We start from the raw sequence: 46,204 nt of genomic DNA, 5'->3' as shown, positions 1-46,204 counted from the left end.
AGATCAGCAAGGTCTCCGACGAGCTCGCGCAGGATCTCGGCCGCTCGCCGACCGTGGCCGACCTCGCCACCCGGCTCGGGGTGAGCGAGGAGGAGATCATCGAGGGCCTGGACTGCGGGCAGGCATATCGTGCGCTGTCGCTGGACGCCCCGGCCGGCGGTGACGGCGGCAACCAGATCGCCGCCGGCCTGGGCGACCTGATCGGCGCCGAGGACCCGGACATGCAGAACGTGGAGAATCGCGAGGCGCTGCGCCCGCTGCTGGCCAAGCTCCCGGAGCGGGAGCAGAAGATCATCGCGATGCGCTTCCACGGCAACCTGACCCAAACGCAGATCGCGGCCGAGCTGGGCATCTCGCAGATGCACGTGTCGCGATTGTTGGCCGCCGCGCTGCGCACGCTGCGAATCGAGCTGAGCTCGATGGCCGAGCAAGCCAGGTAAGCGGGGGCAACATCGAAGCCGTCGCCCCCCGCACCCGCCCGGGTGCGGGGGCGTCTGTTCAGCTCGCTCCGGCGATGCCGCGCTCCGGCATGGAGCGGCCGCGAACGAATGCGATTGACGTGCCCGGATGTTCCACCAAAGGGTGAAAGCGGCCGTCCATCACCTTCAGTCGTGACATACACGCTACATCGGATAATACCGGGACGGGGACGCGATATCGTCACCTTCCGGCAAGGCGAAGCGGCCGCCGATACGGAGAATGCATGTGCTGACGGTGACACGGCCCAGGACCGGCGACGGCATGACAGGCGAGAGATCTAACGGCGGCCGCACCGGCCGCCGCACCCCGGCTCTACGGGTCGCGTTCGCCCTGCTTCTGGCCTGGCTCGTGCCGCTGGCCGCCCACCCGGTCCGCCTGGATGCGTTACTGCCGGTGCTGGTGCTCGCCGGCACGATGGCGGTGCAGCGCGGCGGCCTCGGACTGCTCGGCCGGTTCGTGCTCGCCTGCGCCCAGCTCTTCGGCGCCGCGTGCGTGTTCGGCCTGGCCATCACGCTCTGGCCGGCCTCGTCCCGCCATCTGCACCCGACCCTGGTCGCGGGCGTCGCCCTGACCGTCCTTGTGCTGATCGCCGCGGCGACGGGCCGCCTCACCCCACCCACGCGTAGAGTCCGGCGCCCCGCCGACGTGCTGCTCGCGATCGTGTTCGCCGGCGTCGCCGTGATCTCGTTGGTGCCGTACACCGCCCGCGACCTCGGCGGCCGCCTCGGCCTGCCGCTCGCGGGCGAGGACATCGCGCGCCACTACCTGCTGTACGACGCCATCGGCCGTACCGGCGGCTACCTGTTCATGCGCCCCGAGGCCCTGCGCCCGTTCGTGCCGGACGGGGAGCTCGAAGGCATCGCGAACTACCCGCAGGGCCTGCACTTCGCGTACGCGGTGCTGGGCCACTTCATCTCCTCGACGACCGGGCGCACCTCGCCCGGCGCCGCCGCCGACGTCATGATCTGGCTGCTCGTCAGCACGTTCCTGCTGCTCGCCCTCGCCGTGCTGTGGGCGGTGCGCCGCCTGGCCGGCCCCGGCGCGTCCGCCGCCCGGCTGCTGCCCGTCCTGCTGATCGCCGCCGCCTGGCTGGTGCTCGGTGACCCGGTCACGGTGCTCTCCCGCGGCTACCCGAACGAGCTCGCCGGCCTCGCCTGCGCGGCGGTGCTCACCGCGATCGTCGTCCGCCCACTGCCACGGCCGGGCGAACAGACCGCGACCGTGGCGCTGCTGCTTATCGGGATCTCGTTCAGCTACCCGCTGTTCCTGCCGTACGGCGGGCTGGTCGCCCTATGGTGGGTCTGGCGCGCGCGGCTGTGGCGGTTCTGGTGGGGCTGGCTGACGGCCGCCCCGCTCGCGGTCGTCACCTCGATCGGGCCGCTGACCGCGATGGCCGCCTCCAGCGGATCGCAGCTGCTGCTCAACGGCACGGCGAGGGTCGTCGACCGCCCGGCGACGGTGGCCCTGCTGGCGCTGGCCGTGTTCGCCGTGCTCGTGCGGCGCGGGCTGCGCGCGCCAAGCCACCGTGCGGCGCTGTTCTCCCTCGCCGTCGCGTTCGCGCTCGCCGCCGGCCTCGGGCTGTATCAAACGGCCGTGATCGATCACCCGGTGTACTACTTCGACAAGCTCCTGCACCTGCTCATCGTGGTCAGCCTGTGCGCGCTCGGCGGCCTGGTCCGGTTCCGGCCTGGGCTCGGCGCCGCGGCACGGGTGGCGATCGCGCTACCGGTCGTCGGCCTGCTGGCGGTCGCGGGTGGCGAATGGCACACCACACCGGTCGCGCCCGGCATCAAACTGGCCATGGGCAAGGACCGTGGCACTCCGGAGTCGGCCCGCGACGCGCTGCTGATGGCCCGGATGTTCCCCGACGGCGGCGGGGCGGTGAACGTCGACCTCATGGGCGGCCCGTGGCGGAACTGGTCGGCGACCCTCGGCGCCGCCGCGCTGCTGCGCCAGTACCGGTACTTCCCGGCCTGGTCGGAGTTTCTGTACCCGGGATCCGCCAGCAGCAACGGCACCATCGAGGACATGGACCGACTCGTGCGGGAGAGCCCGCTGCCCGTCCGCTTCTTCGTGCACAGCCCCGAGGCGAGCCTGCTCGTCGTCGATGGGAGCCGCCCCTACCGGCCGAACGTTCGGCCTGGTCAGCCGCTCCCGGTGGCGTTCGGCGACCCGGCCGCGCCGACCAACATCGCGGCCGCTCGCGCGCTGGCTGCGAAATATCCGACGAAAGTGCAGGTCGTGTACGCTACGCCAGCGAACCCGTAGGACTCCGTGTGGTGGCGCAGCACCGCAACTGAGACGGATTGGTCATCGTGCAAAGACCTGAGGTCAGCGTCGTCATTCCCACCCGCAACCGGCCCGAACTGGTGGTCCGCGCCGTCCGGAGCGCGCTGGGCCAGACGATACGGGAGATCGAGGTCGTGGTGGTGATCGACGGCCCCGATCAAGCGACCGTCGACGCGCTGAGGGCGGTCGGCGACGAACGCATCCGCCCGGTCGAGCTGCCGACGTCCGGCGGCGCGCCGAACGCGCGTAATCGCGGCGTCGACCATGCGCAGGCGGACTGGGTGGCGTTCCTGGACGACGACGACGAGTGGCTGCCGGAGAAACTGGCCACGCAGCTCGAGCGGGCCCACGCCTCCGGGGTGGCGCTGCCGATCGTGGGCAGCCGGCTCTACATGCGCACCCCGCGCGCCGAGCTGATCATGCCTCGCCGAATCCCGGCGCCGGACGAGCCGATCAGCGAGTACCTCGCCGTACGCCACGGCCTGTTCCACGGCGACGGCTTCATCCAGACCTCAACGATCATGGCGCCCACCGCGCTGCTGCGGAAGGTGCCGTTCGCCGACGGGCTGCGCCGGCTGCAGGAGCTCGACTGGACGCTGCGCAGCCTGCAGGAGGACGGCGTCGACCTCATCTACGCCGAGGAGCCCCTCGTCATCTGGTATGCCGACGAGAACCGGCCCCGGATCAGCTTCGACGCGCCGTGGAAGCAGTCGCTGGAATGGCTGCAGCAGACCCGACCGCGGGTCACGCCCCGCGCCTATGCGGCGCTCGCGATGAGCGTGGTCGGCTCGATGGCCGCCGCCAGCCGCAGCCCGCGGGTCTTCTTCGACCTGCTGCGCGAGGCCCGGCGGCACGGCGAGCCGAGCTTCACCGACTACGTCACCTTCCTGCAGGTCTGGCTGGTACCGGCCGGTCCGCGCCGGGTGGTTCGCGACTTCTTCCTCAGCCGCCGCCGGGCCGGGGCGGACGCCGAATGACCGGCTCGAAGGGCCGCGCGGCGGGCGCTGCCGCGGCGATCGTGATCGCGCTGCTGGCGGGCGTCCTGGAGTACACCCGGACGGACTCGATCGGGCAGTCGGCGGCCGCGTTCGCGGCGGGCCTGATCGCGATGGCCGTGGTCGGGCTCGCGCTCAGCCTGCCGGGCCTCACGCGGCAGGGCCTGGTCCTCGGCGGGCTGTTCGTGATTGCCGGCATCCTGACCTGGACCGCGACCAAGCGGCCCGGAATCATCTGGGCGGTCCTCGCCATCGAGGTGGTCGTCTTCGCGGTGTGGGCGTGGCCGTGGCTGCGCTCGGCCCGGTCGCTGTCCCGCCTCGGCACGGCCTGGCTGGGCCTGGCGTACTGGTTCTTCGGCATCCTCGGCGCGGTGCTCGTCGCGCAATGGAAGGTGGCCGGCCAGCGCGTCGCCTACGCGGGCGTGTTCACGCTCGCCGTGCTCGCGCTCATCGCGCTCAACACGACCGCCAAGCGGCGCGGCCGGGACCTGTCGGTCGGCATGGCCGCGGCGATCCTGCTCGGCATCGCGGCCCTGCTCCTCGTCGGCTCCGGCAGCCTGTTCGACAGGGTCCACGCGATCCCGGACAACGCCTCCGCGCGGCTGATGACCGACCGCTTCTGGGGCGGCCCCGGGCTCTACTACCACCCGAACTCGCTGGCCGGCCTCATGGTCGTGGCCGGCATCCGGATCGGCTTCGACCGCGCGATGGCCGCCTGGCAGCGCCTCGGCGTGGCCGCGCTCGCCACGCTCGTGCTGTCCATCAGCAACTCGCGCACCGCCTTCGTCTTCGCCGCGGCCGCCGCGGTCGTCCACCTGGGCCTGGTCCTCTACACCAGCTACTTCAGCGCGAACAAGGCGAAGCGCGACGACGTCGACCGGCTCCCGTCCCGCTCCGGCTGGCTCTCGGTGGGCACCCCGTTCGTGGTGCTGCTCATCGTATTGACGATCAGCAACGGGTCCCAGTTCCTGCTGCGCGACCGGTTCAACAACCAGGGCGACGTCACCAGCGGCCGCACCGACACCTGGCGTCAGGTCTGGGTGGACTGGAAGGATGCCGGCTGGGCCGAGAAGGCCTTCGGCGACGCGCGCACCTCGCGGGCCGTGGTCGAGCGCGTGAACGACGGCAACCCGATCGAGGGCCCGCGCCGCCAGCTCAACACCGACAACGCCGCGGTGGGCGCGTTCCGCCGCGGTGGCGTGTTCGGCGCCGCGGCGTTCGTGCTGGGCCTGGGCCTGCTGGGGTGGCAGGCGCTGCGCCGCCGCCGGGACGGCACGCTGCCCGCCGCCTGGTTCACGATCGGCGCGCTCGCGGTGGTGCCGACGATCGTCACCGAGGACTGGCTGATCGGCGGCACGAACGGCGCGATCTGGCTGCTGCTCGCGGCCGGCGAGGCCCGCACGCTGCTGCACCGCGACGCGCCGGCCGAGGTCGCCCCGGAGCCCGAGCCCGCCGTCTCCTGACCGCCCCCGGCCGCGGCCCGGGAATCAGGGCTTCGGGCGGATCGCGTACGTCACCGAGCCGTGGGTCTGCGGGTTCCACGACGGCGGGATGTAGTTGGCGCAGCCGTTCGGCGGGTCGACGCACAGCACCGCGTCCACCGTGTCGATCGCGGGGGGCGGCATGTCCGCCTGCAGCGACTGCAGCGACACCAGCTCGCTGCCCCGCAGCAGGATCCACCACGGGTACTCCCACGTGTTGTAGCCCTGCAGCAGCCCGACCCGCTTCGCGCCCGAGGACCGTACGGCGTCGGCGGCCCAGACGTAATCCTTGCCCCACTCCGGGCGGCGGATGAAACGCTCGTCCTGCGTGCTCGTGATAAACACCGAGCCGTGGCCGACCAGGCGGCGGGGCCAGCCGTACGAGACGGCGAACACGCCGGCCAGCGCGCCGCCGGCGAGGGCGAGCGCGGTCGCGCCGGCGATCGCGCGCCGGCGGGCGGCGAGGAGACGGTCGACCCAGAGGGCGGCGAGCGGGGTGCCCAGCAGGATGAGAAACACGATGAGCCGGTTGCCCCAGGGCTGCCACTTGACCGTGGTCACGTAGGCGAGCACGGCGATCCAGAACACCGCGGCGTAGAGGCGGGCCGGCGAGCGGCGCCACAGCAGGACGGCGGCGCCGATGAGGATGAGCGTGCCCTGCACCGGCAGCGAGACGCGGTCCTCGTCCGGCGGCCAGGACTCGTACGGGTAGGTCGTGTTCCAGTACGTGATGTCGCGCGCGTCCGGGTCGACGCCGATGGCGTGGGCCAGGCCCCTGATCGGGCCGGCGGCGACCGGGCCGGCCGGGGTCTGCAGCGCGGTCTCGCCGATGCGCAGCGCGTTGATCAGCACCGAGGCCGGGTCGTGGCGCTGCATGGAGATGGAGTCGCGCAGGTGGCCCGGGCCGAGCGGGTGCTCGTACGTGGTCTGCACGCGCCAGAGGAACGGCCCGGAGATCAGCGCCATGATCCCGGCGATGACCGCGGCCTTGGCCAGGACGACGGCCACGGTGAGGGGCACGGCGCGGCCGGCCGGGCGCTGCCGCAGCTGGGCGGCGAACCACACGACGAGCAGCGGGCCCGCCGCGAGCAGGCCGGTCGCCTTGGTCACCAGGGTCAGCCCGGCGGCGGTGCCCATCAGCAGCACCGCGGGCCAGGAGGTGCGCCGGCGCAGCTCGTCGAGGACGAGGGTGGCGACGCTGCCCACCCACAGCGCGGTCACGAGGTCGGTCTGGGTGCTCGTCGCCTCCAGAAGGACCATGGGGATCGTACCGAAGATCAGCGCCGCGACCAGCTGAGCGCGCCGGCCGCCGCCGAGCTGGGCGGTGATCCGCGAGGCGATGAGCACGGCGCCGACGCCGGCCGCGAGCTGGACGAGGTTGTAGAGCGCGTCGCCGCCGGTGAGCAGGCGCAGGTGCAGCAGGATGTACTCCGCGCCCGGCGCCATGGCCAGCTGCCGGTCGATGATGGTCGGGTAGAAGTCCACGCTGCCCCGCGCCGCCCAGTGCTCGACCTTGGGCAGGTGATACGTCTGCGAGTCGAAGTTGTTGGGCGGCGACATCAGGGCGATGACGAGGTCGGCGAGGAACAGCGCGCCGAGCAGGGACGCCATCACGCGCTCGACGCGGGAGGCCTCGCGCCACCGGTCGCGAATGATCGGAAATATTCCGATGAGACGCTTACGTCCGAAATATCCGGTCGCAATCGCCGCGGCGGCCCAGGCGATCGCGATCGTGAGGCGGTTGAGCAGGCCGATTGCCGAGAGCAGCTCGACCAGCAGCACCGCCGCACCGCCGAACACGAGCCCGGCGCGGACGAGCAACAGGCGAGTCGGGGCTACAGGCACCGCGGCAGGGTATCGAACCTTCCTGAGCGCCGGGTCCCAGGCCGCTAAAGACGTTCGACGACTCGCCCTCGACAGCGGTCGCGGGTGTCGAAGATGTACTGCGCGTGCTCCTCCACGAGCGCATAGTCGAGATCGTCGTGATCGGTCAGCAGCACGACCGCGTCGGCCGCCATCACCTCGACGGCGGTCAGGTCGACCAGGGTCACCCCGCCGAGGGCGCCGACGTCGCGCGGCAGCGCGTGCGGCTCGACCGCGCGCACGTCGGCGCCGAGGTCGACGAGCAGCTCCGCGACCGCGCGGGCCGGCGACTCGCGCAGGTCGCCCACGTTGCTCTTGTACGCCAGGCCCAGCAGCAGGATGCGGCTGCCGTTGATCGGCTTGAACCGCGCGTTCAGGCCGGCGGCGAGGCGCTGCACGATGTACCGCGGCATGCCCTCGTTGACGTCGTTGGCCAGCTCGATGAACCGGAAGCGCTGCCCGACCTCCCGCTTGACCTGCCACGACAGGTAGGAGGGGTCGATCGGCAGGCAGTGCCCGCCGACGCCGGGACCCGGGTCGAACGCCATGAACCCGAACGGCTTGGTCGCCGCCGCGCCGATCGCCTCGCGCACGTCGATGCCGAGCTTGTTCGCGACGATCGCCAGCTCGTTGACGAGCGCGATGTTGATGTGCCGGAAGGTGTTCTCGAAGAGCTTGGTCAGCTCGGCGGTCCGCGGCGCGGAGACGGGCACCAGCCGCTCGACGAAGCGCTCGTAGAACGCGCGGGTGGCGTCGAGCGAGCTCTCGTCGATGCCGGAGACGAGCTTCGGCGTGTTCTCCAGGTGCCAGGTCGGGTTGCCCGGGTCGATGCGCTCCGGGCTGTACCCGAGGTGGAAGTCGTCGGGCGTGCGCAGCCCGCTCGCGTGCTCCAGCAGGGGCCGCAGCACCCGCTCGGTGGTGCCCGGATAGGTGGTCGACTCGAGGATCACCGTGCAGCCGGGCCGCAGGTGCGGCGCGATGCGCAGGGCGGCGTGCTCGATGTGGCCGATGTCGGGCACCCCGTCGGTGAGCGGGGTGGGCACGGTGATCGCGCAGGTGTCGAAGCCGGCCGCGTCCCCGTAGTCGTCGCTGGGCCGGTACCGGCCGGTCTCCAGCGCGCGGGCGAGCCGCTCGTCGGAGACGTCCTCGACGAAGGAGAGCCCGGCGCCGAGCGACTTGACGCGGTCGGTGTCGGTGTCGAGCCCGACGACGTCGTCGCCGGCCTCGACGGCGCGGATGGCCAGCGGCAGGCCGACGTAACCCTGCCCGATGATGACGACTTTGCCCATGATCATCCTATCCGGGAACTGTGCGGCCCGCCGGGCGTGCGCACCGACGGGCCGTACTGGATCGCGTGGGATACTCAAAAATCGTTATGTCGGATTGCCTGCGCGGCATGCCGACCGGGAAGGCCCGGCGGCGTCAGTTGCTACGACGGCGAATGCCGCGGCGCGTGATCAGGCCGCTGCCGATCAGGGCGGTCAGGCCCAGCAGGCCCACCACCAGGTCGGCGCCGTAGGTTCGGTGCTCCTCGTGCCGCGCGGCCGGCGCGGCGACCTCGGTGCCCGCCTGGCCCTCGCCGGCCGGCAACTCATTGGACACCAGATGGAACGGCGACCAGCCGTTGCGGAACGGGCCGAAGAAGCCGACCGGCCGATCCCCGCCGTCCCAGTGGCCACGGACGGGGCTGGAGCCCAGCGGCGTGCCGGCGAAGATGTCGTCCGGCCACGGGTTGCGCCAGGCCTGGACGCGTACGGCGACCGACAGCGTCTTGTGCGACTGCGCGCCGGTGACCTTGATGATCGCGTAGCCGGGCATGCCCAGCCGGACCCGGGCCGAGAACCGGCCCTGGCCGTCGGCGCGGCGGTCGCCCTTGACGTTGACGCCCCACGGGTTGTCGTAGCCGCCGGAGTCGCGGGTGATCCGGTACTGGACGCGAATCTGGATCGACTCACCGGCGATGAAGCCGCGCCCCTGCAGGCGCACCGCCTCCCCGGTGGTGATCGAACCCGCGCTCACCCGGATGGCCGGGGCGGGTGCCGGATAAGCCCCCTCGGGGGCGGCCTGTGCGCTGGTCGGCGCGCCGAGCACGGCCGCCGCGACGACGGCGCCGGCGAGGCCGGCGAGTGATGTCAGCGCCGTTCTTTTTCGGGCTCGCATTGGCTCTCCCTCTCCTCTCCCCGGGTTCACCGTAAACCCGCAAATCCCCTCTATAAGGGTGAACTGGACTATTTCTCGCATGCTCATTTTTGGCAGGCCGGGCCAGGCGACAGCCGAGTGGTCCACGGCGTGACCCCGGGCGTCGTGATCAAGCGCGGCTCGACGGTGTCCTGGGCCGGCATCGCGGCGGTCACCAGGTCGACGACGATCGTGCTCTGCGCACCGGGCGCCAGGTCGACGGTGAAGACCGCGACCTCGCGGTCCTTCTCCAGGCCGGTGCCGAAGTCCACCGGGGCGCCGTCCTGCCGGGCGGCGACGGGCGAGCCGCCGGTCGGCGCGTAGACGAGGACGTTGGTGCGCATCGTGTAGTCCCCCGCCAGGCCGAGCCCGAGCACGCCGCGCGGCAGGCCGGTCTTCGGCGCGTTCGAGGCGAGCGTGACGCTCAGCCGCAGCGGACGCATGCCGCCCTCCAGGCACCGGCCCGTCTCCAGGGTCGCCGAGCGGGACAGGTAGTAGTCGAGCTTCGCGCCGGTGCCGTCGTTGAGGAAGACGCCGACGGTCGGTTGGGCGCCGTCGTCGGCGGGCAGGGTGCCGGCGAACACCGTCCCGGCGATCTCGGCCTGCTCGTCGGGGTGCGCGCTCCAGGCCAGCAGCCGGCGCTCGGACGCGGCCCGCGACAGCGCGGAGGCCAGGTCCTCGCTCACCGGCACGCCGGCCATGAGCCGGTCGAGGACGGCCTTGGCCGCGCCGGCGAAGTAGGCGTCCTGGTCCGGCTCGGCGGCGATCGTGAGGTACACCTCGGACAGCAGCTGTCGCACCGCGGTCGCGGCGGTCAGCTGACCTCCGGTGGGCAGCGGCACCGGGCCGGTCGCGGCGAGCAGGTACGCCAGGGCCACCGGGTCGGTCGCGAGCACCCCGTCGACGGTGCGCCCGGAGCGCTGCCGGTACATCTCGCGGATCAGCACGGCGGCGGTCGGGAAGTCCGGGGTGAGGTTCACGTTGGCCGGATATGTGCCCAGCCGCTCGGTGAACAGGTCCTCCTGGTCGGGATCGAGCGGCAGCACGGGCGAGTCGAACTGGCGCAGGGTCTTCGCCGCGGTGCCCTGCTCGATCAGGCTGATCCGGCCGTGGTCCGCCTGCAGTACCGCGAACGCGCCCGGCATCCCGCCGGTGGCCCGCACCTCGGCGAGGTTCTGGAAGAGCACGAGATAGGTCCGCGGTCCGCCGGCGCCGAGCAGCGCGGGCAGCAGCCGGGCGGCCCGCGCGGCCGGGTCGAGCAGCGGCACGACGCGGTCGAGGCCGTCCGTCACCCGCTTGAGCGCGGCGCGTACCCGCGGCTCGAGCCCGTCGCGGTCGAGGCCGGTGAGGCGGCGCTGGGCCGCACGGGCGGCGGCGGCCCCCTCGGCGATCCGCGGGGCGGCCGCCCGCACCGCCTTGAGATCGGCTTCGGTACCCGCGGATCCGTGTCTCATCGCGCCGCTCATGCCGTCGGCGGCGTCGAGCAGCGGGGGCAGCACCTTGGCCGCGAGGGCGTCCACGGCGTCGGCGACGGCCGCGACCGCGGTCAGGTCGTCGCCGGCGAGCGGCAGGTTGCGGCCGAGCCACCAGCTCGGCCCGTGCGTGTCGGCCCGCGCCGCGGCGGCGTGCCGGCGCAGGTCGGCCGCGGTGGCCCGGGCGGCCGCGAGGTCGCCGCCGCGCACCTGCCGCTCCAGGTCGCCGACCAGGGCCGCGGCCCGTTGCAGGTGCCCGGCCGCGTCGGCGGCCACCGTCGCCAGGCGTAGCCCGGCCCCGGCGAGCACCACGACCAGAACGATGCCGGCGGCGACGAACCGCCGCCGGGGCGTGCGCAGCGCGCGCCTCAGGCGTTCAATCAGCACCGCTGACCACCTCCTCGATGCGATCTGGGCGCAATGGATCTGGCACGGTGCGGACGCGCAGGGCGCGGTAGAAGTCCGCACGGCGGCGGGCGAGGGTCTCGGCGGAGTAGTCGCGGGCGCGGGCCAGGTTGCGCGCGGAGGCGGCGGCCATCGCGGCGGGGTCGGCGGCGAGCGCGATGATCGCGCGGGCGAGCGCGATCGGGTCGCCGGGCGGCACCAGCCGGGCGGTGCTGAGCAGCTCGGGGACGCCGCCCACGCCGGTGGCGACGGCGGGCAGGCCGCGGGCCATCGCCTCGATGAGCGCCCGGGGCAGGCCCTCGGTGCGCGAGGGCAGCACGAACAGGTCGGCGTCGTCGAGGAACAGCCGGACGGCGGCGCCGGGCGGCACGGCGCCGGCGAAGCAGACCCGGTCGCCCAGGCGCCGCTCGCGGACCAGCCGCTCCAGGCCGGCGCGGCAGCGGCCGTCGCCGACGTGCACCAGGCTCGGCTCCAACCCGGCGTCGACCAGCAGCGGCATGGCCTCGATGAGGACGTCGACGCCCTTGTACGGCTGCTCCAGCGAGGCGACGCTGACCAGCCGGATCGCGACCCGCGCGGCGCCGGCCGCCCGGCGCGGCCGCTCGGCGAAGGCGCTCTCCTCCAGCTGGATGCTCGAGTACGCGACGGTGACGGCCCCGGGCGCGGCCGGATAGCTGGCCTGCAGCGCCCGCTCGGTCACGTAGGACACCGCGGACGCGGCGCGGCACTGGGCACGCAGCCGGCGGGTGAACCACCGGCGCAGCAGCGGGCGCAGCGGGTGCCGGGATGCCTCGGGCGCGAACACGTCGTACGGGTCGCCGACGACCTCCAGCCCGAACGGGGTGCCGCGGCGGCGCAGCACGCGGTGCAGCAGCGTGCCGATCGCGGACGGCACACGCAGCAGGACCGCGTCGGCGGGCTCGGCGGCCGCGCGCACCGCGGCCCGCAGGCGGGGCAGGCGCAGCAGGTACCGCGCCGGCCCGACGTAGTGTGGCAGCGCGAAGACCTCGACCCCGTCGCCGTCGACCCGCTGCGCGCCGGGCGGGCGGCCGGGCCGGTCCGCGACCCGGGCCACCACCCGCACCTCGTCGAAGACCGCGCGGTACCGCTGCCAGAAGTCGTTGGCGGTGCCGGTGGTGGACCAGACGCGCCCGTCGGGCGTGCGCAGATACCGCTGCTCGCTGCTCACGACGAGGCGCACGCCGGCACCTCCTTCGCCGGGACGTCCTTGGCCTCGACGGTCTCGCCGCTCTCGCCGGTCAGACGCACGGACACGAGCCGGATCACGCCGTAGAACAGCATGCCGTAGACGCAGGTCTTGATCAGCGACTGGCTGTCGCCGCGGAAGCCGTACATCCAGGCGACCGTGAACAGCAGGCTGGCGTAGGCGTAGGCCGGCGCCCGGTCGATCCGGTTCACCAGCCACCGGTGCGCCAGGGTCAGCAGCGCGAAGACCACCGGGATGCCGGCCAGGCCGAAGTTGACGTACGCCTCGCCGGTGAGCGAGAAGCCGTAGCCGGAGGCGCTGCCCGGCGCGTATCGGTCGACCAGCCACTGCGACAGCGGGATCTGCGGCTGCCCGGGCACGAGATTGAGCAGCGCGTGCAGGTAGCTGGCCCCGTGCTGGTAGGGCTCGACCGACGGCACGTGCGTCATCACCCAGGTGTCGACGAAGAGCACCGAGCCCTGGTTGAGGATCTGGCTCGCGTCGGAGCCCTCGATCGCCCCGCCGCCGCGCAGGCCGAACAGCGCGGTCGCGCCGAACAGCAGCGCCACGCCCCACAGCAGCGGCCGCGGCAGCCGCTTGCCGCGCACCACCTCCTGATGCAGCACCAGCGCGAAGAGCACGAAGATGAAGTCGCGTTCGCCGGTGGCCAGGCAGTAGGCGATGTAGACGGCGAGGTTGAGCCGGTACGCGAACCGGCCGGCGGAGGTCTCGTACGCCACGAAGTACAGCGCGCACGCACAGATCTCCAGCAGCAGGTAGTCGTAGTGGCCGGGGCCGGCGACGGCGATGTGGTCGAGCTTGGTGCCCGCCGTGCTGCCGGCCAGGAACCCGGGGCCGCCCCAGGCCAGGACGGCGAGCCCGTAGCCGGCCAGCACCGCGAGCACCGCCGGGACCAGCGGCAGGCGGCGCGCGGGCGGGCGGGTCAGCGGGTCGGCCACGCGGCGGCGCTGCCGTACGAGCAGCCCGGCGATGAGCAGGCCGGCGAAGGCGAGCAGCAGCCCGAGCGCGGCCCGGCCGATGAGCAGCGTGTTGGTGCCGAAGTAGATGGTGCCGCCGAGCAGGTGGCTCACCACCGGGCCGAAGCCGAAGACGAAGAAGTACGCGGCCAGGTAGGCCAGCATGTCGCGCCGGCCCCCCACGATGAGCAGCACCGGCACGGCCAGGGCCGCCAGGACCACCGACTGCCAGGGCCGCGCCGCGAGGTCAACGGGCACGCCGCAGCACCTCCCACTTCAGCGCGCAGTGCACGGCCGCGGCGGCCGCGGTGGCCCACGCCGCGCCGAGCACGCCGTAGCGGGGCACCAGGGCCAGCGCGGCGAGGCCGGCGGCGACGAGCACGACCGCGTTCACCGCGAGCTGGCCGGTGAAGCGGCGCGCGGCCGACAGCCCGGCGTCGAGCACGAAGCAGGCGCCGCCGAGCACGGTGGCCAGCGTCAGCACGGTGAGCACCCGGCCGCCTTCGCCGGACGGGCCGGCGTACTCGTCGCCGTACAGCGCGCGCAGCAGCGCGGAGCCGAACAGCCCGGCCGCGCACACGCCCAGCCCGCCGGCCACGCCGACGCCGAGCAGCGCCTGGCGCAGCAGGCCGCGGAAGCCCTCGGGGGTGCCGTTGGCGCGCAGCTCGGCCAGGCGCGGCAGCAGGGTCTGCGCGACGGCGGAGAAGAAGACGTTGCCGGTCAGCACGAGGTATCCGGCGGCGGCGAACACGCCCAGCGCGGCGGCGCCGAGGTGGTCCTGCAGCGCGTAGCGGGGCACGTTCACGGTCAGCGAGGAGACCCCGGAGGCCAGGCCGAGCGGCAGCGCGACCCACAGCAGCCCGGCGACCCCGCCGGCGGCCCGGTGGGTGCCGTGCGGCAGCCGCGGGTCGGGCCGGTTGCGCAGCCGCCCGGCGAGCGGGGCGCAGCACATGAGCCACGTGATGAGCGACGCCGCCGCGGAGCCGGCCGCGGCCCACGCGACGCTGGTTGTGCCGTAGAGCAGCGCCGCGGTCAGCGCGACGCTCAGCCCGCCGTTGACCAGTTGCGCCACCGCGATGCCGCGCTGGTCGTGGTGGCGCTGCAGCAGGCCCAGGTAGATGTCGCCGACGCCGTCGAACGCCTTCGCGGCGCCGACCAGCAGTACCACCGCGGCCGGAAGGTCGAGGAGCGCCACCGCGGCGGCGATGATGCCTATCGCGAGCCCCATCGCGGCTAGCCGGATGCGCAGGTAGCGGCGGAACGGGTGCTCGCCGTTGGGGTCGGTGACCAGGACGGTGCGCAGCGACAGGTTCGCCAGCAGCACCACCGGGGCGCCGACGGCGAGGCCGAGCGCGTAGTCGCCGACCATCGCCGGGGAGCCCAGACGGGCGATCACGACGAGGACGAGCCACTGGCACAGGGCGTATCCCCCGTTGCCGGCGATTCCCCAGGTGAGGTTGCCGGTGAACGACGGACGCACCGGGCTCACGCGATGCCGCGTGGTGGTCATCACGCGCCGGCTCTGCGCCCGCGTCGCTGCCGTGCGGCGCGCTCCAGCACGTCGGCGACCGCGCGGGCGGCCGGGCGCTGGGCGAACAGCCGCTCCGCGCGCTCGCGGGCCAGCTCGCCGCGCCGGGCCAGGGTGCCGGCCCGGAAGTCGGCGTACGCCGCGCGCAGCGCACCGGCCAGCGCCGCCGGGTCGTCGCGGGGCACCACCCAGCCCGAGGCCGGGTCCAGCGTCTCCGGCAGAGCGCCGGCGTCGGAGACGATGCTCGGCACGCCCATCGCGGCCGCCTCCAGCGCCGCGCCGTGGTTCTCCGACAGCGACGGGCTGACGCTGCAGTCCGCGGCGGCGTAGCAGTCGCGCACGTCGAGCACCGAGTCGTGCCAGTCGACGGTGTGGTCGGTCGCCACGTCGAAGCGCTCCAGCAGTTGCCGCTTGTACGCGATGCCGGCCGCGTCGAAGCCCCCGCCGAGCAACACCAGCCGGGCGTCGGGGCGGTCCCGCGTGAACTCCCGCCAGGCGCTGAGCAGCACGTCGTGGCCCTTCACGCCGCGGCCCGGGCGCACCAGCCGCTTCGGCGCGTAGACGTAGGCGACCATGCACACGACGAACGTGTCGTCGCCGGCGCAGAGGGCGTCGCGCGACGCGGCCCGGTAGGCGGCCGAGGGCGGCGCGAACTGCTCGACGTCGACGCCGTACGGGATCGCCGGGGTCCGCTCCTCGGTCAGCCCGAGCTCGCGGTAGCGGCGGGCGACGTGCTCGCTGCCGCCGATCGTGACATCGTCGAGCCGGCACAGCAGCCGCTCGACGGCCCGGATGAGCGGCGACTCGAGGAACAGCGGCCCGGGCACCATGTGCACGCGAGCGGCATGGAGGCCCAGTGCGGCGAGGCGGCAGGCCAGCGCGGAGGCGTACAGGTGGTAGTGCACCACGTCCGGGTCGAGGCCACGCAGCTGCCGGCGCAGCCCGAGCAGGCCGCGCAGCGTCGCCGGCCCGGGCCGGAAGCGGAAGTCGAACGCGGACTGCACGACGTCGACGCCGCGGTCGTGCAGCGCCTTGCGCAGTTGCCCCTCGCTGCCCGGCGGCAGCACCGCGACCACGTCGTGGCCGCGCTCGCGCAGCTCGTCGACGTGCGGCAGGGTCCACCGGCCGCCGTCGGCGGTCTTGATCACCAGAGCTACCTTCATCGGGCCGGGACCCCCTTCACGGTCGTCTTCGCCGCCACGTCGCGGGTCACGCAGGCCCCGGCGCCGACCGTGGCGTCCGCGCCGACCCGCAGTCCCTGCAGGAGGCACGCGGTGGTGCCGATGAGCACGCCCGGGCCGATGTGGCAGTCGCCGGAGATCGCGGCGAGCGGGTTGACCTGCACGAAGTCCGACAGCACCGCGTCGTGGCCGACGGTGCAGTTCTGGTTGAGGTGCACGTGCCGGCCGATGGTGACGCTGGTGGTGACCCGCGCGCCGGGAAAGGCGACGAATCCCTCGCCGACCACCGTGTCCGGGCCGATCGTCGCCGCCGGGTGGACCAGCGACGCCGCGGCGAGGCCGTGCCGGCGCAGGTCGTCGTCGATGCGCGCGCGGACGCGCGGGTCGCCGATGCCGATCACGTAGCCGATCGACGGCCGCTCGTCGCTCAGCCGCGCGGTCGAGCCGAGGAACGGCACGCCGAGCGCGGCGATGCGGTCGAGGTTGCGCTGGCTCGGCCCGTCGTCGACGAAGCCGCGCACCGGCTGGCCGGACGCCCGCGCGATCATCAGCAGTTCCCGACCGTGGCCGCCGCAGCCGACGATCACCAGCCCGTTCTTCATCCGCGGACACCCTCGAACTCGTGGGCGGTGGCCGCACCTGCCGTGGTGATGCCGTCGCGGCGCAGCACGGTGCGCACCGTCTCGGCGAGGATGCGCAGGTCCAGCCGGAGCGACCGGTTGCGCACGTACTCGAGGTCGTAGGCGAACTTCTGCTCCCAGCTCAACGCGTTGCGCCCGCGCACCTGGGCCAGGCCCGTGATGCCGGGTCGCACGTCGTGCCGGTGGCGCTGCTCGTCGGTGTAGCGCGCCAGGTAGGACACCGGCAGCGGGCGCGGGCCGACCAGGCTCATCTCACCGCGCAGCACGTTCCACAGCGCCGGCAGCTCGTCGAGGCTGCTGGCGCGCAGGAAGCGCCCGGCGGCGGTGAGCCGCTCGGCGTCCTCGCCCGGGCCTTCGCGCATCGAGCGGAACTTGACCAGCGTGAACGGCGCGCCGTGCAGCCCGGCGCGTTCCTGCCGGAAGAGCACCGGACCGCCGAGGGTCGCGCGCACGAAAACGGCGGTGGCGGCGATGAGCGGGGCGAGCGCCAGGGCGGCCAGCGCGGCGCCGAGCACGTCCAGGGCTCGCCTCATCGCGCGTCCAGGAAGTCGTTGATCGCGTCGAACACGCGCCGCTGGGCGTCCTCGCGCAGGCCGGAGCCGCTGGGTAGGTTGAGGCCAGTGGCGAAGAGCCGGTCGGCGACGCCGGTCAGCCAGGCGCGGCGGCCGCGGTACACGGGCTGGGCGTGCATCGGTTTCCAGACCGGCCGGGTCTCGATGTCCCGCTCGGCCAGCCATGCGCCGAGGTCGGGCGCGGCCCAGCCGGCCCGTTCTTCGTCCACGACCAGCGTGGTGAGCCAGCAGTTGGCGCCGGGGTCGCCCTCGCCGAGCAGGTGGGTGCCGTCGGCGGCGGCGAAGAGCTTCAGGTACCGCTCCCGCAGCTGCCGGCGCCGGGCGATCATCTCGTCCAGCCGGGCCAGCTGCCCCCGCCCCAGCGCCGCGAGCAGGTTGCTGAGGCGGTAGTTGTACCCGACGTCGCGGTGCTCGTAGTGCGCCACCGGCTCGCGGGCCTGGGTGGCCAGGTGCCGGCAGCGGGCGGCGAGTTCCGCGTCGTCGGTGACGAGCATGCCGCCGCCGGACGTGGTCAGGATCTTGTTGCCGTTGAAGGACAACGCCGCGGCCCGGCCGAACGAGCCCGCCGGCCGCCCGTTCCGGGTCGCGCCGAGCGCCTCCGCGGCGTCCTCGACGATCGGCACGCCGTGCCCGCCGACGGCGGCGGCGAGGGCCTCGTGGTCGGCGCAGGCCCCGAACAGGTCGACGGGCACGATCGCGCCCACCGTGCGCCCCTCGCGGCGCAGGTCGGCCACGGCGCGGGCGACGAGGTCGGGGTCGACGTTGCCGTCGCCGGGTCGGCTGTCGACGAAGACGGGCTCGGCGCCGGTGTAGACGACGGCGTTCGCGGTCGCCGCGAACGTCAGCGTCGGCACCACGACCGCCTGGCCGGGCCCGACGCCGACCGCCAGCAGTGCCAGGTGCAGCGCGGCGGTGCCGGAGCTGACCCCGACGGCGTGCGCGGTGCCGCACCGGCGGGCGACCTCCGCCTCGAACGCGTCGAGATCCGGTCCGACGGGCGCGACCCAGCCGGACCTCAGCGCGTTGACCAGGTAGCGCTCCTCGACGCCGGACACGTCGGGGGCCGAGAGGAAGATCCGCGCGTTCACCACACACCCCCGCTGGAGTCCACCCTGATGCTCTTCGTCTGCCGGGCCAACCTGTGCCGGTCCGCGATGGCCGAGCGGATGGCCCGCGCGCTCGGGCTGGAGGCCGGCAGCGCCGGTACGCACGCGGTGCCGGGCCTGGCCATGCCCGCGCACGCCGAGGCCGTGCTGCGCGAGGCGGGCGCCGACCCGGAGGGTTTCCGTAGCCGCCGGGTGACGCCGCCGCTGCTGACCGGGGCCGATCTGGTGCTCACCGCGAGCCGGGCCGAGCGGGCGCACTGCGTGACGCTGGCCCCGTCGACGGCGGCGAGGACGTTCACGCTGCGCCAGTACGGGCGGTATCTGGCCGCGCTGCCGCCGGGCTGCGGACCCGAGGAGGTCGCGCGGGTCCGCGGCCGGCTGCAGCCGGGCACGCCCGGCGACGACGACCTCGACGACCCGTACGGCGGGCCGATCGAGGGCTTCCGGGAGTGCGCCGGGACGATCAGCACCATCCTCAGGCTCCTCGCGTCCCGGCCTTGACCGCCACCGGCTCCCCGGCGGTCACCTCCGGCGCGGCCGATGACCGGTGGCGCGGGCGCTCGGCCTCGTGCGGGCCGTAGTACGCGTATGTGTAGCCGTCGCCGTTGCCGCCCTTGGCGCCGTTGAGCACGCAGCCGAACAGCCGGGCCGAGACCGCCTCGATCGCGAGGACCGCGGCCTGGGCCTGCGCGACCGTCGTGCGCCCGGCTCGGGTCACCAGCACGGCCCCGTCGGCGCGACTGGCGACCACGGCGGCGTCGGTGACGACCAGCAGCGGGGAGCTGTCCACGACGACGTAGTCGTAGGCCTCGCTGACCTGGGTCAGCAGCCGGGCCATCTGCTGCGAGCCGAGCAGTTCGCTGGGGTTGGGCGGGATCGAGCCGCTGGGCAGCACCCACAGCTCCCGCTCGCCCCAGCGTTGCACCGCGGTGTCCAGGTCGAGCTGGCCGACGAGCACGTTGGTCAGGCCGACGGCGCCCTCCAGGTCGAGGTATCCGGCGAGCTTCGGCCGGCGCACGTCCGCGTCGACGAGCAGAACCCGGTGGCCGGCCTCGGCGAGCACGATGGCCAGGTTGCAGGCGATCGTGGACTTGCCCTCGTCGGGCAGCGCGCTGGTCACCACGACGCAGCGGGCCCGCCGGTCCGGGTCGACGAACTGCAGGTTGGTGCGCAGGTGCCGCATCGCCTCGCCGCGCGGCGACCAGGCCGCGTCCTCGACGAGCAGCGGGGATTCGATCGTGTGCGCGTCATGCGGTACCGCGGCCAGAATCGCCTTTCGCGTCGCCTGCCGCAGTGCCGCCGCCGACCGGATGCTGTTGTCCAGGATCTCCCGCATGACGGCCGCGGCGGCCCCGGCGATCAGCCCCAGCAGCAGCGCGATCGCGAAGTTGCGCACCGGCTGCGGGCTGATCGGGTCGGTGCTGACCCGTGGCCCGGTGACCACGTCCACGCGCACGGTCGGGTCGCTGCCCCCGGGCGGGGTCTCGAGCGTCGCCACGAGCGCGGCGAACCGGGTCGCGACCGCCTGGGCGATGCGCAGGGCGCGGGCGCTGTCGGTGTCGACGACGGTGACCTCCAGCAGCACCGTGTCCGGGACGGTCCGCGCGCTGATGCGCCGCCGCACCTCGCCGGCGTCGAGCCCGACGGCCGGGTCCGCGGCGACGGCGCCGGCGAGCCGGTCGCTGCCCACGAGGTTGACGTAGGACCGCGCGCGCTGCTGGGAGAACAGGCCGCCCTGGTAGGCGTCGGTGATGCCGCTGCTGGGCGTGCTGACGAAGAAGGTGACGTTCGCCGCGTACGTCGGGGCGGTCCGGGCGGTCACGACGACCGCGGCGACCAGCGCCAGGCACGCCGTCGTGGCCACCAGCCACCAGCGTTTGCGGACCGCGCTGACGTAGTCGCGCAGCTCCATACGCCATGACCTCCCGTAGCCGATCGTTCGACCCAGCGTGACATTTCACGATGGGCTTTGGGGTGCGATACGGCTTTTACGCCGAAATTTGTCGGTAATTCATGAAGAATCGTCGCGTGGACGATCACCGACCCGCGGGGCCCGGGGACTGGCCCGCCGACCTGTACGCCTGGACCGGCGGGCTCGCCCTCGCCGTGGCGCTGGCGCGCCCGTCCCTGGCCGCGGCGGCGGGGACACTGCTGCTGGCGGCCGCGCTGCACTCGGCGGTGGCCTGGCCGGTGCGGCTGTACCGGCGGCGCTACGAGTACGCGTCGATGGCGGAGCTGCGCGCCCTGGTGGCGACCGTGTCGATCGCGTGCGGGCTACTGGTCGCGCTGGCCCCCGCGCCACGGGTCGTCCCGGTCCTCGGCGGCGCGGCGGCGCTGCTCGCGATGGTGGCGATCCGCTGGACCCGCCTGGCCCGCCGCCCGGCCCGCGACGCGACCGTCCCGGTGCTCGTCTACGGCGCGGGCGCCGCCGGCCACCGGCTGCTCGCGGCGATGCGGCGGGACCGGCACTGCCGGTACCGCGCGGTGGGCTTCCTGGACGACGATCCGCACAAGCACCGGCTGCGCATCTCGGGAATCTCCGTGCTGGGCGGGCGAAGCGCACTGCGGGACGCGCTGGTCTCGACCGGAGCGGCCGGGGTCATCTTCGCCGTCCGCAACGAGGACGGCTCGCTGCTGCGCTCGGTGCGGTCCGATTTGTCGCGGTACTCGGGATCTGGGTACTTCCTCAAAGTGTTGCCCTCGCTGGACGACTCCCTCGACCGGCCGGTCAGCGTGGCCGAGGTCCGCGACGTCCAGCTCTCCGACCTGCTCGGGCGCCGGCAGATCGACACCGACCTCGCCGCGATCGGCGACTACCTCACCGGCCGCCGCGTCCTGGTGACCGGCGCCGGCGGCTCGATCGGCTCGGAGCTGTGCCGCCAGCTGCACCGCTTCGCCCCGGCCGAGCTCATGATGCTCGACCGCGACGAGTCCGCCCTGCACGCCGTGCAGCTGTCCATCCACGGCCGCGCACTGCTCGACGACCCGTCGCTGATCCTCGCCGACCTGCGCGACGCGGCGACGATCCGGGCCGTCTTCGAGGCGCGCCGCCCCGAGGTCGTCTTCCACGCCGCCGCGCTCAAGCACCTCACGCTGCTCGAGCGCCACCCCGCGGAGGCGCTGCAGACCAACGTCCTGGGCACACTCAACGTGCTGGAGGCGGCCGCCGCCACGGGCGTGTCGCGCCTGGTCAACATCTCCACCGACAAGGCGGCCAACCCGATCAGCGTGCTCGGCTGGTCCAAGCGGATCACCGAGCGGCTGACCGCCCACCACGGGTACCTCAACGTCCGCTTCGGCAACGTCCTCGGCAGCCGCGGCTCGGTGGTCACCGCGTTCCGCGCGCAGATCGCGGCCGGCGGCCCGGTGACCGTCACCGACGCCGGCGTCACGCGGTACTTCATGACCGTCGCCGAGGCCGTCCAGCTGGTCATCCAGGCAGCCGCGATCGGCGCCGGCGGCGAGGCCCTGGTGCTCGACATGGGCTCCCCCGCGCGCATCGCCGACCTGGCCCGCCAGCTCATCGGCGACGCGCCGGTCGAGATCGTGTACACCGGCCTGCGCCCCGGCGAGAAGCTGCACGAGGAGTTGTTCGGCACCGGCGAGGCCGACGTCCGGCCCCTGCACCCGCTCATCTCACACGTGTGGGTCCCCCCGCTGGATCCCGCGCTGGCCCGTGCGCTGGCCGCCCGGCCGCTCCCGCCGTCCGCGCTGGCCGGCGCCATGTCGGACCTCTGTGTGGTGCCCGAGGTGGCTATCGACGTACCGACGCTGTCCGCCGCTCGCAGCGGCTGACCGCCTTGGCGAGCTCCCGGCTTAGTCCAAAGTGGACTAATGGTCCGGACGGCTCAGATGACCGCGAGCCGCGGCAGAACCTTCTCGGCCAACTCGGTGGCGAATTCGACCGGGTTGCGGTCCGGCATGGCCTGGATCTCGGTGATCCCGAGCGCCGCGAGTTCGTCGGCGTAGGCGAGCCAGCCGTCGACGTCGGCCAGCACGGGGCGCATGATCACCACGGTCTTGATGATCGAGTCGTAGTCGCGGCCCTCGGCGTCGCAGTGGGCGCGCAGGATGTCAAGCTTGCGGGCCACCTCCGCGGACGAGCTGGCGAAGAGGTTGCAGGCGTCGCCGTACTTGGCCACCAGGCGCAGCGTCTTCTTCTCCCCGCCGCCACCGATCATGATCATCGGGTGCGGGCGGCTGAGCGCTGCCGGCGAGTTCAGCGTCTCGGTCAACCGGTAGTGCGTGCCGTTGTACTCCCCGACCGTGCCGCTCCACATCTGCAGGCAGATCTGCAGCGTCTCCTCAAGCCGCTCGAACCGCTCGGCGACCGGCACGACCGGCACGCCGAGGCCTCGCTGCTCCCGCTCGTACCACGAGGCGCCGATGCCCAGCCGGGCACGCCCGCCGGAGAGCACGTCGAGCGTGGTGACGATCTTGGCCAGCAGTCCCGGGTGGCGGTACATCACGCCGGTGACCAGCAGGCCCAGCTGCATCTGCGAGGTGACCGCCGCGACATACCCGAGCGTCGTGTAGCCCTCGAGCATCGGCTCCTCGGCCGGCGCGGTCGCCTCCATCTGGAAGTAGTGATCCATGACCGTGAACACGGCGACCCCCGACTGCTCGGCGATCAAGGCCGTCTCGCGCAGGGTCGGGGCGATCGCCTCCGGCTGGGCCGGCTTGGCGAAGTTCCAGTAGTGCAAACCAAGCTTCATGCTCCCAGTTTCCAGCCTGGCCCGCGCTTTGCTCGAGTATCCGCGGGGGTTCCCACCCCCACACCCCCCATGCCCGCCTCTCTCACCTTCTGCGCTTCGTTACGACTTCGTCGGACTCCGGCCCGGCCGCGGTGTCGGCACGCTTGGGAAACCTCATGGCCAGCGCGACCCGCACCGCGCGGTCCGGCTCGGCCGGCAGCGGCGGGCCTCGAGCGGGCCGGAGACGACCCGAACCACATTCACGCCGCCGAGTATCTTTCCTAGGCGGGCCGGCGAACAGGGGGACGATGGTGGATGCGGTCGGGTTGCGGGCCCATCTCGGCTACGTGCTGAGCGAGGCCGAGCGGGCGGTGAACCGCGGGTTGGCGGCGGGGCTGCAGCCCGAGGGCGTCCCGGTCGAGCACTGGCGCATCCTGCAGGCGCTCTCGGACGGCCGTGGGCACTCGATGGGCGACCTCGCCGAGGCCGCGCTCATGCCGCACCCGACCCTGACGAAGATCGTCGACCGGCTCGTGGACGGCGCGCTCGTCTACCGTCGTCAGGATCCGAACGATCGGCGGCGGGTCGCGGTGTACCTCTCCGAGGCCGGCACCGCGCTGCTGGGCCGCCTCGACCACGCGGCGACCGCGCATCACCGCGCCGTGGAGGCCGCGTTCGGAGCGGCCCGCGCCGAGCGCCTGATGCGCGAGCTCACGGACCTGATCGAGGCCGTCCGGTAAAGAGTCGAGCGACCGCACCCGTCATCGCGGCGGCGATCTGACGCCGGCTCACGGCCCGGCGCGCATCGGGTTATCGCGCGCCGCCATGGTAGTCCCGCTCGGTTGCGGCGCGTGTCATCCGGGCGGCGGCTCGTTGCGTCGCCCGTTGGCTGACAACGCGGCTGCACCCGGACCGCTACCTTAGGTGAACCAGCCCGGCAACGGGCTGTCGGGAAGGCAGAGATCCGCCGGGCGTCCATCTTGGTCGCCGATTCGGCCCGGCGGGGAGCCAGTGGCGAAACCGGCCCCGAACAACTTTGTTCCATGGGAGATCCGGTGGGTTCGTCCTTGCGTGCGGCATCGCATTCCTGACGCTCTCTTCGATTCTCGCAAAAAACCCGCTCCGCGTCGGCGCCGCGTATTCCGCGGTCGCCGCGCCATGCCCGGCTGCCCTCGAAGGAGTCGACGTGCGCAAAAAAGTCGTCATCGGTGTATCGGCCGGCGTCGCTGTGGTGGCGCTGGCCCTCGGCATCGGCATCGGCGTGGCGCACCAGGGCCCCGCCGAGTACACACCGGCCGCGGAGAGCCGGCCCGCGAAGAACGGCGAAGTGCCGGCGCCGCCCGCGCCGCCGCAGCTGCGGCCGTCCGAACGCGTCGTCGTCATCGGCAAGTAGCGCCAGATCCACCACTGAGATTCGGGAGAGCTCGTGTTCCAGTCCAAGAAGCAGAAGATCGCCGCCGTCGGTGCGACCGCCGTGGCCGTCCTCGTCGGCGTGGGCGCGGCCGCGTACGGCGCGGTGCCGAACTCCGCCACCGGAGTGATCACCGGCTGCCGCAACACCGGCTCGGGAGCGCTGCGTGTCATCGATTACCAGGCCGGCAAGCGCTGCAAGAAGAACGAGCAGACGATCCAGTGGAACAACCAGGGCCCGCGGGGCGACCGCGGCCTGGACGGCGCGGCGGGCGCCCAGGGCCCCGCCGGCCCGGTCGGCTCGCCCGGTGCGAAGGGCGACACTGGCGCGAAGGGCAACACGGGCGCGACGGGCCCCGCCGGCGCAATGGGCGCCGCTGGCGCGACTGGCCCCGCTGGCGCAACTGGCGCGAAGGGCGACAAGGGCGACACTGGCGCAACAGGGGCCACCGGCGCCCAGGGCGCAAAGGGTGACACTGGCGCGACCGGCCCCGCCGGCGCGGCTGCCGCGAAGGGTGACAAGGGCGACACCGGCGCTACCGGAGCCCAGGGCGAAAAAGGCGACAAGGGCGACACCGGGGCCACCGGCGCCCAGGGCGAAAAAGGCCTGAAAGGCGACAACGGCGCCCAGGGCGACAAGGGCGACACTGGCGCGACCGGAGCCGCGGGCGAGAAGGGCGAGAAGGGCGACACTGGCGCCACTGGAGCCGCGGGCGAGAAAGGCGAGAAGGGCGACACTGGCGCCACCGGAGCCGCGGGCGAGAAAGGCGAGAAGGGCGACACTGGCGCCACCGGAGCCGCGGGCGAGAAGGGCGACAAGGGGGACCAGGGCGAGAAGGGGGAGCAGGGCCTCCAGGGCATCCCGGGCGTCAACGGCAAGGACGGCGCCCCGGGGCCGCAGGGTGAGAAGGGCGACAAGGGCGACACCGGCGCTCAGGGCATCCAGGGCGAGAAGGGCGACAAGGGTGACACCGGCGTCCAGGGCCTGCCCGGCATGCCCGGCGCGAGCGCGTACGACATCGCCAAGGCCGCCGACCCCAGCATCGGCACCGTCGACGAGTGGCTGATGACGCTGGTCGGCCACGGCACGGACGGCAAGGACGCGTTCCAGATGGCCGTCGACAGCGGCCTCTTCACCGGCACCCCCGAGGAGTGGCTGGCCTCGCTCAAGGGCGCGAAGGGCGACACCGGCGCGACCGGCACCGCGGGTCAGAAGGGCGACACCGGCGCCGCCGGTGCGACGGGCGCGTCAGGCAAGGACGGCGCGAACGGCAAGGACGGCGCGAACGGCAAGGACGGCGCCTCGATGCTGACCGGCGCCGGCGCCCCCGCCGCCGCCCTGGGCTTCGTCGGCGACATCTACCTCAACACCACGGACTTCACGCTCTACAAGAAGACCGACGCCACCACCTGGGCCAGCATCGGCAGCATCAAGGGTGCCACGGGCGCGACCGGCCCGGCCGGTGCCACCGGCGCCCAGGGGCCGGCCGGCGAGGGGTACACGAAGATCGCGTCGCAGATCTCCGTCCAGTCGTCCAACAACTCCGCGACGACCACCAACCTGTCCTGCGGCACCGGCCAGACCGCGGTGGGCGGCGGCGTGACCTCGTACTCGACCAACATCACGTACAGCGGCTCGAAGGCCAACACCGACGCCTTCAGCAACCAGTGGTCGATCACCTACAAGAAGACCGGCTCGTCCGGCGGCACGCTGCAGGCCTTCGTGCTCTGCATCGGCTGACGCATCGACCGATCGGGGTCTCGGCTCGCCGAGCCGGGGCCCCTTTCCAAGATCCAGCGCAAGACCAGATCCGACGCGAGAAAGGCGAGCCGTACGTGCGCACTGTGGTGAGGCTGGTGGGGTCGGCGGTCGTGGGCGCCGTCGTCGTGAGCGGGTTCGGGACGGTGGCGCATGCCGCGGCCCCGGCCGTCGCCGCGGTCACCCCGAAGAACGGCACGACCGGGGTACCGGCCAATGTACATCCGACGGTCACCTTCAACAACGCGACCGACCCGGCGTCGCTGCGGTACTCGTTCGTCAGGACCGCCGGCGGCGCGGCCGTGCCGGCGTACTACACGTACGACGCCCCGACGCACACGTTCACGTTCGTGCCGCGCGCCGCGCTCGCCGACTCGACGCGGTACACGATCACGGTGAAGGTGAAGGGCAGCACCGGCGTGCTGAGCGACCAGTACATCTGGGCGTTCACCACCGGCGTGAGCGACCGCACCGCCCCGAGCGCGCCCGGCGCGCCGGTCGTGACCGACGTGACCACCACCGCCGCGACGGTGAGCTGGGGCGCGTCCAGCGACGACACGGGTGTCACCGCATACCAGGTCTTCAACGGTACGGGCACCGCGCCGATCGCCACGCTGACCGGCGCTCCCCCGGCCACCACGACCACGCTGACCGGCCTGACGCCGTCGACCGCGCACTCGATCACGGTGAGGGCGCTCGACGCCGCCGGGAACATCTCGGCGAGCAGCGCCGCGGCCACGTTCACCACGCTGACCCCGCCGCCCCCGCCGGATGTGACCGCGCCGACGGCACCGGGCGCGCCGGTCGTCGGCGAGCTCACCTCGACGAGCGTCGCGCTGTCCTGGGCGGCGTCCACCGACGACCGGGGCGTGGTGTCGTATCGCGTGACCGGCGGCCCGTCGGTGCAGACCGTGACCGCCACGAGCGCCACGATCACCGGCCTGAGCGCGAAGACGCGGTACACCTTCACCGTCGAGGCCCTGGACGCGGCCGGCAACGTCTCCGCGGCGTCCCCGGCCACGACCGTGACCACGCCCGCCGCCCCGCTGGTCAACGCGCGCAACGGGGCCGGCGTCCCGGGCGCGACCGGAAGGACACTGGTGCTCTACGACACCACCGGCCCGTATGGCTTCCTCGGCGAGCAGTACGCGATCGCCACCGCGAACCTGGCCTCGCACTTCGGCGACTGGACCGCGCAGCCGGTGGTGGACTACGCGGCCGGGGATTTCGACGAGTACCAGGCCGTCATCTACATGGGCTCCACCTACGACGAGCCGATCCCGGCGGCCTTCCTCGACGACGTCACCGCCACGAGCAAGCCGGTGATCTGGGTGTACGACAACATCTGGCAGCTCACGGCCCGCGACCCGGACTTTGCCGCGAACCGCGGCTTCACCTGGACGCAGTTCGACGTGTCCGCCGTGTCCAAGGTCAACTACGAGGGCAGGACCTTCACCCGCGACCCGCAGAATCTCGCCGGCATCATGGGCACGACGATCGGCGACGCGAGCAAGGCGACCCCGATCGGCAACGCCGTGCGCGACTCGGACAGCTCCGCGCTGTCGTGGGGAGTGCGGTCCGGCAACTTCACCTACCTGGGCGAGATCCCGTACGCGTACATGAGCGCCGACGACCGGTACGTGGCCTTCGCCGACCTGCTCATGGACGTGCTCGCGCCGCAGACCGCCGAGCGGCGCCGCGCGCTGGTGCGCATCGAGGACGTCGGGCCTGATGCGGACCCGGCCGAGCTCAACGCGATCACGACGTATCTGTCGAGCCGGAACATCCCGTTCTCGGTCGCGGTCTACCCGCGCTACGTCGACGCGAAGGGCGCGCTCAACGGCGGGGTTCCCGAGGACTACACGCTCGCGGACCGGCCGCAGGTGGTGGCCGCGCTCAAGAACATGCAGGCGCATGGCGGCACGCTGCTCATGCACGGGTACACCCACCAGTACGCGAGCAAGGACAACCCGTACAACGGGGTCAGCGCCGACGACTTCGAGTTCTACCTGGCCCACGTCGACGCCGCGACCAACTACGTGATCTACGACGGCCCGGTGGCCGAGGACTCCCAGGCCTGGGCGCAGGGCCGGATCGACGCGTCCTTCGCCGCCTTCGCCGCCGCCGGCCTGGGCCGGCCGACGACCTTCGAGTTCCCGCACTATGCCGGCAGCGACGCGGCCAACCGCGCGGTCGCCGCGACGTTCTCGACCCGCTACGACCGTGGCCTGTACCCGTCGGGCGCCCTGCGCGGCGGCGCGCTGGACAACACCCGGATCTTCGGCCAGTTCTTCCCGTACACGGTGCGCGACATCTACGGCGTGCTGGTCTACCCGGAGAACCTGGGCAACATCGAGCTCGAGCCGTACAACAACCATCCGGCTCACCTGCCGGCGGACATCGTCAAATCGGCGCAGCTCAACAAGGTGATGAAGGACAGCGTGGCGAGCTTCTTCTTCCACCCGTACGTCGACGTCAGCTATCTGCGCGCGACGGTGGAGGGCGTGCTCGCGGCGGGGTACACCTTCGTTCCGGCCTCCTCGATGCAGTGACACCTATCGCGGCCGGCGTCCCCTCGATGGGGGCGCCGGTCGGCTGTTTCGGCTGACAGAACCGCACGGGTTGCGCACCTAGCCTGGATATGTACCGAATGGGCCGGATATGAAGCGGGGACGCCAGTGGCCACGATCGTCGACCAGCCCGGGGACCAGATCGAGGCCGCGGGGCAGCCCTCCCGTACGGCGCCGCGACGGGGGCGGCTCGCCGTGGGGGCCATCGCGCTGGCCGCGGTCGCCGGTGTGGCCGGGTGGCAGGCGCCGGGCGCGATCGGCGCGCTGACCAAGCCCCCGTATCTGGGCGAGAACGCCGACAGGGTGGCGACGGCGCTCGGCTGCGACGGGTACACCCGCGCGGCCAAGCACGAGGACGCCGTGTACAAGTACCGCGACCAGGGCACCTGCACGATCAACGGCACCGTCGTGACGATCACCACGTTCGACACCGTCGCCGACGGGCATACGTTTGAGGCGGTCATGCAGGCGGTCATCCCGGTGCTGCACCCGACCTGGTCCGGCGCCTCGTATGCGGCGGGCGACGGCTGGAACGTCGCCGACGCGCGCAACCTGACTCCCGAGATCGCCACGCTGGCCGTGCAGCGGCTGGGCCTGGGCGCCACCCACGTGATCCGGGCGGGTGCCGCGTCGTAGACGCGACTGTGTACAGACGTACACATCTCATGTACGTTTGTACACATGACCGGATCCGGGAAGTCCATGCGGCAGCGCATGCTCGACGGCGAGCTGTACATCGCCGACGAGGAGATCGAGCGCGACTACCTGCGCGCTCAGGATCTGACGCGCTGTATCAACGCCCTCTCCGCCTCCGACGGCGAGACGAAGCGCAAGCTGCTCACCGAGCTCCTCGGCGCGCTCGGCGAGGACACCGAGATCCGCACGCCGATCCAGTTCGACTACGGATCCCAGACCTTCTTCGGCGCGCGCGGCTTCGTGAACTTCGGGTTCGTCTGCCTCGACGTGGCCCGCGTGACGATCGGCAACGACGTGCAGATCGCCACGAACGTGCAGCTGCTGACCGCCTGGCACCCGGTCGACCCGGAGCGGCGGCGCGACAAGTGGGAGGCCGCCTCCCCGATCACGATCGGCGACAACGTCTGGCTCGGCGGCGGGGTCATCGTCTGCCCGGGGGTCACCATCGGGGAGAACACCGTCGTCGGCGCGGGGGCGGTGGTCGTCAAGGACCTGCCCGCCAACGTGGTCGCGGTCGGCAACCCCGCCCGGGTCATCCGCGAGATCTGATGCCGACCCGTCGGCACGACCCGGACCGCAAGGCCCGCATCATCGACGCGGCGATCGAGGTCATCGCCGAGCACGGCGTCGCCGGCACCACGCACCGGCTGATCGCCGTCGCCGCGGACGTGCCGCTGGGCTCCCTGACGTACCACTTCAGCGGCCTCGAGGACCTGCGTACCCAGGCGTTCCGGCGCCACGCACGGCACATGTCGGTGATCTACGAGGCGCACTTCCGTGGCGTCGAGACCCGCGAGGAGCTCGTCGAGGCGGTCACCGACCTCATCGACGGTGACGCCGGCGCGAACGCCCACGACTGGGCGATCGCATACGAGCTGTACCTGGCCGCCCTGCGCGATCCCGCCCTGCGCGAGATCACCGAGGACTGGATGCGCACCAGCCGCTCCGTGCTCGAGCGGTTCGTCGACCCGACCACGGCCCGGGGCGTCGATGCCCTGATCGAGGGCCTGGTCATGCACAAGACCCTGTCGACCGGCCCGGTGTCCCGCCAGGACGTCCGGGCGATCGTCGACCGAACGATCGGAACCCCCGCCTCATGACCGTCACCGCCCCCACCTCCGTCGACCTGCGCCCCGCCACGCGCGCCACGTACGCCGCCTTCATCATGGCCGGCGTCTCCATTTCCAGCTGGGCGACGCGCATCCCGCAGATCCGCGACGCGCTGCACCTCACCCCGTCCCGGCTCGGGCTCGTGCTGCTGGCCATCGCCGGCGGCTCGATCGTCTCGCTGGTCGCCTCCGGCCACATGGTGGCCCGCTTCGGCTCGCGCCGCACCGTGACCGCGATGGCGGCCCTGCTGACCCTCGCGCTGTCCGGTGCCGCCGCCGGCTACCACCTCGGCGTCGTCCCGGTCGTGCTGTGCCTGTTCGCGTTCGGCTTCGCCAACGGCGCCTGGGACGTGGCCATGAACGTCCAGGCCGCCGTGGTCGAGCGCGGCCTGGGCCGCTCGATCATGTCCCGGTTCCACGCCGGATTCAGCGTCGGTACCGTCGCGGGCGCCCTGCTCGGCGCGGTGATGGTCGCCGCGCACGTCCCGATCACGCTGCATCTGAGCGTCACGGCCCTCGTCGTCGGCGCGAGCACCATCCTCGCCGTGCGCGCCTTCGTCCCCGACGGCGTCACCGAGGAGTCGTCCGGCGGTGGCCTCAGGCACACACTGCGCTTCTGGCGCGAGCCGCGCACCCTGCTGGTCGGCGTCTTCATGCTGGCCTTCTCGTTCGCCGAGGGCGCGGGCGTCGACTGGATCGGTGTCGCGGTCATCGACGGCTACCAGGCCCCCGCGGTGGTGGGCACCCTGGCGTTCGCGGGGTTCCTGGCCGCGATGACCGCGGGCCGCTGGTTCGGGCCGTTGCTGCTGGACCGCTACGGCCGCGTCCCGGTGGTCCGCGCCCTGGCCGTGGTCACCGTCGCCGGCGTGCTCCTGTTCGTCTTCGGCTCGACCACCCCGGTCGCCATCGCCGGCGCGCTGCTGTGGGGCGTCGGCGCGTCGCTGGGCTTCCCGGTCGGCATGAGCGCCGCGTCGGACGACCCGGCGTACGCCGCCCCGCGCGTCAGCGTGGTGGCCTCGATCGGCTACTGCGCGTTCCTCAGCGGCCCGCCCCTGATCGGCTTCCTGGGCGACCACGTCACGGTGATCCGCGGCCTGATCGCCGTGGCCGTGCTGGTGGCCGTGGCCACGGTGGTGTCCGGCGCCGTCCGCCCCCTGCCCGCCCCGCCCGCGACCGACTGACCGCCCGGGACGAGCCGGCCGCCGCGGCGGCTCGAACCAGAACGTCGCACACGGTCTAATAGGTGGTGTGACCAACCACGTCGAGATCTACACGGACGGCGCCTGCAGCGGAAACCCCGGTCCCGGGGGCTGGGGCGCCGTCCTGCGCTACGGCAGCGTGGAGAAGGAGCTGTGCGGCGGCGAGGCCACGCCCACGACCAACAACCGCATGGAGCTGACCGCGCCGATCCGGGCGCTGGAGAGCCTCACCCGGCCGGTGGTCGTGCATCTGTACACCGACAGCTCCTACGTCCGCAACGGCATCACCGCCTGGGTACCGCGCTGGAAGCGCAACGGCTGGCAGACCGCCGCCCGCCAGCCGGTGAAGAACGTCGACCTCTGGCAGGAGCTCGACGCGCTCGCCGCCCGCCACCAGGTCGAGTGGCACTGGGTGAAGGGCCACAACGGCCACCCGGAGAACGAGCGCGCCGACCGGCTGGCCGCCCGCGGCCTGCAGGAGGCCCGATCGGCGCAGCGCCCGGCCTCGACGCCGTCCGGCGCCCCGCCGAGATAGGCGGGCGCGCCGGGTCAGTGCTGAGTGAAGATGCGCTGGACGCGGGGGCCGACCTGGGTCAGCAGCTCGTGCGAGACGGTGTCCATCGCGGCGGCGGCCTGTTCGATCGGGGTGGAGAAGCCGGCGTACTGGCCGAAGATCAACACATCCGAGCCGACCTCCGCGTCCGGGTGGCCGGTGATGTCGATGGCCATCGAGTCCATCGAGATGGTGCCGGCGATCTCGCAGCGGTGGCCGTTGACCAGGACGAAGCCGACCTTGCGGAAGGCGCGCGGCACCGCGTCGTAGTAGCCGGCCGCGATGAGCGCGATGCGGGTGTCCGGGGACTTGGCCTGGAACAGCCCGCCGTAGCCGACGCGCTCGCCCGGTGCCATGTTGTGGATCTCGATGATGCGGCTGACCAGGCCGACGCCGGGGGTCAGCGTCATGAGGCCGCTGGTGGCGGTCGACACGTGCAGCCCGTAGAGGCCCAGGCCGACGCGGACCATGTCGTAGCGCGCCTCGGGGAAGCGGATCGTCGCGGCAGTGGCGGCCGTGTGGCGTACCACATCCTCGAACCCCAGCTCGGCGGCGGCCGAGCACACCGCGCCGAAGCGCTTGAGCTGCTCGCGCGTCAGGTCGTCCTCGGCCGGATCGTCGGGGCAGCCCAGGTGGCTCATCACGCCGGTCAGCCTCAGGTGCTCGTTGCCGCGCAGCTTGCCCAGCAGCTCGATCGCCGCCTCCGGGTAGAAGCCGCTGCGGTGCATGCCGGAGTCCACCTCGAGGTGCACGTCCAGGCGGCGGCCGCTGACCTCGGCGGCGCGGCAGGCGGCGTCGTACATCTCGACGGAGTACAGCGACGCCGTGAGCCGGTGCCGCACGAGCCGCTCCAGGTCGCCGGGGACGGCGAGGAAGACCAGGATCGGCATCTGCACCCCGGCGCGGCGCAGCGCGATGCCCTCGTCCGCGGTCGCCACGCCGAGCCAGTCGACGCCGGCCTCGCGCAGCGTGTGCGCGACCGTGACCGGGTTCGTGCCGTACGCCTCGGCCTTGACCACGCCCATGAGCTTCGTGTGCGGGCCGACGAGCTTGCGGAAGGCGGAGACGTTGCTCTTGACCGCGGCGAGATCCACGTAGAGCCGGGTCGCCGCCGCCGTCTCCACCAGGTGCATCCAGGAGTCGGTGACCATGGTGTCCCGCGGTACGTGCACCAGGGCCACGTCGTCCGGGCGCAGCTCGTTGGCCACGAACGCGCGCATCCGGTCCTCGTCGGGGAAACGGTGCACGGGCACACCGGTGCCGCGCAGCGCGTCCTCGATCAGGCCGTGCGCGTCGTCGGTCAGGCCGCAGACGAGGCGCACGTTCTCGGCCTGCAGACAGCGCGCCATGGCCTCGGCGGCCTCGGCGCTGAGACCGGTCAGCGGATCGCCGATGATCATCAGGGTGCGGCCGTGAGCGCCCATCAGCGAGCGTGCGGTGCGCAGCGCGCTGCTGAGCGCGAGCGGGTCGATGTTGGCCAGCTCGCCGACGACGGTCGCGCCGTCGGGGCGGCGCCACATCTGCATCCGCGTCGACGGCGGCGTGTAGTCGGCGACCGCGTCGAGCAGGTCGGCGGGGCCGATCCCGAACAGCATGGCCGCGCCCATCGCGAGCTCCAGGTCGCTGAGCACCTCCGGCGACGGGGTCGCGACGAGCAGATCCTCCTCGGTGCCGCCGGGCAGCGTCGCGCGCACCAGCGACGAGCGCTCCACGTGGCGCAGGCGGGTCAGCCGGGGCAGAGCGGCGTCGCCGGTCGGCAGCACGCGCGCCCGCGTGATCCCGGCGGCCAGCCGCTGTACCGCCGGATCCGTCTCCCCCATCAGCAGCCAGCCGTCGGACGGCAGGCCGGCCGCCATGGTCAGCAGCTCGCGGGCGTGCTCGTCGCGGCTGCCGAAGCTCTGCACGCTGCGCGAGCCGAGGTTGGTGAACACGACGGCGTCGGGGGCCACGATGCGGGCCAGCCGCGCCATCTCGCCCGGCTCGGTGGCGGCGGCCTCGATCACCGCGATCGGCACGTCGGCCGGGCACTGCAGCACCGACAGCGCGACGCCGAGCTGGCTGTTGTAGCTGCCGGGGCTGCCGTAGGTGTTGCGGTGCCCGGCGAGCAGCCCGACGAGCGCGTCCTTGGTCAGGGTCTTGCCGTTGCTGCCGACGACCGCGACGAACGTCGTGGCGGTCAGCTTCCGGCGCCACCACACCGCCATCTCCTGCAGCGCGGCGAGCGGGTCGGCGACGGCGATGAGCGGCCCGGCGTCGGCGGGCAGGTCGGCGAGCCGGCTTTCGGCGACGACCGCGGCGATCGCGCCGTTGCTCAGTGCCCGCGCCACGAACTTGTGACCGTCCGTAGCACCCTCGAGCGCGAAGAAGAGACTGTCGGCCTGCAACCGGTCCGAATGGATGGCGACGCTGCCGACCTCGCGCTCCTCCCGCGGGAGGTGCACAGTTCCGCCGACGATCGACGCCACCTCGGCGACCGAGACTGGGTCCATTCGCCGAATAGTAGCTGGAGCACGCGCCGCCACGGACAGTAAGATTGCCGGGTGTTGGAGATCATGGAGATCCTCCGCGCGGACGCGCATGCGACGCCGGAACGGATCTCGGCGTTGACCGGGATCCCCGCCGAGGAGGTCAGGAAGCAGATCGCCGCCTGGGAGCAGCAGGGCATCATTAGGCGCTACAAGGCCGTCATCGACGCCGACCGGCTGCGCGAGATCACCGGCGAGCAGCTGATCACCGCGTTCATCGACGTGGCCGTGATGCCGGCCCGCGGCCTGGGCTTCGACGACGTGGCGCTGCGGATCGCCCGCTTCCCCGAGGTGCGCTCGGTGTACCTGGTCTCCGGCGCCCAGGACCTGCGCTGCGTCGTGACCGGCCGCAGCATGCACGACATCGCCGAGTTCGTCGCGCAGAAGCTCTCCACGATCGAGCGTGTGACGGCCACGGCCACGCACTTCGTGATGAAGACGTACAAGGACGACGACGAGCTGTACGCGACCGCCGAGGTCGACCGACGCCTCCCGGTCACGCCGTGAAGCCACTCAACCCGATCGTCGCCGCCTGCCCGCCCTCCGGCATCCGCCGGTTCTTCGAGATCGCCGCCACCATGGACAACGTGATCTCCCTGGGCGTCGGCGAGCCCGACTACGTCACACCGTGGCACGTCCGCGAGGCGGGCATCTACGCGCTCGAGCAGGGGTACACGACCTACACCTCCAACGCCGGGCTCCTGGAGCTGCGCCAGGCGATCGTCGAGGACATCTCGCGGCGGCACGCCGTGAGCTTCGACGCCACCGCCGAATGCCTGATCACCTCGGGCGTTTCGCAGGGCCTCGACCTGGTCATGCGCACCCTGCTCGCGCCCGGCGACGAGGTGATCATCCCCGAGCCGTGCTACGTCGCCTACGGCCCGTGCGTGACCTTCGCCGGCGGCACCCCCGTCTACGTGCCGTCCGACGCGAGCTTCCACATCCTCGTCGACGAGATCGAGCGCGCGATCACCCCGCGCACGAAGGCGATCCTCGTCTCCTCGCCGTCCAACCCGACCGGCGCGATCCAGCCGCGGGAGGTGCTCGCCGCGCTGGCGGATTTGGCCGTACGCCACGATCTCTACCTGGTCTCGGACGAGATCTACGAGCGCCTGAGCTACGACGCCCCGCACACCTGCGTGGCGTCCCTGCCGGGCGCCCGCGACCGCACGATCGTGCTCGGCGGATTCTCGAAGGCCCACGCGATGACGGGCTGGCGGGTCGGATACGTGTGCGCCCCGGCCCCGGTGCTGGAGCTGGCGGGCCGCATCCATCAGTACACGATGCTGTGCGCCCCGCACGTCTCCCAGGCCGCCGCGCTGGAGGGCCTGCGTGCCGGCGAGCCACAGGTGGTGGAGATGGTCGCCGACTACGACCGACGGCGCCGCCTGTTCGTGAAGGGCCTCAACGAGATCGGCCTGACCTGCGAGGAGCCCCAGGGCGCCTTCTACGCCTTCCCGTCCATCCGCGCCACCGGCATCGACTCGGAGACCTTCGCCGAACGCCTCCTGGAGACCGAACGCGTGGCCGTCGTCCCCGGCAACATCTTCGGCCCGTCGGGCGAGGGCCACGTCCGTTGCAGCTACGCCACGGCCCTGCCGCTGCTCGACGAGGCCTTGGAGCGCATGGGTCGCTTCGTCCAGAGCCTGCACGCCTGACGGCGCGGGCGGCCCCGGTGGCTCGCCCGCGCCGACCGGAACGATCAGTGCATGTCGGCGGCGTCCGGCGGGGTGTCGTCGGACCACTCCGCCTTCACGACGGCGGTGTAGCTCAGCCGCGCGCCGGCCGTCCAGGACTCCTGGGCCAGGGCGTTGCCGCTCGCGGGGTCGACGATGAGCCGCTGCTGGCCCTCGGTGCCGCCGTCGCCGCGGCGGGTGTACGCCACGGCGATGCCGCTGCGGCCCAGCGCGTCGGTGACGGGGCCGAGTGAGGCGATGCCGGGCAGCTCGGCGAGCATCCGGTACGCCGCCGCGCGCACTGGGGCAGGCACAGGCAGGCCGAGCACGATCGCCGCGCCGCTGTCGAACAGGAAGCCGTCGCGGCTCTCCGTCGCGCTGCTCGCGGCGTACCACTGCAGCAGTTTGGCCTTGAGCTCGTCGGGGCTTGTGGGCAGCGCGGCCAACTCTGCCGCGGACCTCGGCCGGCCCGCGAGCAGGAGGTTGTTCTCGGCGGTGTGGCCCTCCACCGCGCGCGGCTTCCAGCCGCCCGATGGGTCGCGGAGGTAGCCGGTGCTTGGGTCGCCCGGCTTCGTGGCGAGCCACCGCTCGTCGGTGGCCCGCACGAGGCCGGTGTCGCGCTGCTCGCCGTGCTCGACGCGCACGACCCAGTACCGGCCGCCGCCGGCCGGCGCGGTGTCGGTGCGGGTCGCCGCCACCAGCAGCAGGTCGGCAGCGGTGGCCGGGTCCAACCCGGCGGTGGTGGCGCCCTGCGGGGTGGCCTGCCGCAGGACCACGGCGGCGGTCACCGCGGCGACCGCGGCCAGGCCGACGCCGGCGAGGACCAGGCGGCGGGTCGGGCGCGGGGCGCGGGCCGCCTCCCGCGGGTACGACATGATCATGGCAGGGTCGGCGGGCGGCACGTCGGGGGTGAGGCGGCGCGGGCTGGCCTCCGCCAGGATGCGCATGGTGTCACGGCTCATCGGCTGTGCTCCTGGGTCTGAAGAGGACGGGAAACGTGACGAGCCGCCGGCGCCTGGAACAGGGCCTGTTCCAGGCGCTTGCGGGCGCGGTGCAGGCGGACGAAGTACGTGGCGGTCGAGCAGCCGACCACCCGGGCCGCCTCGCGGGTGCCGAGGCCTTGCCAGGCGACCAGGGTCAGCAGCTCCCGATCGTCCTCGCCGAGCCGCGCGAGCGCGGCCAGCATCGCGGCCCGCTCGGTCACGCCGTCGGCGACGTCCGCCTGCGCCTCCACGGCCCAGGCGCGCAGCTCGGCAGCGATGCTCGCCTGCCGGACCTCGGCCCGGTACCGTTCGCTGATCACGTTGCGCGCGACGCCGAGCAGCCACGGCAGGGGCGTCGGCGGCACCGCGTCGAGGCGCCGCCACGCGGTGAGGAACGTGTCGCTGACGATGTCGTCGGCGAGGTCACGGCCGGCGCGGCTCACCGCGTACGCGTACACCTGCCGGTGGTGCTCGTGGTAGATCGCGGTGAACCGACGTCCGTCGTCGGGTTGCTTCACGGGCCCTGTACTCCTTCGTGCTGAAGGTGTCTCGTCACGAGGTAATGCGCGCCCGGCCCGGATTCTTACGCTGTTTCTTGCGCGGACTCGTACGCGAACCAGCGGGCGGCGTCCGGGCGGCCGGGGCGCAGGGTCAGGTTCGGGCCGTCGTAGGCGAGCGGGGCGTCGACCACGCCGGGCGGCATGAACAGGGCGTGTCCAGGTCGACGTGCCGGAAGAGGCCGGGGTCCGCGGCGAGGGCGGTCAGGTCGTCCAGTGCGGCCGGTGGGACCGACTCTTCAAAAGCTCCAGCGGTACCCCGTGCAGCGCGCCCAGGAACGCCCGCGCCTCGGTCAGGTCGTATCTGCAGTTGGCATCCGCGATCAGCGGAGCGCCGGCTCGGCGGTGTGGATCGCACGCACCCGGCGGCGTCGGTCTCCCTGCCCGCCGCGTCGGCCTTGACCTTGACGGGCTCGGTGAGGGGAATGTCGACCGCGGCCGCGTGGGTCTCAGGAATGCGTGGCGAGGTCCAGGATGCGCTCGAGGATCTGCCGCGGCGGCATCGGCGGCTCCTCGGCCAGGCCCTGGTGGTAGAACACCGTCGCCGGGGTGAGGCCGGGCAGCGAGTTCGCCTCGATCACGATGACCTCGCCGGTCTTGTGGTGCATGAAGGCGTCGATGCGCCCGTAGCCCTCCATGCCCAGCACGTTGGCGGTGCGCGCGATGCGGGCGCGGACGGCCTCGACGGCGCCCGGCTCGACCCGGCCCAGCGGCGGCCCGGGCGGCGGCGTGATGTTGATGCCGGTGCCGCCCATGAACTTCTCCTCGAGGCTGAGGATGCCGGCACTGGCCACGGTGATGCTCGGGTTCATCGCGACCATCGCGCCCTTGGGGCCGATGACGCCGACGGTGACCTCGATCCAGCCGGTGTCGCGATCGCGGCCCCAGACCAGCTCGGCGGCGCCGGAGTGGTCCTCGACCCGCACGTCGTCGGTGTCGATGTAGTCCTCGAAGAGCAGGTGCTGCGGACGGTCCGTCGGCATCTCGACCAGCTGGTCGGGGCTGAGCAGCGAGAACCCGGCGTCCTTGATCCGCCGGGCGCCGGCGTTGATCAGCTCGAAGTAGCGGCCCAGGTCGGCGGCGTTGCCCAGCGGCACGATGCCGGCCGAACAGCCGTCGTCGAGGGGCTTGACGACCACGCGGGAGTCGGTGCACTCGGTGACGATGTCGTGCCAGAGCGCCTCGACCGCGCCGGCGTCGACGACCTCCGGCACGTCGACGCGGATCCGGCGGGCTGTGTGGATGCCCTCGCTCTCCAGCGTGGCGACGACCTTGCCGGTCTCGTACTTGTCCGCGCACAACCGCGACGCCTCGGGCCCGGAGCCGTTGTAGCGAATGCCGTGCCGGTCGAAAAGCTCCTGCAGGGTGCCGTTCTCGCCGGCGCCGCCGTGCAGGGCGATGAACACCAGGTCGTGGCGCTCGAGGAACTCCTCCATGCTCAGCTGCACGGGCGGGGCCACAGAGACGCTGCGGGCCCGCTCCGGCAACCGCAGGCGCTGGATGATCCGCTCGGCGAGCCGGCTGCGGCGCTCCTCGAGGCGCAGCCCGTCGCGGCACGCGTAGACGATCTCCTCGACCGAGTGGCGCAGCGCGGTGGAATACGACACCTGCCACACCGAGCCGTCGGGCGCGAGCAGGTAGGGCACCGGCGCATACTTCTCGGAGCGGGCCAGCTTGAGCCACACGTTGGTGCCGCTGAGCACGGACACCTGCCGCTCGGCGGTGACCCCGCCGAACAGCACCGCGACCGGCTGCCCGCCCCGGTCGGCCGCGTCGGAGGTCTCGGGGAACGCCAGCCCGACCCGGCGGGCCGCCGCCTTCAGCACCTCGCGCAGCACGTCGGCGTGCGCCATGCCCATCTGGGCGGCCTGGATGAACAGGAAGCTGTTCTGCTCCATGCCGCTGATCGGGTTGACGTCGGAGACGAGCACCGAGCCGTCCGGCTGCAGCCAGGCGTCGATGCGGGCGAAGTCGCGCAGCCCGAGCGCGCTGAACACGGCCTCGGCGGTGCCCTGGACGGCGGCGATCGTCGCGTCGTCGCGCGGCGGCGGGCAGTGGTAGTGCGAGTCGTTGCTGGCCAGGTATTTGCGGCGGTAGTCGAAGATCTCGTCGTCGTTGGCGCGGTTGTGCAGCTCGATCTCGACCGGGACGAGCGCCACCGGCCCGTCGGGCCCGTCGAGCACGATCGTGGTGACCTCGACGCCGGTCATCCGCGGCTGGATCACGATGCGGTCGTGGCGCGTGCGCAGCGTGCGCAGGATGTCAGCGGCGGCGCTCCGGTCGCGGGCGACGAACACGTCGATGCTGGAGCCGCCCTTGGCCGGCTTGAGCACGAGCTTCTCGACCTCGGGGAACGCCTCGGCGACGACCCGCTCCGCCTCGGCGTCGGACATCTCCGCGTCGACGAGGACCGAGGGCACCGCGCCGATGCCCTGGGCGTCGAGGGCCTGCTTCGCGCGGTACTTGTCGAAGGCGGTCGCGCACGCCTCGGCGCCGGTGCCGACGTAGGGCACGCCGGCCCGCTCCAGCAGCTCCTGCACCTGCCCGTCCTCGCCGAAGGCGCCGTGCATGACCGGGAACACCAGGTCAGCATTGCGCAGCCGGGCCACCAGCTCCTCTTCGGTGAGCGGCCGGCCCTCGTGGGCGAGCTTGAAGTCGAAGTCGGAGGGGGTGTTGCAGTACAGCAACCCGCGCGGGATCGCGTAGGGCCGGACCTGGCGGTCGAAGAAGATGATCTCCTTGAGGTCGACGACCCCACCCTCCAGGTGGTCGGCTACGGAGCGTGCGGAGTTGAGCGAGATGCCGCGCTCCTCGGACGGGCCGCCCAGCAGCAGCGCAACGTCGACCATCGGTTCCTCTTCAGACGGGCCATTTCGACGCGGCCACTTTACACCTCGCTCTGATCACGCAGTGTCGGCAAATAGAACCCTCCACCCCGGCATGCGTCACTCGCGGGGAATCGATACCTTCTGCGCATGCGCACCCGTCTCGCCGGTACCCTCATGCACGGCAGGCCGTAGTGCAGAGGTCGTCACGCCACCTTGCGAAGTTGGAGGACGCCGGTTCGATTCCGGCCGGCCTGCCCTTTCTGCCGCGCGACCTGGCCCAGTGGCGCCGGATCCGGGCCGGGATGCCGTCGCCCGCCCTCGTCGCCGCGGCCGCCGAGGCCCGCGCGTCCGGCGACTGGCACGGCGCCGCGGCCCTCATGCCCGTGGATGTCGACGTCGACCTTGCCAAGGTCCGCGACGGCTTCGGCGCCGAGGCCGCCGCCGCGCTCGAGGACGACCTGCGCCACCTGTGCCTCGACCTGCTGTGGTGGCACCTGCCCCGGCACCGCGGCGGGATGACGACGCTGCAGGGCACGGTGAGCGCCGTCCTCGCCCCGAAGTCGGGCGCCGGCACCGCGCCGCTGCTGCGCCTGCGGCTGCCGCGATCGCCCACCGGCCCGCAGCGGGTCCAGCTCGGGGTCGCCACGTTCGCCGAGCTGGAGTACGAGCGGTGGTACCTCCCCCCGCGGTACACCTGGGACGTCCGCGAGACCGCGGGCCTGCGCTCGGTGTGGGAGGAGCCGTGGGTGTACTCCCTGTTGTCCGACGGCGACTTCGAGTCCGCGTGGCGGCGCTGCGGCATCACCCTGAACTTCACCGACCCGGCCGCCCTCCAGCGCCCGTCGGCCGCCCCGACCAGCCCGCTCGGCGTGGCGGAGCAGGCCCGGGCGGCCGCGCGGGCGTTCGGCGTCGAAAGCGTGGCGACCCTGTTCGGGGCCTACCTGACGCTGCACGTGCCGGCCCCGACCGCGGACCCCACCGCTCCCCTCGCTGCGGACGCCTCCGACCCCAGCGAGTGGCACGAGGTGCCGGTCCGCATCCCCACCGGCACCGTGCCGCCGGACCTGGCCCTGATCGCGGCCGGCCTCCTGTCCCCCTCCGAGTTGCACCCCTTGATGCGCTCGGCCCTGTTCCCCGACGACGTGTCCCGCTTGCCACCCGGTATCGCCGTCTCGCCCGAGTCGCCGCGACATACCGGAAATTTCCGGGTGCGCTGCCGCGACGAATGGCACCGTCTCTCCATCGCCGACGGCGCACTGCGACTGCACGACCACGACGAGGTCGAACAGCTGCGCGAGGCGGCCATGCACTCGCTCGGCGGCGCCGTCAGCGGCTGCTACGCCGTCCGCGAGGCCTGGCACACCGGCGCGGGCCGCCTCCCGCGCGCCCTGCGCGACCATCGCCGCGAGGTTGTCCACCGCCTGCAGCACGGCGACACCGAGTTCCTGCTGGCCGGCCTGGCCGACGGCACCATCGACCCGCGGATGCGCGCCGGCAACGGCTGGTCGCTGCTGCACATGGTGATGTGGCTCGACCACGAGCGCGCGCTCGGGCCGCTGCTGGCCGCCGGCCTGGAGGTCGACGTGCGGGACCGGATCGACCGCACCCCGCTGTACGCCGCGGTCATGAACGGCGCCGACCCCGAGCTGGTTCGCCGCCTGCTCGCGGCCGGCGCCGACCCGCGCGCCGAGACGGTCCACGGCTCCTGGCCGATCGCCGTGGCCAGGAGCCGCGGCGACTGGCGCGACCTGCGCTTCCTCACCGAGCTGTAGAGTCTGGCCGATGTCGGACATGTACGAGCTCGTGGCGACGCTCACCCTGAACGCCGGCATCGTGGACGACGAGCTCGCCGAACTGCGCTGGCACCTTGGCCGCGGCCCTGACCCCGGGACGTACCCGCTCACGGGCCACACCGCCCCCGAGCCGGTCTTCGCCGCCCGCGGCCCGGCGTGGAAGCTCGCCGGCGCGCTGGTGGCCGAGCTGGCCGAACGCGAGCGTGGCGGCTGGGCCCTGACCGTGCGCCAGGAGGTGCACCCGGACCAGTTCGCGACGGCGCGAGCCCTGCTGGAAGGCGTGGCCCGCCACTGCGACGGCGTGGGGTTCGCCGGCTATCTGCGCTTCTACGAGGACGACGTCGTGGCCCCGCTGCTCATGGACCGCGGCTACATCCGCCTGCCCGCCGCGCTCCTGGAGTGACACGCGGCCACGACCGCCCCCGCCCAGGTCCGCTACCCCACGCCGGGGCCGCCGCACCCCCGACCGGCATCATGACCTTGCACCTCGCCCCGGACGGCAGCCTGGAGCTGGCGTACCGTCCGGACGTGGCCACCTACACCGCGACCGCCTCGCTCCGGCACAGCTGACGCCGGATGCTCACCGCCGGCGTCGACCTCGCCGCGGCCGACGAGCGCACCGCCGTGGCGTCCATCGCCTGGCCCGGCGGCCGCGCCGTCCTGCGCGAGCTCCGGCTGGGCGTGTCCGACGCCGGGATCGTCGACGCGGTCCTGCGCTCCGACAAGGCCGGCATCGACTGCGCGCTGGGCTGGCCGGAGCCGTTCACCCGGATGCTCGCCGCGCACCGCGAGGGCCACGCGACCGACCTCCCGCCCGCCGGCGGTGGCGCCGCGTGGCGCCGGGCGATGGTGTACCGCACGACGGACGAGGTGGTCCGCGCGAGCTTCGGCCTGATCCCGCTGAGCGTCTCCGCGGATCGACTGGCCCACGCCGCGATGCGCTGCGCCGCGCTCCTGGCCATGCTCGCCAACGCCGGCGCCGACGTGGACCGCGCCGGCACCGGCCTGATCGTGGAGGCGTACCCGGCCGTGTCCCTGCACCGCTGGGGCCTGGCCCACCGCGGCTACAAGGGTCGCCACGACGCGCTGGTCGACGCCCTGAAGGCGCACGAGTGGCTCGACCTCGGCGGGCACGAGCCGCTGATGCGCGCCAGCCACGACGCGTTCGACGCGGTGATCGCCGCCCTGACCGCCCGCGCCGCCGCCGTCGGCAAGGCGACCCGCCCGGAAGCCGAGCAGCTGCCGACCGCTCGGATCGAGGGCTGGATCGCGGTACCGACGGCCGGGCTCGACGAGCTCAGCTGACGGCGACGAACGCCTGGGGTGGGTTGCTCCTACCTCATCGGCGGGCCCGGTCAAGAACCTCCTCCGGGGACAGCGGGGCCTTCGGGTGGTGGGTCAGACACAGCGGCGTGTGGACCTTCACGAACGAGAAGCCCTCGCCCGCCGCGTAGAACTGGCCACTGCCCAGCAGGCCGATGTCCGGCAGCCTGCCGCCCTTGGCCTGGGCCAGCTCGCGCGCGGCGTCGATCTGGGCCAGAATCTGGTTCGGGGTGAGGCTTGGGACGTCGTCGGAGGGCATGGGTCCTCATTTTCTGTGCCAGAGGGGTACGGCGTAGCAGCAGGAGATCGCGGATCATCAGGGCCGCGGCCTGGGGATCGGTCAGGACCTGGTCGTTGGTGAAGCGCAGGACGTCGTGGCCGAGCAGCTGCAGCTGGGCGTCGCGGCGGCGGTCGTCGGCGTACTTCCACCGCTCACGGTGGTCGTCGCCGTCGACCTCGACCACGAGGCCGTCGGCCGGCCAGAACAGGTCCAGGCGGTACGCCTTGCCGAGCAGGTGCCACTCGAGCTCCTCGTTCCACCGGCGCCCGCGGGCCCACTCGTGGGGTGCGAGCGCCCGCTCCAGCGCCTGCTCGGCCGCGCTGTCGGCGCGCGGCGTGCCGGACAGCGGCGGATAGGTGAGCAGCGACGGGCCCGGATCGCCGGCCGGATCGGGGACCGGCTCGGCCTCCGCGGCGAGCCGGGTCAGATGGACGGGGAGCGTGATCCGGACGGTTCGGATGCGATCGACACTCGGCAGGGGCGGCCCGGCCAGCCAGACGGTGAATCGTCCGTGCTCGGCGAGCCACACCGCGGCGCCGGCCAGGGCCTGCTCGCCGTCGGGCGTCAGGCCCGCTGGGACATCCAGCAGTACCGCGACGGCGGCACGGTGATAGGGGTCGGCCAGGATGCGGCCCAGGCCGCGCGCGCGGACCTCGGCCGGGAGGCGCGGCGCGCGGGCCGGAGGGCAGCCGCCCCGGATGCGCAGCGCCCGCTCGGCGGCCGCGGCGAGGAACGGACCGAAGTGATCCGTCCGCGCGGCCGCCCGGGTGGCGAGGGCGCGTGCGGCCGCAATACCCAGGCCGGACGGCCCGTCCAGCCGTTCGGCGCCGGGAAGCCAGCCCGGAAACAGGTTCACCGCCGCCTCGTCCAGGGCGTCGAGGAACACAGCGACGTACTGCCCGACGCGAAGCCCCGGCGGCGGGCGGAACCGGACGATCGCCGGAGCGTCTGCGGGCAGCGGGTCGAGCCCGACGCTCAGCAGCGCGGGATCGACGTCGGCCAGGAAGCTGGCCTGACCGGGCGGTGGCTCGGCCCACCACCGGACCCCCGATGTCACGGTTTCCTACCGTACGCTGGGACGTCGAACGATCGCAGTCGTTTCTTCGCCCGACTCATTCCGGGATCTTGACGACCCGGTGAGCGCCCCAGGAGTGGTGTCCGTTGTTGCGTTATGCAACAGACGTGGCCAGCTCGTGGGCGTCGCCGTGCGCGGCCCACCCGAGCCACCAGTCGTGCTCGTCCAGCTCCCCGGCCGCCTCGGCGAACGCGGTGAGCGCGTCGGTGACCGCGGCCCGCCACACGTGCGCGGTGGCGGCCACGATGCGTTCGAGCTCGGCCCGCCAGCGCGCCATGACCAGCTCGACGACGTGGCGCCCCGCCTGGGTGAGCCGGATCCGGACCACTCGCCGGTCCTCGGCGGACCGTGTACGCCGCACCAGCCCCTTGCGCACCAGCCGGTCGAGCATGCGGGTCCCGGTGGAGGGATTGACCTGCAGCTCGTCCGCGATGTCGACGCTGCGCTGCGGCCCCCGCGTGGCGAGCACGACGAGCGCGCGGAACTGCGGGAGCGTGACCTCGCCTTCCACCGCGGCGAGCGCGCGGGCGGTGAGCCCGACGAACGCCCGGCTGGCGCGCATCAACGCCTGCACGGCGGCCTCACTGCTGGCCTGTTGCATAGAGCAATGATTGCACCGCGAGGGGTGGTCAGGCCGACTTCCGGGCGACGGCCCCTAGAAATGCTTCAGGGGCCCACCAAACAGGCGGGCCCCTGAGCGAAAAATTGTCCGGCGGCGTCCTACTCTCCCACACTCTCTCGGGTGCAGTACCATCGGCGCTGGAGGGCTTAGCTTCCGGGTTCGGAATGGGACCGGGCG

Annotated in this window: 39 protein-coding genes, 1 tRNA gene, 1 rRNA gene and 1 pseudogene; 21 read left to right on the top strand and 21 right to left on the bottom strand. The window is 73.0% G+C overall.

Features of this window, described 5'->3' with window-relative positions:
- From ABT297_RS33770 to ABT297_RS33755, 4 genes are all read left to right on the top strand, one after another.
- Nucleotides 1–440 (top strand): sigma-70 family RNA polymerase sigma factor (locus ABT297_RS33770; RefSeq protein WP_350556529.1); only part of this gene is annotated, 440 nt, incomplete at its 5' end.
- 265 nt (nucleotides 441–705) lie between these two features.
- Nucleotides 706–2,748: a hypothetical protein gene (locus ABT297_RS33765; protein WP_350556528.1), complete on the top strand. Its 2,043-nt coding sequence runs from the start codon at nucleotides 706–708 to the stop codon at nucleotides 2,746–2,748.
- Between the two features lie 47 nt (nucleotides 2,749–2,795).
- Entirely contained in the window at nucleotides 2,796–3,746 is a 951-nt protein-coding gene (locus tag ABT297_RS33760) for a glycosyltransferase family 2 protein (RefSeq protein ID WP_350556527.1), read from the top strand.
- Nucleotides 3,743–5,227, top strand: coding sequence for a hypothetical protein (locus ABT297_RS33755; protein WP_350556526.1), 1,485 nt, complete (start codon nucleotides 3,743–3,745; stop codon nucleotides 5,225–5,227). The genes ABT297_RS33760 and ABT297_RS33755 overlap by 4 nt, the downstream gene beginning before the upstream one ends.
- Before the next feature lie 24 nt (nucleotides 5,228–5,251).
- Here ABT297_RS33755 and ABT297_RS33750 read toward each other — a convergent pair whose 3' ends face one another.
- The 11 genes from ABT297_RS33750 to ABT297_RS33700 form a co-directional block, all read right to left on the bottom strand.
- The gene (locus ABT297_RS33750) at nucleotides 5,252–7,090 is read right to left on the bottom strand and encodes a glycosyltransferase family protein (RefSeq protein WP_350556525.1); all 1,839 of its coding nucleotides are present in this window, start codon (nucleotides 7,088–7,090) and stop codon (nucleotides 5,252–5,254) included.
- A gap of 44 nt (nucleotides 7,091–7,134) precedes the next feature.
- Complete coding sequence (locus tag ABT297_RS33745; protein WP_350556524.1) at nucleotides 7,135–8,397, bottom strand: nucleotide sugar dehydrogenase; 1,263 nt, start codon at nucleotides 8,395–8,397, stop codon at nucleotides 7,135–7,137.
- Between the two features lie 133 nt (nucleotides 8,398–8,530).
- Nucleotides 8,531–9,268 (bottom strand): hypothetical protein, encoded by a 738-nt coding sequence (locus ABT297_RS33740; protein WP_350556523.1) that lies wholly within the window; start codon nucleotides 9,266–9,268, stop codon nucleotides 8,531–8,533.
- Nucleotides 9,269–9,351: 83 nt separating this feature from the next.
- Nucleotides 9,352–11,145: a DUF4012 domain-containing protein gene (locus tag ABT297_RS33735; protein ID WP_350556522.1), complete on the bottom strand. Its 1,794-nt coding sequence runs from the start codon at nucleotides 11,143–11,145 to the stop codon at nucleotides 9,352–9,354.
- Nucleotides 11,135–12,364 carry a glycosyltransferase family 4 protein gene (locus ABT297_RS33730; RefSeq protein WP_350556521.1) on the bottom strand — a complete coding sequence of 410 codons (1,230 nt, stop codon included), beginning with the start codon at nucleotides 12,362–12,364 and terminating at the stop codon, nucleotides 11,135–11,137. The genes ABT297_RS33735 and ABT297_RS33730 overlap by 11 nt, the downstream gene beginning before the upstream one ends.
- The gene (gene wzy / locus ABT297_RS33725; RefSeq protein WP_350556520.1) at nucleotides 12,349–13,605 is read right to left on the bottom strand and encodes an O-antigen polysaccharide polymerase Wzy; all 1,257 of its coding nucleotides are present in this window, start codon (nucleotides 13,603–13,605) and stop codon (nucleotides 12,349–12,351) included. Before wzy ends, ABT297_RS33730 begins: the two co-directional genes overlap by 16 nt.
- A complete protein-coding gene (locus ABT297_RS33720) occupies nucleotides 13,595–14,836 on the bottom strand; it encodes a lipopolysaccharide biosynthesis protein (RefSeq protein WP_350556519.1) in 1,242 nt (413 codons plus the stop codon). Before ABT297_RS33720 ends, wzy begins: the two co-directional genes overlap by 11 nt.
- A gap of 20 nt (nucleotides 14,837–14,856) precedes the next feature.
- Nucleotides 14,857–16,038 carry a glycosyltransferase gene (locus tag ABT297_RS33715; protein WP_350556518.1) on the bottom strand — a complete coding sequence of 394 codons (1,182 nt, stop codon included), beginning with the start codon at nucleotides 16,036–16,038 and terminating at the stop codon, nucleotides 14,857–14,859.
- Nucleotides 16,035–16,658 (bottom strand): acetyltransferase, encoded by a 624-nt coding sequence (locus ABT297_RS33710; protein WP_350556517.1) that lies wholly within the window; start codon nucleotides 16,656–16,658, stop codon nucleotides 16,035–16,037. Before ABT297_RS33710 ends, ABT297_RS33715 begins: the two co-directional genes overlap by 4 nt.
- The gene (locus tag ABT297_RS33705; protein ID WP_350556516.1) at nucleotides 16,655–17,230 is read right to left on the bottom strand and encodes a sugar transferase; all 576 of its coding nucleotides are present in this window, start codon (nucleotides 17,228–17,230) and stop codon (nucleotides 16,655–16,657) included. The genes ABT297_RS33710 and ABT297_RS33705 overlap by 4 nt, the downstream gene beginning before the upstream one ends.
- Nucleotides 17,227–18,357: a DegT/DnrJ/EryC1/StrS family aminotransferase gene (locus ABT297_RS33700; RefSeq protein WP_350556515.1), complete on the bottom strand. Its 1,131-nt coding sequence runs from the start codon at nucleotides 18,355–18,357 to the stop codon at nucleotides 17,227–17,229. Before ABT297_RS33700 ends, ABT297_RS33705 begins: the two co-directional genes overlap by 4 nt.
- Before the next feature lie 27 nt (nucleotides 18,358–18,384).
- Between ABT297_RS33700 and ABT297_RS33695 the strand changes: the two genes are divergently transcribed.
- Nucleotides 18,385–18,876 carry an arsenate reductase/protein-tyrosine-phosphatase family protein gene (locus tag ABT297_RS33695; protein ID WP_350556514.1) on the top strand — a complete coding sequence of 164 codons (492 nt, stop codon included), beginning with the start codon at nucleotides 18,385–18,387 and terminating at the stop codon, nucleotides 18,874–18,876.
- On the opposite strand, the gene ABT297_RS33690 is transcribed toward ABT297_RS33695, so the two are convergent.
- The gene (locus ABT297_RS33690; protein WP_350556513.1) at nucleotides 18,851–20,287 is read right to left on the bottom strand and encodes a tyrosine-protein kinase domain-containing protein; all 1,437 of its coding nucleotides are present in this window, start codon (nucleotides 20,285–20,287) and stop codon (nucleotides 18,851–18,853) included. The genes ABT297_RS33695 and ABT297_RS33690 overlap by 26 nt on opposite strands.
- Before the next feature lie 116 nt (nucleotides 20,288–20,403).
- On the opposite strand from ABT297_RS33690, the gene ABT297_RS33685 reads away from it, so the two are divergent.
- On the top strand, nucleotides 20,404–22,170 hold the full coding sequence (locus ABT297_RS33685) for a polysaccharide biosynthesis protein (RefSeq protein ID WP_350556512.1): 1,767 nt from the start codon (nucleotides 20,404–20,406) through the stop codon (nucleotides 22,168–22,170).
- Between the two features lie 53 nt (nucleotides 22,171–22,223).
- Here ABT297_RS33685 and ABT297_RS33680 read toward each other — a convergent pair whose 3' ends face one another.
- Nucleotides 22,224–23,090, bottom strand: coding sequence for an LLM class F420-dependent oxidoreductase (locus ABT297_RS33680; protein ID WP_350556511.1), 867 nt, complete (start codon nucleotides 23,088–23,090; stop codon nucleotides 22,224–22,226).
- 287 nt (nucleotides 23,091–23,377) lie between these two features.
- Between ABT297_RS33680 and ABT297_RS33675 the strand changes: the two genes are divergently transcribed.
- From ABT297_RS33675 to rnhA, 9 genes are all read left to right on the top strand, one after another.
- Nucleotides 23,378–23,809: a MarR family winged helix-turn-helix transcriptional regulator gene (locus tag ABT297_RS33675; RefSeq protein ID WP_350556510.1), complete on the top strand. Its 432-nt coding sequence runs from the start codon at nucleotides 23,378–23,380 to the stop codon at nucleotides 23,807–23,809.
- Nucleotides 23,810–24,255: 446 nt separating this feature from the next.
- Complete coding sequence (locus ABT297_RS33670) at nucleotides 24,256–24,462, top strand: hypothetical protein (RefSeq protein WP_350556509.1); 207 nt, start codon at nucleotides 24,256–24,258, stop codon at nucleotides 24,460–24,462.
- A gap of 81 nt (nucleotides 24,463–24,543) precedes the next feature.
- Nucleotides 24,544–26,220 carry a collagen-like domain-containing protein gene (locus ABT297_RS33665; protein ID WP_350556508.1) on the top strand — a complete coding sequence of 559 codons (1,677 nt, stop codon included), beginning with the start codon at nucleotides 24,544–24,546 and terminating at the stop codon, nucleotides 26,218–26,220.
- A 95-nt stretch (nucleotides 26,221–26,315) separates the two neighbouring features.
- Entirely contained in the window at nucleotides 26,316–28,790 is a 2,475-nt protein-coding gene (locus ABT297_RS33660) for a DUF2334 domain-containing protein (protein WP_350556507.1), read from the top strand.
- 126 nt (nucleotides 28,791–28,916) lie between these two features.
- On the top strand, nucleotides 28,917–29,444 hold the full coding sequence (locus ABT297_RS33655) for a hypothetical protein (RefSeq protein WP_350556506.1): 528 nt from the start codon (nucleotides 28,917–28,919) through the stop codon (nucleotides 29,442–29,444).
- Between the two features lie 45 nt (nucleotides 29,445–29,489).
- A complete protein-coding gene (locus ABT297_RS33650) occupies nucleotides 29,490–30,053 on the top strand; it encodes a sugar O-acetyltransferase (RefSeq protein WP_350556505.1) in 564 nt (187 codons plus the stop codon).
- Nucleotides 30,053–30,604 (top strand): TetR/AcrR family transcriptional regulator, encoded by a 552-nt coding sequence (locus tag ABT297_RS33645; RefSeq protein ID WP_350556504.1) that lies wholly within the window; start codon nucleotides 30,053–30,055, stop codon nucleotides 30,602–30,604. Before ABT297_RS33650 ends, ABT297_RS33645 begins: the two co-directional genes overlap by 1 nt.
- Nucleotides 30,601–31,794, top strand: a complete 1,194-nt coding sequence (locus ABT297_RS33640; protein WP_350556503.1) for an MFS transporter — start codon at nucleotides 30,601–30,603, stop codon at nucleotides 31,792–31,794. The genes ABT297_RS33645 and ABT297_RS33640 overlap by 4 nt, the downstream gene beginning before the upstream one ends.
- 67 nt (nucleotides 31,795–31,861) lie before the next feature.
- Entirely contained in the window at nucleotides 31,862–32,347 is a 486-nt protein-coding gene (rnhA, locus tag ABT297_RS33635) for a ribonuclease HI (RefSeq protein WP_350556502.1), read from the top strand.
- Between the two features lie 14 nt (nucleotides 32,348–32,361).
- Here the strand turns inward: rnhA and alr are convergent, their stop codons facing one another.
- A complete protein-coding gene (alr, locus tag ABT297_RS33630) occupies nucleotides 32,362–34,854 on the bottom strand; it encodes an alanine racemase (RefSeq protein WP_350556501.1) in 2,493 nt (830 codons plus the stop codon).
- Nucleotides 34,855–34,905: 51 nt separating this feature from the next.
- Here alr and ABT297_RS33625 point away from each other — a divergent pair, with 51 nt between their 5' ends.
- On the top strand, nucleotides 34,906–35,397 hold the full coding sequence (locus tag ABT297_RS33625) for an Lrp/AsnC family transcriptional regulator (RefSeq protein WP_350556500.1): 492 nt from the start codon (nucleotides 34,906–34,908) through the stop codon (nucleotides 35,395–35,397).
- Nucleotides 35,394–36,548, top strand: a complete 1,155-nt coding sequence (locus tag ABT297_RS33620) for an aminotransferase class I/II-fold pyridoxal phosphate-dependent enzyme (RefSeq protein ID WP_350556499.1) — start codon at nucleotides 35,394–35,396, stop codon at nucleotides 36,546–36,548. Before ABT297_RS33625 ends, ABT297_RS33620 begins: the two co-directional genes overlap by 4 nt.
- Before the next feature lie 44 nt (nucleotides 36,549–36,592).
- Here ABT297_RS33620 and ABT297_RS33615 read toward each other — a convergent pair whose 3' ends face one another.
- From ABT297_RS33615 to ABT297_RS43235, 4 genes and pseudogenes are all read right to left on the bottom strand, one after another.
- Entirely contained in the window at nucleotides 36,593–37,528 is a 936-nt protein-coding gene (locus ABT297_RS33615) for a CU044_5270 family protein (RefSeq protein ID WP_350556498.1), read from the bottom strand.
- Nucleotides 37,525–38,067: an RNA polymerase sigma factor gene (locus tag ABT297_RS33610; protein ID WP_350556497.1), complete on the bottom strand. Its 543-nt coding sequence runs from the start codon at nucleotides 38,065–38,067 to the stop codon at nucleotides 37,525–37,527. Before ABT297_RS33610 ends, ABT297_RS33615 begins: the two co-directional genes overlap by 4 nt.
- Nucleotides 38,068–38,555: 488 nt before the next feature.
- Nucleotides 38,556–40,619: a hypothetical protein gene (locus ABT297_RS33605; protein WP_502885691.1), complete on the bottom strand. Its 2,064-nt coding sequence runs from the start codon at nucleotides 40,617–40,619 to the stop codon at nucleotides 38,556–38,558.
- Nucleotides 40,601–40,955, bottom strand: a pseudogene (locus tag ABT297_RS43235) (hypothetical protein); the annotation flags it as partial. The pseudogene ABT297_RS43235 and the gene ABT297_RS33605, both read right to left, overlap by 19 nt.
- A gap of 161 nt (nucleotides 40,956–41,116) precedes the next feature.
- Here ABT297_RS43235 and ABT297_RS33600 point away from each other — a divergent pair.
- The 4 genes from ABT297_RS33600 to ABT297_RS33585 all read left to right on the top strand — a co-directional run bounded on the left by ABT297_RS33600 (nucleotide 41,117) and on the right by ABT297_RS33585 (nucleotide 44,032).
- Nucleotides 41,117–41,189: transfer RNA gene (locus tag ABT297_RS33600), tRNA-Arg, on the top strand.
- Nucleotides 41,156–42,706: an ankyrin repeat domain-containing protein gene (locus ABT297_RS33595; protein ID WP_350556495.1), complete on the top strand. Its 1,551-nt coding sequence runs from the start codon at nucleotides 41,156–41,158 to the stop codon at nucleotides 42,704–42,706. The genes ABT297_RS33600 and ABT297_RS33595 overlap by 34 nt, the downstream gene beginning before the upstream one ends.
- Before the next feature lie 10 nt (nucleotides 42,707–42,716).
- Complete coding sequence (locus tag ABT297_RS33590; RefSeq protein WP_350556494.1) at nucleotides 42,717–43,130, top strand: hypothetical protein; 414 nt, start codon at nucleotides 42,717–42,719, stop codon at nucleotides 43,128–43,130.
- A 173-nt stretch (nucleotides 43,131–43,303) separates the two neighbouring features.
- Nucleotides 43,304–44,032 carry a DUF429 domain-containing protein gene (locus ABT297_RS33585; protein ID WP_350556493.1) on the top strand — a complete coding sequence of 243 codons (729 nt, stop codon included), beginning with the start codon at nucleotides 43,304–43,306 and terminating at the stop codon, nucleotides 44,030–44,032.
- Nucleotides 44,033–44,082: 50 nt separating this feature from the next.
- Here ABT297_RS33585 and ABT297_RS33580 read toward each other — a convergent pair whose 3' ends face one another.
- The 3 genes from ABT297_RS33580 to rrf form a co-directional block, all read right to left on the bottom strand.
- The gene (locus ABT297_RS33580; RefSeq protein ID WP_350556492.1) at nucleotides 44,083–45,387 is read right to left on the bottom strand and encodes a DUF559 domain-containing protein; all 1,305 of its coding nucleotides are present in this window, start codon (nucleotides 45,385–45,387) and stop codon (nucleotides 44,083–44,085) included.
- 112 nt (nucleotides 45,388–45,499) lie between these two features.
- Nucleotides 45,500–46,006, bottom strand: coding sequence for a MarR family winged helix-turn-helix transcriptional regulator (locus ABT297_RS33575; RefSeq protein ID WP_350556491.1), 507 nt, complete (start codon nucleotides 46,004–46,006; stop codon nucleotides 45,500–45,502).
- A 106-nt stretch (nucleotides 46,007–46,112) separates the two neighbouring features.
- Nucleotides 46,113–46,204: ribosomal RNA gene (rrf, locus tag ABT297_RS33570) — 5S ribosomal RNA — on the bottom strand; the annotation flags it as partial.

The sequence above is a fragment of the Dactylosporangium sp. NPDC000555 genome, assembly GCF_040300025.1.
In the GTDB taxonomy this organism is placed as follows: domain Bacteria; phylum Actinomycetota; class Actinomycetes; order Mycobacteriales; family Micromonosporaceae; genus Dactylosporangium.
The sequence above is the reverse complement of the archived record's forward strand: the minus strand, read 5'-3'. Positions and strand labels throughout refer to the sequence as shown.

Excerpts from the sequence above, each read along its gene's own strand:
- ABT297_RS33755 (WP_350556526.1), top strand. The coding sequence starts at position 3,743 with ATGACCGGCTCGAAGGGCCGCGCGGCGGGCGCTGCCGCGGCGATCGTG.
- ABT297_RS33745 (WP_350556524.1), bottom strand. The coding sequence starts at position 8,397 with ATGGGCAAAGTCGTCATCATCGGGCAGGGTTACGTCGGCCTGCCGCTG.
- ABT297_RS33740 (WP_350556523.1), bottom strand. The coding sequence starts at position 9,268 with ATGCGAGCCCGAAAAAGAACGGCGCTGACATCACTCGCCGGCCTCGCC.
- ABT297_RS33715 (WP_350556518.1), bottom strand. The coding sequence starts at position 16,038 with ATGAAGGTAGCTCTGGTGATCAAGACCGCCGACGGCGGCCGGTGGACC.
- ABT297_RS33710 (WP_350556517.1), bottom strand. The coding sequence starts at position 16,658 with ATGAAGAACGGGCTGGTGATCGTCGGCTGCGGCGGCCACGGTCGGGAA.
- ABT297_RS33705 (WP_350556516.1), bottom strand. The coding sequence starts at position 17,230 with ATGAGGCGAGCCCTGGACGTGCTCGGCGCCGCGCTGGCCGCCCTGGCG.
- ABT297_RS33695 (WP_350556514.1), top strand. The coding sequence starts at position 18,385 with ATGCTCTTCGTCTGCCGGGCCAACCTGTGCCGGTCCGCGATGGCCGAG.
- ABT297_RS33690 (WP_350556513.1), bottom strand. The coding sequence starts at position 20,287 with ATGGAGCTGCGCGACTACGTCAGCGCGGTCCGCAAACGCTGGTGGCTG.
- ABT297_RS33680 (WP_350556511.1), bottom strand. The coding sequence starts at position 23,090 with ATGAAGCTTGGTTTGCACTACTGGAACTTCGCCAAGCCGGCCCAGCCG.
- ABT297_RS33675 (WP_350556510.1), top strand. The coding sequence starts at position 23,378 with ATGGTGGATGCGGTCGGGTTGCGGGCCCATCTCGGCTACGTGCTGAGC.
- ABT297_RS33650 (WP_350556505.1), top strand. The coding sequence starts at position 29,490 with ATGACCGGATCCGGGAAGTCCATGCGGCAGCGCATGCTCGACGGCGAG.
- ABT297_RS33645 (WP_350556504.1), top strand. The coding sequence starts at position 30,053 with ATGCCGACCCGTCGGCACGACCCGGACCGCAAGGCCCGCATCATCGAC.
- ABT297_RS33640 (WP_350556503.1), top strand. The coding sequence starts at position 30,601 with ATGACCGTCACCGCCCCCACCTCCGTCGACCTGCGCCCCGCCACGCGC.
- alr (WP_350556501.1), bottom strand. The coding sequence starts at position 34,854 with ATGGACCCAGTCTCGGTCGCCGAGGTGGCGTCGATCGTCGGCGGAACT.
- ABT297_RS33615 (WP_350556498.1), bottom strand. The coding sequence starts at position 37,528 with ATGAGCCGTGACACCATGCGCATCCTGGCGGAGGCCAGCCCGCGCCGC.
- ABT297_RS33590 (WP_350556494.1), top strand. The coding sequence starts at position 42,717 with ATGTCGGACATGTACGAGCTCGTGGCGACGCTCACCCTGAACGCCGGC.
- ABT297_RS33585 (WP_350556493.1), top strand. The coding sequence starts at position 43,304 with ATGCTCACCGCCGGCGTCGACCTCGCCGCGGCCGACGAGCGCACCGCC.
- ABT297_RS33575 (WP_350556491.1), bottom strand. The coding sequence starts at position 46,006 with ATGCAACAGGCCAGCAGTGAGGCCGCCGTGCAGGCGTTGATGCGCGCC.